Source organism: Streptomyces caatingaensis (assembly GCF_001187435.1).
Lineage (GTDB): Bacteria > Actinomycetota > Actinomycetes > Streptomycetales > Streptomycetaceae > Streptomyces > Streptomyces caatingaensis.
Genome location: NZ_LFXA01000003.1, coordinates 55,204 through 112,874 on the forward strand (window position 1 = coordinate 55,204; position 57,671 = coordinate 112,874).

Annotated in this window: 45 protein-coding genes and 1 riboswitch (2 of these 46 only partly in view); of the genes, 19 read left to right on the forward strand and 26 right to left on the reverse strand. The window is 74.5% G+C overall.

Going from position 1 to position 57,671, the window contains the following annotated elements:
• Positions 1–498: the 5' portion of a signal peptidase I gene (gene lepB / locus AC230_RS06715; protein ID WP_049715130.1), read on the reverse strand. It extends 363 nt beyond the left edge of the window; 498 of the gene's 861 nt are visible here — the first part of the coding sequence; the start codon lies at positions 496–498; its stop codon lies off the left edge, out of view.
• A 108-nt stretch (positions 499–606) separates the two neighbouring features.
• A complete protein-coding gene (locus tag AC230_RS06720) occupies positions 607–2,136 on the reverse strand; it encodes an MFS transporter (RefSeq protein ID WP_107082077.1) in 1,530 nt (509 codons plus the stop codon).
• A gap of 272 nt (positions 2,137–2,408) precedes the next feature.
• On the opposite strand from AC230_RS06720, the gene AC230_RS06725 reads away from it, so the two are divergent.
• Positions 2,409–3,479 (forward strand): methyltransferase, encoded by a 1,071-nt coding sequence (locus tag AC230_RS06725; protein WP_049715131.1) that lies wholly within the window; start codon positions 2,409–2,411, stop codon positions 3,477–3,479.
• A 61-nt stretch (positions 3,480–3,540) separates the two neighbouring features.
• Here the strand turns inward: AC230_RS06725 and AC230_RS06730 are convergent, their stop codons facing one another.
• The 3 genes from AC230_RS06730 to AC230_RS06740 are packed head-to-tail and all read right to left on the reverse strand — an operon-like array spanning position 3,541 to position 5,301.
• On the reverse strand, positions 3,541–4,338 hold the full coding sequence (locus AC230_RS06730) for a GNAT family N-acetyltransferase (protein ID WP_241833119.1): 798 nt from the start codon (positions 4,336–4,338) through the stop codon (positions 3,541–3,543).
• A 25-nt stretch (positions 4,339–4,363) separates the two neighbouring features.
• On the reverse strand, positions 4,364–4,438 hold the full coding sequence (locus tag AC230_RS34625) for a 50S ribosomal protein bL37 (RefSeq protein ID WP_422125561.1): 75 nt from the start codon (positions 4,436–4,438) through the stop codon (positions 4,364–4,366).
• A gap of 50 nt (positions 4,439–4,488) precedes the next feature.
• Positions 4,489–5,301, reverse strand: a complete 813-nt coding sequence (locus AC230_RS06740; protein ID WP_049715133.1) for an SDR family NAD(P)-dependent oxidoreductase — start codon at positions 5,299–5,301, stop codon at positions 4,489–4,491.
• A gap of 424 nt (positions 5,302–5,725) precedes the next feature.
• Here AC230_RS06740 and AC230_RS06745 point away from each other — a divergent pair, with 424 nt between their 5' ends.
• The 11 genes from AC230_RS06745 (at position 5,726) to AC230_RS06795 (ending at position 21,807) form a co-directional block, all read left to right on the forward strand.
• Complete coding sequence (locus tag AC230_RS06745; protein WP_078871032.1) at positions 5,726–7,129, forward strand: amino acid permease; 1,404 nt, start codon at positions 5,726–5,728, stop codon at positions 7,127–7,129.
• A 176-nt stretch (positions 7,130–7,305) separates the two neighbouring features.
• Positions 7,306–8,622 carry a phosphatase PAP2 family protein gene (locus tag AC230_RS06750; RefSeq protein ID WP_049715248.1) on the forward strand — a complete coding sequence of 439 codons (1,317 nt, stop codon included), beginning with the start codon at positions 7,306–7,308 and terminating at the stop codon, positions 8,620–8,622.
• A gap of 102 nt (positions 8,623–8,724) precedes the next feature.
• Positions 8,725–8,842, forward strand: a riboswitch (cobalamin riboswitch).
• Positions 8,843–9,064: 222 nt separating this feature from the next.
• On the forward strand, positions 9,065–10,564 hold the full coding sequence (locus AC230_RS06755; RefSeq protein ID WP_049715135.1) for a CoA-acylating methylmalonate-semialdehyde dehydrogenase: 1,500 nt from the start codon (positions 9,065–9,067) through the stop codon (positions 10,562–10,564).
• Between the two features lie 16 nt (positions 10,565–10,580).
• Complete coding sequence (locus tag AC230_RS06760; protein WP_049715249.1) at positions 10,581–11,726, forward strand: acyl-CoA dehydrogenase family protein; 1,146 nt, start codon at positions 10,581–10,583, stop codon at positions 11,724–11,726.
• The gene (locus tag AC230_RS06765) at positions 11,723–12,799 is read left to right on the forward strand and encodes an enoyl-CoA hydratase/isomerase family protein (protein ID WP_049715136.1); all 1,077 of its coding nucleotides are present in this window, start codon (positions 11,723–11,725) and stop codon (positions 12,797–12,799) included. Before AC230_RS06760 ends, AC230_RS06765 begins: the two co-directional genes overlap by 4 nt.
• Positions 12,796–13,719, forward strand: coding sequence for a 3-hydroxyisobutyrate dehydrogenase (gene mmsB / locus AC230_RS06770; RefSeq protein ID WP_049715137.1), 924 nt, complete (start codon positions 12,796–12,798; stop codon positions 13,717–13,719). Before AC230_RS06765 ends, mmsB begins: the two co-directional genes overlap by 4 nt.
• Complete coding sequence (locus AC230_RS06775; RefSeq protein ID WP_049715138.1) at positions 13,716–14,495, forward strand: enoyl-CoA hydratase; 780 nt, start codon at positions 13,716–13,718, stop codon at positions 14,493–14,495. The genes mmsB and AC230_RS06775 overlap by 4 nt, the downstream gene beginning before the upstream one ends.
• A gap of 350 nt (positions 14,496–14,845) precedes the next feature.
• On the forward strand, positions 14,846–18,745 hold the full coding sequence (locus tag AC230_RS06780; RefSeq protein ID WP_049715139.1) for a type I polyketide synthase: 3,900 nt from the start codon (positions 14,846–14,848) through the stop codon (positions 18,743–18,745).
• A gap of 54 nt (positions 18,746–18,799) precedes the next feature.
• Positions 18,800–20,212, forward strand: a complete 1,413-nt coding sequence (locus AC230_RS06785; protein ID WP_206743342.1) for a coproporphyrinogen-III oxidase family protein — start codon at positions 18,800–18,802, stop codon at positions 20,210–20,212.
• On the forward strand, positions 20,209–20,970 hold the full coding sequence (locus AC230_RS06790; RefSeq protein WP_049715141.1) for an SDR family oxidoreductase: 762 nt from the start codon (positions 20,209–20,211) through the stop codon (positions 20,968–20,970). Before AC230_RS06785 ends, AC230_RS06790 begins: the two co-directional genes overlap by 4 nt.
• A gap of 288 nt (positions 20,971–21,258) precedes the next feature.
• On the forward strand, positions 21,259–21,807 hold the full coding sequence (locus AC230_RS06795; RefSeq protein WP_078871034.1) for a DUF1707 SHOCT-like domain-containing protein: 549 nt from the start codon (positions 21,259–21,261) through the stop codon (positions 21,805–21,807).
• Here AC230_RS06795 and AC230_RS06800 read toward each other — a convergent pair.
• From AC230_RS06800 to AC230_RS06810, 3 genes are all read right to left on the reverse strand, one after another.
• Complete coding sequence (locus AC230_RS06800; protein ID WP_049715142.1) at positions 21,764–22,603, reverse strand: M15 family metallopeptidase; 840 nt, start codon at positions 22,601–22,603, stop codon at positions 21,764–21,766. The two genes, AC230_RS06795 and AC230_RS06800, sit on opposite strands and share 44 nt — an antisense overlap.
• Before the next feature lie 99 nt (positions 22,604–22,702).
• On the reverse strand, positions 22,703–23,602 hold the full coding sequence (locus AC230_RS06805; protein WP_078871035.1) for an SAM-dependent methyltransferase: 900 nt from the start codon (positions 23,600–23,602) through the stop codon (positions 22,703–22,705).
• A 207-nt stretch (positions 23,603–23,809) separates the two neighbouring features.
• A complete protein-coding gene (locus tag AC230_RS06810; RefSeq protein ID WP_049715143.1) occupies positions 23,810–24,835 on the reverse strand; it encodes a DUF2599 domain-containing protein in 1,026 nt (341 codons plus the stop codon).
• A 171-nt stretch (positions 24,836–25,006) separates the two neighbouring features.
• Between AC230_RS06810 and AC230_RS06815 the strand changes: the two genes are divergently transcribed.
• On the forward strand, positions 25,007–25,432 hold the full coding sequence (locus tag AC230_RS06815; RefSeq protein ID WP_049715144.1) for a hypothetical protein: 426 nt from the start codon (positions 25,007–25,009) through the stop codon (positions 25,430–25,432).
• A 16-nt stretch (positions 25,433–25,448) separates the two neighbouring features.
• On the opposite strand, the gene AC230_RS06820 is transcribed toward AC230_RS06815, so the two are convergent.
• Positions 25,449–25,727, reverse strand: a complete 279-nt coding sequence (locus AC230_RS06820) for a hypothetical protein (RefSeq protein WP_049715145.1) — start codon at positions 25,725–25,727, stop codon at positions 25,449–25,451.
• Between the two features lie 158 nt (positions 25,728–25,885).
• On the opposite strand from AC230_RS06820, the gene AC230_RS06825 reads away from it, so the two are divergent.
• A complete protein-coding gene (locus AC230_RS06825; protein WP_049715146.1) occupies positions 25,886–27,076 on the forward strand; it encodes a serine hydrolase domain-containing protein in 1,191 nt (396 codons plus the stop codon).
• A 30-nt stretch (positions 27,077–27,106) separates the two neighbouring features.
• On the opposite strand, the gene AC230_RS06830 is transcribed toward AC230_RS06825, so the two are convergent.
• Positions 27,107–31,060: a WD40 repeat domain-containing protein gene (locus AC230_RS06830; RefSeq protein ID WP_049715147.1), complete on the reverse strand. Its 3,954-nt coding sequence runs from the start codon at positions 31,058–31,060 to the stop codon at positions 27,107–27,109.
• 307 nt (positions 31,061–31,367) lie between these two features.
• On the opposite strand from AC230_RS06830, the gene AC230_RS06835 reads away from it, so the two are divergent.
• Positions 31,368–31,787 carry a hypothetical protein gene (locus AC230_RS06835; protein WP_157868524.1) on the forward strand — a complete coding sequence of 140 codons (420 nt, stop codon included), beginning with the start codon at positions 31,368–31,370 and terminating at the stop codon, positions 31,785–31,787.
• A gap of 92 nt (positions 31,788–31,879) precedes the next feature.
• Here AC230_RS06835 and AC230_RS06840 read toward each other — a convergent pair whose 3' ends face one another.
• A complete protein-coding gene (locus AC230_RS06840; protein WP_049715149.1) occupies positions 31,880–32,782 on the reverse strand; it encodes a serine hydrolase in 903 nt (300 codons plus the stop codon).
• Entirely contained in the window at positions 32,779–33,666 is an 888-nt protein-coding gene (locus tag AC230_RS06845; RefSeq protein ID WP_049715150.1) for a LysR family transcriptional regulator, read from the reverse strand. The genes AC230_RS06840 and AC230_RS06845 overlap by 4 nt, the downstream gene beginning before the upstream one ends.
• Before the next feature lie 84 nt (positions 33,667–33,750).
• Here AC230_RS06845 and bla point away from each other — a divergent pair, with 84 nt between their 5' ends.
• Positions 33,751–34,644 carry a class A beta-lactamase gene (gene bla / locus AC230_RS06850; RefSeq protein WP_049715252.1) on the forward strand — a complete coding sequence of 298 codons (894 nt, stop codon included), beginning with the start codon at positions 33,751–33,753 and terminating at the stop codon, positions 34,642–34,644.
• A gap of 81 nt (positions 34,645–34,725) precedes the next feature.
• The gene (locus AC230_RS06855) at positions 34,726–35,751 is read left to right on the forward strand and encodes an MBL fold metallo-hydrolase (RefSeq protein WP_049715151.1); all 1,026 of its coding nucleotides are present in this window, start codon (positions 34,726–34,728) and stop codon (positions 35,749–35,751) included.
• 87 nt (positions 35,752–35,838) lie between these two features.
• Here the strand turns inward: AC230_RS06855 and AC230_RS06860 are convergent, their stop codons facing one another.
• From AC230_RS06860 to AC230_RS06925, 14 genes are read right to left on the reverse strand one after another with little or no spacing between them, the layout of a single operon-like run.
• Positions 35,839–36,096 (reverse strand): acyl carrier protein, encoded by a 258-nt coding sequence (locus AC230_RS06860; RefSeq protein WP_107082079.1) that lies wholly within the window; start codon positions 36,094–36,096, stop codon positions 35,839–35,841.
• An 8-nt stretch (positions 36,097–36,104) separates the two neighbouring features.
• Positions 36,105–37,061 carry a beta-ketoacyl synthase N-terminal-like domain-containing protein gene (locus tag AC230_RS06865; RefSeq protein ID WP_053161059.1) on the reverse strand — a complete coding sequence of 319 codons (957 nt, stop codon included), beginning with the start codon at positions 37,059–37,061 and terminating at the stop codon, positions 36,105–36,107.
• Positions 37,058–38,209: a beta-ketoacyl-[acyl-carrier-protein] synthase family protein gene (locus AC230_RS06870; RefSeq protein WP_049715152.1), complete on the reverse strand. Its 1,152-nt coding sequence runs from the start codon at positions 38,207–38,209 to the stop codon at positions 37,058–37,060. The genes AC230_RS06865 and AC230_RS06870 overlap by 4 nt, the downstream gene beginning before the upstream one ends.
• Entirely contained in the window at positions 38,206–39,063 is an 858-nt protein-coding gene (locus tag AC230_RS32425) for a beta-ketoacyl synthase N-terminal-like domain-containing protein (protein ID WP_053161060.1), read from the reverse strand. The genes AC230_RS06870 and AC230_RS32425 overlap by 4 nt, the downstream gene beginning before the upstream one ends.
• Positions 39,060–40,145, reverse strand: a complete 1,086-nt coding sequence (locus AC230_RS06880) for a beta-ketoacyl synthase N-terminal-like domain-containing protein (protein ID WP_049715153.1) — start codon at positions 40,143–40,145, stop codon at positions 39,060–39,062. Before AC230_RS06880 ends, AC230_RS32425 begins: the two co-directional genes overlap by 4 nt.
• Before the next feature lie 7 nt (positions 40,146–40,152).
• Positions 40,153–42,687 (reverse strand): type I polyketide synthase, encoded by a 2,535-nt coding sequence (locus AC230_RS06885; RefSeq protein WP_049715154.1) that lies wholly within the window; start codon positions 42,685–42,687, stop codon positions 40,153–40,155.
• Entirely contained in the window at positions 42,684–43,835 is a 1,152-nt protein-coding gene (locus AC230_RS06890) for an adenine nucleotide alpha hydrolase family protein (RefSeq protein ID WP_049715155.1), read from the reverse strand. The genes AC230_RS06885 and AC230_RS06890 overlap by 4 nt, the downstream gene beginning before the upstream one ends.
• A gap of 14 nt (positions 43,836–43,849) precedes the next feature.
• On the reverse strand, positions 43,850–47,215 hold the full coding sequence (locus AC230_RS34250; RefSeq protein WP_049715156.1) for an amino acid adenylation domain-containing protein: 3,366 nt from the start codon (positions 47,213–47,215) through the stop codon (positions 43,850–43,852).
• The gene (locus tag AC230_RS06900; protein ID WP_049715157.1) at positions 47,212–48,780 is read right to left on the reverse strand and encodes a succinic semialdehyde dehydrogenase; all 1,569 of its coding nucleotides are present in this window, start codon (positions 48,778–48,780) and stop codon (positions 47,212–47,214) included. Before AC230_RS06900 ends, AC230_RS34250 begins: the two co-directional genes overlap by 4 nt.
• Before the next feature lie 2 nt (positions 48,781–48,782).
• The gene (locus tag AC230_RS06905; protein ID WP_157868525.1) at positions 48,783–50,483 is read right to left on the reverse strand and encodes an AMP-dependent synthetase/ligase; all 1,701 of its coding nucleotides are present in this window, start codon (positions 50,481–50,483) and stop codon (positions 48,783–48,785) included.
• Positions 50,480–51,412 (reverse strand): SDR family NAD(P)-dependent oxidoreductase, encoded by a 933-nt coding sequence (locus AC230_RS06910; RefSeq protein ID WP_049715159.1) that lies wholly within the window; start codon positions 51,410–51,412, stop codon positions 50,480–50,482. Before AC230_RS06910 ends, AC230_RS06905 begins: the two co-directional genes overlap by 4 nt.
• Before the next feature lie 53 nt (positions 51,413–51,465).
• Positions 51,466–53,046: an aldehyde dehydrogenase family protein gene (locus tag AC230_RS06915; RefSeq protein ID WP_078871038.1), complete on the reverse strand. Its 1,581-nt coding sequence runs from the start codon at positions 53,044–53,046 to the stop codon at positions 51,466–51,468.
• An 8-nt stretch (positions 53,047–53,054) separates the two neighbouring features.
• A complete protein-coding gene (locus AC230_RS06920) occupies positions 53,055–54,419 on the reverse strand; it encodes a TrpB-like pyridoxal phosphate-dependent enzyme (RefSeq protein WP_107082080.1) in 1,365 nt (454 codons plus the stop codon).
• Positions 54,420–54,463: 44 nt separating this feature from the next.
• The gene (locus AC230_RS06925; protein ID WP_049715160.1) at positions 54,464–54,985 is read right to left on the reverse strand and encodes a DUF4442 domain-containing protein; all 522 of its coding nucleotides are present in this window, start codon (positions 54,983–54,985) and stop codon (positions 54,464–54,466) included.
• A gap of 225 nt (positions 54,986–55,210) precedes the next feature.
• On the opposite strand from AC230_RS06925, the gene AC230_RS06930 reads away from it, so the two are divergent.
• Positions 55,211–56,764, forward strand: a complete 1,554-nt coding sequence (locus tag AC230_RS06930; RefSeq protein ID WP_107082081.1) for a DHA2 family efflux MFS transporter permease subunit — start codon at positions 55,211–55,213, stop codon at positions 56,762–56,764.
• 174 nt (positions 56,765–56,938) lie between these two features.
• Positions 56,939–57,671, forward strand: partial view of a PP2C family protein-serine/threonine phosphatase gene (locus AC230_RS06935; protein ID WP_049715161.1) — the 5' portion only. Its footprint extends 347 nt past the window's final position; the window shows 733 of its 1,080 coding nt (coding positions 1–733); its start codon is at positions 56,939–56,941; its stop codon lies off the right edge, out of view.

Consider the following 57,671-nt stretch of genomic DNA (forward strand, 5'->3'; position numbering starts at 1 on the left):
CTCGTCCAGCGGCTTGCCGTTGACCTTCACGGGGCCGGAGCCCTTGCACTCGACGGTGTCGCCGCCGACGCCGATGACGCGCTTGATGAGGTCCTTCTCGTTGGCCGACGGCATCAGGCCGATCCAGCTCAGGACGCTCTGCACGGCGTTGGGCTGGGGGGTGGGCTCGTTGCGCAGCCACTCGCCCGGGTCGTGGAAGACGATGACCTCGCCGCGGTCGGGCTCGGCGCCGAACCAGGGGGTCAGCTTGTCCACCAGGACCCGGTCGCCCTCCTGCAGGGTGTTCTGCATGGAGTCCGAGGGGATGGAGAACGCCTGCACCAGGAACGTCTTGATGAGCAGCGCCAGCACCAGGGCGACACCGATGAGGAGGGGCAGCTCCTTCCAGAACGGACGCTGCTGCTTCTTCGCCTTGCTCTCCTTCGTCCTCACGGGCTCTTCGGGCCGTTCACCGGGCCCTTCCTGCTCCGACCGCGCTCCGACCGCCACGTCCCCCACATCCACTCCTTACCTCGACCACCGCCCCGCCCGGTCCGCGGGACGGCCTCGTACCCCCCGCGGAGCGGGGGGTGCCGAAGGGGCCACCCTATGCGAAGAGACTGTGCGTCAGGTGCGGCCGGACACCGTCGTCCGGCGTCGGGTAGGCTGCCGCCTTTCCCCCGGCCCGCGCCCGCCGGCCCCGGACCGCCCCGCCAGGAGGACGGCGACGGCGACCGCGCCCGCCGCGCAGGTCCCCGCGACGCCCCACAGGGCGGTGTGCCAGGCCCCGGTCAGCTGCCCGGCGAGGGCGTCGTGCCGCGGGCCGTCCGGCAGGTTCCCCGCCGTCACCTCCCTGGCGAGGCGCTCCGAGCCGACCCGGGCGCGCACGAGGCCGGCCAGCAGCGCGCCGAAGACCGCGAGGACGAGTGCCTCGGCGGCGCCGCGGACGGTGTTGAGGAAGCCGGCGGCCATGCCGGCGCGGGCCGGTTCGACGTGGCGCATGGCCTGGCCGTCGCCGATGCCGAAGGACAGCCCCATGCCGCTGCCGACGGCGGCCAGCGGCCCGGCCAGCTCCCAGGCGCCGATCCCCGGCCGCAGGACGGTGAGCCAGGCGGTGCCGGCGGCGATGAGCAGGAGGGCGGCGGCGATGAGGAGGCGGGGCGGGACGCCGCGGTTGACGAGCAGGCCGCCGAGCTGGGGGACGACGAGCACGGGCACGGTCATCAGCAGCATCGTCAGCCCGGCGCGGGCCGCCGACTGGCCGCTCGCGCCCTGGAGGTAGGTGGGCAGGAAGGTGAGGGTGCCGATGAAGCCGGCGCAGGTGACCACGGACCCCAGGCACCAGGCGGCGAAGCGGCGGTTGCGGACGAGGGACAGGTCGAGCACGGGGTGCGCGCTGCGCCGCTCGACGGCGACGAAGACGCCCAGCAGGACGGCGCCGAGGCCGAGGGCGCCGAGCACGGGTGCGGCGGTCCAGCCGCTCTCGGGGCCCTGGACGAGGCCGGTCATCACGGCGGCCAGGCCCAGCACGAAGGCCGCCGTGCCCGCCCGGTCGGTGCGGGGCCGCTCGGGGGCGCGCGACTCGGGGATCCCGGCGGCGCCGAGCGGGACGACGGCCAGGACCGCGGCGTACACGAGGAATCCGGCCCGCCAGCCGAGGCCGCCGGCGAGCCAGCCCGATGTCGTCGGCCCGAACGCCACACCCACGCCGACGACCGTGCCCATCGCCGCGAACGCCCGTGTGCGCGCCGCCCCTTCGTAGGCCGTGGCGAGGATCGCGCCGGAGCTCGCCAGGACGCAGGCGGCGCCGGTGCCGGCGACCGCGCGGGCCAGGTCGAGGACGAGGATGTGCGGGGCGAGGGCGCTCGCCAGCGAGCCGGCGGCGAAGAGGCCGCAGCCGAGGACGAAGACCCGGCGCCGGCCGTGGAGGTCGGAGAACGAGCCGGCGACGAGGGTGACGGTGGCGAAGAGCAGGTTGTGGACGTTGACCGCCCACATCAGCGGGGCTCCGGAGGCATGGAGGTCCTCGCCGATGCCGGGCAGCGCCACGGCGGCGCCGGCGACCGACATGGGGACGACGAGCACGCCGGGCAGGACGACGGCGAGGGCGGCGGGGGAGGAACGCCGCGGCGGGGCGCTCCCGTTGAATGTGCCCATGGCAAGGGCCCTTTCCTGGTGCGACGGAGGAGTGGTGCGGCCGGGACGGAGGCGAACGTAGGACTTCAAGTGCGCTTGACGTCAAGGAGGAAGATCGACACCGGGGCGGCAACGGCCCGTCCGCTCCGCCACCTTGGGCCGCCCCCGCCTGCCGGGAAAGCCGTCGCGGGGACCCGTTGCACCAACCGATCAAGCCGACTTAGGGTTTCGTGACTTCGCCGATGCGACAGTGGAAACCTGAACCATGGCGCACCCCCGAAAGGAGCCGCACAATGGCGTCGGAACGGGCACGGGAGAGGGACCGGGGACGATCGGCCGGCGACGGGCCGGCGCGGTCGGTCGTCAGCAACCTGATCTGGGGGAAGATGACCTCCAGCCTGCTGTCCACCACGCTCGGGCTGGGCGTCGCGGACGTCCTGGGCGACGAGGCGCGCACCGCCGCCGACGTGGCGGAGCGGTGCGGCACCCTGCCGGATCCCACGCTGCGTCTGCTGCGGGCCCTGGCCGCGCTGGGGTTGCTCACCGAGGAGAAGGCCGGCGTCTTCCGCCTCACCCCCGCGGGCGCGCTGCTGCGCAACGACAACCCGGACGGGATGAGCACCCTCGTGCGCATCTACACGGACCCCGTCCTCAACGCCGCCTGGGAGCGCCTGGATCACAGCCTGCGCACCGGACTGCCGTCGTTCGACGAGGTGTTCGGCCGTGACTACTTCACGCACCTGAAGGAGAACCCGGACGTCTCCGCGGAGTTCAACCAGGCGATGGGCCAGTCCACCCGGTTCGTCGCCGAGTCCGTCCCGGACCGTTACGACTTCTCCCGCTTCCGCACCGTGGTGGACATGGGCGGCGGCGACGGCACGCTCCTCGCCGGCATCCTGCGCGCCGTCCCGGACCTGCGCGGTGTCGTCTACGACAGCCCGGAGGGGCTGGCCCAGGCGCCCGCCCTGCTGGAGGCCGCCGGGGTGGCCGACCGCTGCACGCTGGAGACCGGCGACTTCTTCACCTCCGCGCCCAAGGGCGGGGACCTCTATCTGCTCAAGAGCATCCTGCACGACTGGAACGACAGCCAGTGCGCCGCGATCCTCTCGGGCATCCGCCGGGTCATCCCCGACGGCGGCCGGGTGCTGGTCATCGACCCGGTCCTGGCGGACGTCGTGGACCCGGCGACCGTCCGCCTCCACCACTACCTCAGCGACCTCAACATGCTGGTGAACGCGGGCGGCAGGGAGCGCACCGAGCAGGACTTCCGCGCGCTCTTCGCCGGTGCCGGCTTCGCCCTCTCCGCCATCACGCCGCTCGCCGACCCCAGCCCCCTCTCGCTGGTCGAGGCCGTTCCCGCCTGACGTCCCGGCGGCACCCCGCCCGGCGGGCCCGGGAACCTCGGTTTCCCGGGCCAGGAGCGGGTCAGTGCCGTGGAGTTGAACAGGGACGTGGCACGACCGGACCGACCGCGGCGCCGACGGCGTAGTGCACGTAGCGGCGCTCGGGCCGGAAGCCGGCCGCGGCGGCGAGGCGGCGGCTGGGGTGGTTGTCGCGGGAGCAGGTCCAGCTGGGAAGGCGGCCGCGGGCGGCGACGTCCGTGCACAGGGCGGTGACGCAGGCGGTGGCCAGCCCGCGGCCGCGCTCGGCGGGCCGCGTGGCGGCGGCGAGGTCCTCGTAGCGGCTCCCCGTGAAGTGGACGCAGGCCAGGGAGAGCAGGCGGTCGCCGCGGAAGGCGCCCCAGGCGCGCCCGGGGGCGGCGACCCCGGCGGGCCCGCCCCAGCTCTCGGTGATCCACGCCAGTCCGGCGCCGAGGTCGCGGACGGCCGGGGCGTCCGTCGTGGTCAGGCGGCGGATCCGGACGGCCGGGGCGGGCCGGGCGGCCCGCCCGGGTCCGTGCCGGACCCAGATCATCCGTTCCCAGGGGACGATCCGCTCGAAGGCGGCGCCGAGCACCGGCAGGAAGCGGTCCGGCGCGAGGACGTAGTGGTGGGCCAGGCCGGCCAGTCCGGCGGGGTCGGTCGTGCGCGGGTCGCCCGCGAGCACGGCGTGCCGTGCGCAGGTGACGGCGGCGGACCGGGGGCCGGCCGGACGGTCGGCCCACCACCGCCCGTGGCCGGTGGTGCGGACGTGCTCGGCGAGCGCGCCCGGGCCGGGCCGGCCGGCGGGGAACCAGGAGGTCCACGGCTCGGCGGCCGGGACGGCACCACACCACTCGATCACGGGGTTCGGCTTTCTCGACGGTCCGTCAGTTGTTCGGCTTCTTGCCGTGGTTGGCGCCCTTCTTGCGGCGCGCCCTCTTCTTGCGGGCCCTCTTGGACACGGTCATACCTCCTCTCGCGGCGTCCGGTCCCGCCGTCGGCCGGCCGTGTTTCAGGCGGCCTTGGCGACGAGCTGGTCCGCGAGCCGGCACAGCCGGCGGACCGTGCGGTCCTCCATGGCCACCGGGGCGGCCGGGGAGAGGGCGGTGCGGTCGTAGTAGGCGCCGGGGACGAGCTCGGTGGCGGGGTCGCACAGCCGCACCACCCGCTCGGCGCCCTCGGCGGCGGTCTCGCCCTCGTGCGCGTACATCGGCAGCAGGGCGGTGTCGCAGACGCCGGGGTGGACGCTGACCGAGGTCCAGGCGGCCTCGGCGCGGGCGAAGACGGTCAGGGCGAGCTGCGACTGGGCGTAGGCGGCCAGGCGGGAGTAGCGCTTGGCGCGCTGGGGGTCGTTCCAGGCGATGGAGGCGGTGCGGTGCATGGAGGAGGAGACGTTGACGACGCGGGCGCCGGGCCGGGCGCCGAGCGGGCCGGCGAGTTCGTGGGTGAGGAGGTAGGCGGCCAGGAAGTTGACCTGGAAGGCGAGTTCGTTGCCGTCGTCGGTCACGGTCCGCCGCTCGGGGGCGGCGACGGCGGCGTTGTTGACGAGGACGTCGAGGACGGGGTGCCGGTCGGCGATCCGCGCGGCCATGGCGCGGACCTCGTCGAGGCGCGAGAAGTCGGCGACGGCCAGGTCGAGCCGGCCGGCGTCGGCGCCGGCGGCCACGAGGCGGGCGACGGCGTCCTCGCCGGCGGCCCGGCCGGGCGCGTGCACGACGACGCTGTCGCCGCGCGCGGCGAGCAGCCGGGCGGTCTCCCAGCCGATGCCGGAACTGGCACCGGTGACCAGGACGGTCCTGGGGGCAGGGGAGACGGCTGAAGACATGATGATCCACTCCGGGAACGGTTCGATGCGGCAGCGCCCCGCCGGGGTTTCCGACGGGGTGCTGCCCTGGGGAGGTACGGAAAGGACGACGGCGCGGTTACGGCACCGTGTCGAGCGAACAGCGCGCGGGACCGGTCAACGCCCTATGGGGCGGCCGGTCGTCGTGGCGCAGACGGCTGTTCACGCGGACCATCCAACGGAGCGGGCCGCACGGCTTCAAGCGGCACGCCCCTTTCCTGACGCCGCCCTGACGGGCCGTGTCCCGGCGCGGGGGTGATCCGGTGGGGACCCGGGGGATACGGAAACGGACCGCCGCCGTCACCCTGGGTGAAGCCGTCGTCCGCATAACGGACGCACCTGCAGAGCTTTGTCCGGGATCGCATACTCGTGGTCTTCCGATCTCGCATAGTGGACAGGTACGCCCATGAGCCGGACACTGACCTCACCGCCCCCGACGCCGACGGGAAGCCCGTCGCCGCAGCACTCCCCGCTGTCGAACGGGCTCAAGCAGCGCCACCTTTCGATGATCGCCCTCGGGGGCGTCATCGGCGCCGGCCTCTTCGTGGGCTCCGGCGCGGGCATCGCCACGGCCGGTCCGTCGATCGTGGTCGCCTACGCGGTGTCCGGCCTGCTCGTGATGTTCGTGATGCGCATGCTCGGCGAGATGTCGGCGGCGAACCCGTCCTCCGGCTCGTTCTCCGTCCACGCGGACCGGGCCATCGGCCCCTGGGCGGGCTTCACCGCCGGCTGGATGTTCTGGACGCTGCTGGTCGTGGGCGTGGGCATCGAGGCGATCGGCGCGGCCCACATCCTGCAGGGCTGGTTCCCCGGCACGCCCTCGTGGATGTGGGTGCTGCTCCTCATGGCGCTGTTCTGCGGAACGAACCTGGGGGCGGTGGCGAACTTCGGCGAGTTCGAGTTCTGGTTCGCCGCCCTGAAGATCGGCGCGATCGCGCTGTTCCTGATCCTGGGCGGGCTGGCGATCTTTGGCCTGCTGCCCGGCACCCACGCCCCGGGCACCGCCCACCTGCTGCACGACGGCGGCTTCCTGCCCGCCGGCACCGGCGGACTGCTCGTCGGCCTGCTGGCCTCGCTCGCCGCCTACGGCGGCCTGGAGACGGTGACCATCGCCGCCGCCGAGTCCGAGGACCCGGTCCGCGGCGTCGCGAAGGCCGTCCGTACGACGATGTGGCGCATCGGCGTCGTCTACGTCGGCTCGATGCTGGTGATCGTCACGCTCGTCCCGTGGAACGACCCGGCCGTCACCGGCTCCGGCCCCTACGCCGCCGTCCTGGACCGCCTGGGCGTGCCCGCGGGCGGCCAGGTGATGAACGTCGTCGTCCTGATCGCCCTGCTGTCGGCGATGAACGCCAACATCTACGGCTCCTCCCGCATGGCGCACTCGCTGGTCTCCCGCGGCCAGGGGCCGAGGTTCCTGGCGAAGGTCTCCGGCCAGGTGCCGCGCCGCGCGGTGCTCGCCTCCTGCGCGTTCGGCTTCTTCGCCGTCCTGCTGTCCTACTGGTGGCCCACCACCGTCTTCGCCTGGCTGCTCAACATGGTCGGCGGCGTCGTCCTGATCGTGTGGGGCTTCATCGCGGCCTCGCACCTGCTCCTGCGCCGCCGCCTGGAGCGCGAGGCCCCCGGGCGGCTCGTCGTGCGCATGTGGGGCTTCCCCTATCTGACCTGGGTGACCCTGGCCGGTGTCGCCGGCGCCCTGGCGCTGATGACGCTCCAGGCCGACACCCGCGTCCAGCTCGCCTCCACCGGCGGCCTGGCCCTCGCCCTGGCCCTGATCGGCCGCCTCCGCCAGGGCGCCGCGAGGCGTTAGCCCGCCTCTCCGCCCTCCGCCGAGTGCCCCCGCCGGCCGCGTGCCGGCGGGGGCGCTTCCGTGCGGGTCGGGCCGTCTCCTTGATCAACCTGGATAAAAGGGTCAAACGCCTGGTGCCTATAGTTGGCGGAGTGTTTTCGCGAACAAATCTCACCGCATGGCGTCGGCCGCAGGCGATCCTGTGGACCGCGGCGGGTGTGGTGGCGCTCGGACTCGTCATAGCCCTGGAGATCGCCGCCCGCCGTTACGCCGGTGCGCCGGGGCCGCTGACCACCCAGGTGCGCGAGGTGATCCTCCCCGCCAAACCGGGCCCGCTGTACGGCGGGCTGGCCCTGATGATGGTGGTGCTCACCTGGCGGCAACGGTTCGTCGCCGCGGGCGCGGCGATCGGCATCGACATCGTCTTCGCGCTCGTGCGGTGGGCGGCCGGCGTGGAGGTGACCGACGGCCGCTACTTCGGCAACGGCGCGCTGTGGGTGCTGCTGGCCTGCGCCGTCATCGCCGTCACGCGCCGCACCGGCCGCGAACGCGCCCTGCTGCTCAAGGGCGTCGGGCTGGGCCTGCTCCTGGTGACCGGCCGCAAGATCGGCGACACCTGGCTGCTCATCACCGCGAAGACGCGCCCCTCGGTCCTCGACCAGTACCTGGCGACCGCCGACCACGCGCTGGGCAACCCGTCCTGGGTGGCGGGCCGGATCCTCGACGCCACCGGCCCGGTCGGCACCCACCTCCTCGACGTCGTCTACGCCCAGCTCGCGGTGGCCGCGATCGCCGTCGCGCTCTACCAGCTCCGCACCACGGGGGCCGCGGGCCGTTTCCCCCGCCACCACCTGGTGCGCACCTTCCTGCTGATCGGCGTCCTCGGACCGGCCGTCTACATGGTCTTCCCGGTGGTCGGGCCGGTCTTCGCCTACGGCCCGGGCGCCTCCGGCACCGGCGGCGTCCAGTGGGCCGTGGCCGACCTCTGGCCGCACACCCTGCCGCCGCTCCACACCCCGCTCCCGATGGGGTACGACGACATCACCCCGCGCAACTGCATGCCCAGCCTGCACACGGCCTGGTCCGTCGCCATCTTCGTCCACTCCCGTCGCGGCCCGCGCCTGCTGCGCCACGCGGGCACCTTCTGGCTCGTCGCCACGCTCAGCGCGACGCTGGGATTCGGCTACCACTACGGCGTGGACCTCGTCGCCGGTGTCGTGTTCGCGCTCACCGTCGAGGCCGCGCTGCGCTGCTGGGACCGCGGCGGGGACCGGCGGGGAGTCCGCATGGTCGCCCACGGCGCGGCGGTCTTCACCGCGCTCCTGCTGTCCTACCGCTTCCTGCCCGGGGAGATGGCCCGCCACCCGTGGCTCTCCGGCCCGCTGCTCCTGCTGGCGATGGGCTCGGTGATCTACACCTACGTACGCACCACCCGGCGGTGGGACCGCGAGCCGGCGCCGGAGGTGCCGCCGGCGCGGCGGCCGGAGCCGCGGCCCGAACTCGTCCGCGACTGACGCCGCTTCGGCCCCTACGGGCGCACACGTGCCGTCGATCACTCGTCACCCGGAGGGGATGGACTTACTAGGACGTCCAACTATATCGTCGTGACCAAGGCCCGCGGTGCGAGACCGGCACGGTCCCGCCACTGTGACCGAGGAGCGCACCGCCGCGAACTCGCCACCGGCACAAGGCCGTCGGGGGCGGGCGGGGCGCGTCGATCCGGGAGTCAGGATACCGGCCGCGGGGTGTTCCGTGTTGTCCACGAGGATGGAGCAGACACGCATGGCACGCACCCACGACCCGGGTGACCGCCCGGAGCGCCCACGCCCCCGCGCGTCGGCCTGACGCTCCGCGCGCCCCCGCTTCGGCCCGCGTCCCACGGCCCGCCCCGCCACCACCCCGGCGGGGCCGCCGTGCCGTTCCCCGGGATCCCTTCACGACGAGAGCAGGCTCCCCTTGGTCCGCGAACTGACCCACTTCATCGGCGGTGTCCGCACCCCCGGAACGTCGGGGCTCCACGCCGACGTGTACGACCCCAACACCGGTTCCGTACAGGCCCATGTGCCGCTCGCCTCCCACGAGGAGACCCTCGCGGCCGTCGCGAACGCGGCCGCCGCGCAGCCCGCCTGGGCCGACTGGAACCCCCAGCGCCGCGCCCGCGTCATGCTGCGCTTCCTCCAGCTCGTGGAGGAGGAGCGCGACGCCCTGGCCCGGCTGCTGTCCGCCGAGCACGGCAAGACCCTCGCCGACGCGCACGGCGACCTCCAGCGCGGCCTGGAGGTCGTCGAGTTCGCCGCCGGCATCCCGCACCTGCTCAAGGGCGAGTTCACCGACAACGCCGGCACCGGCATCGACGTCCACTCGCTGCGCGCACCGCTCGGCGTCGTCGCCGGGATCACGCCGTTCAACTTCCCCGCGATGATCCCGCTGTGGAAGGCCGCGCCCGCCCTCGCCTGCGGCAACGCCTTCGTCCTCAAGCCCTCCGAGCGCGCCCCGTCGGTGCCGCTGCGCCTCGCCGAGCTGTTCCTCGAAGCCGGGCTGCCGGCGGGCGTGTTCAACGTGGTCAACGGCGACAGGACCGCCGTGGACGCGCTGTTGGAGGACCCGCGGGTCAAGGCCGTCGGCTTCGTCGGCTCGACCCCGGTCGCGGCGCACGTCTACGCGACCGCCGCCGCGCAGGGCAAGCGCGCCCAGTGCTTCGGCGGCGCCAAGAACCACATGATCGTGATGCCCGACGCGGACCTCGACCAGGCCGCCGACGCCCTCGTCGGCGCCGGCTACGGGGCGGCGGGCGAGCGCTGCATGGCCGTCTCCGTCGCCGTCCCCGTCGGCGAGGAGACCGCCGACCGGCTCGTCGCCAAGCTCAAGGAGCGCATCGGCACCCTGCGCGTCGGCCGCTCCGACGACCCCGAGGCCGACTACGGCCCACTGGTCACCCGCGACGCCCTCGACCGGGTGCGCCGCTACATCGACATCGGCGCCACCGAGGGCGCCGAACTCGTCGTGGACGGCCGCGGCTTCACCCTGCCCGGCCACGAGAACGGCTTCTTCGTCGGCCCGACCCTCTTCGACCGGGTCTCCCCCGGCATGCGCGTCTACCGCGAGGAGATCTTCGGCCCGGTGCTGTGCGTGGTGCGCGCCGCCGACTACGCCGAGGCGCTGCGCCTGCCCAGCGAGCACGCCTTCGGCAACGGCGTGGCGATCTTCACACGCGACGGTGACACCGCGCGGGACTTCGCGCGGCGCGTCGACACCGGCATGGTCGGCGTCAACGTGCCGATCCCGGTGCCCGTCGCCTACCACACCTTCGGCGGCTGGAAGCGCTCCGGCTTCGGCGACCTCAACCAGCACGGCCCGGACGCCATCCGCTTCTACACCCGCACCAAGACCGTCACCTCGCGCTGGCCCTCCGGGGTCAAGGAGGGCGCGAGCTTCTCCATCCCGACCATGGAGTGACCCGATGCCGGCTCTCATGACCGATCTCCTCTCGGAGGAGCAGCTCGCCATCGCGGAGACCGCGCGGGACTTCGCCGCCGAGCACCTCGCGCCCCACGCCGTGGAGTGGGACCGCGACAAGCACTTCCCCACGGACGTCCTGCGCAAGGGCGCGGCCCTCGGCCTCGGCGGCGTCTACGTGCGCGAGGAGCACGGCGGTTCGGGCCTGACCCGCTCGGACGGCGTGCTCGTCTTCGAGGAACTGGCCACCGGCTGCCCGTCGATCGCCGGTTACTTCTCCATCCACAACATGGTCGCCTGGATGATCGACCGCTACGGCGACGACGCCCAGCGCGCCCGCTGGCTGCCGGGCCTGTGCGCGATGGACGACCTCGGCAGCTACTGCCTGACCGAGCCCGGGGCCGGGTCGGACGCCTCCGCCCTCGGCACCCGCGCCGAGCGCGACGGCGACCACTACGTCCTGACCGGCGTCAAGCAGTTCATCTCCGGTGCCGGCGCCTCCCGGGTCTACATCGTCATGGCCCGCACCGGCGAGCCCGGGCCGCGCGGGGTGAGCGCCTTCGTCGTCGAACGGGACGACGCGGGGCTGTCGTTCGGCCCCAACGAGCGGAAGATGGGCTGGAACGCCCAGCCGACCCGGCAGGTGATCCTCGACGGCGTCCGGATCCCCGCGGACCGGCGGCTCGGCGCCGAGGGCGACGGCTTCCGCATCGCCATGCACGGCCTCAACGGCGGCCGGCTGGGCATCGCCGCCTGTTCCCTGGGCGGCGGCCGCAGCGCGCTGGCCCGCAGCCTGGCCTACCTCGCCGACCGCGAGGCCTTCGGCGCCCCGCTGCTCGACGCGCAGGCGCTGCGCTTCCGGCTGGCGGACATGGAGACCGAGCTGACCGCCGCGCGGGCCCTGGTCCACCAGGCCGCGCGGGCCCTGGACGAGGGGCTCGACCAGGCCGCCCAGTGGTGCGCGATGGCCAAGCGGTTCGCCACCGACACCGGCTACCGGGTCGCCGACCAGGCCCTCCAGTTGCACGGCGGGTACGGCTACCTCACCGAGTACGGCATCGAGAAGATCGTCCGAGACCTCCGGGTGCACCGGATCCTGGAAGGAACCAACGAGATCATGCGCCTCATCGTGGCCCGCGGGCTGACGGGGGCCGGCCGATGACGGCGGCCGGCGACGACGACGTCCTCCTGCGCACCGAGGGACGCGCGGGCTACATCACGCTCAACCGTCCCAAGGCCCTCAACTCCCTGACCCACGCGATGGTCCGCGTCATCGACGAGGCGCTGGCCCGCTGGGAGAAGGACCCCGCCGTCGAGACCGTGGTGATCTCCGGGGCCGGCGAGCGCGGCCTGTGCGCGGGCGGCGACATCCGGGCCATCCACGAGGACGCCCGCACCGGCGGCACCGCGTCGGCGGACTTCTGGCGCGACGAGTACCGGCTCAACGCCGCCATCGCCCAGTACCCCAAGCCCTATGTCGCGCTGATGGACGGCATCGTCATGGGCGGCGGCGTCGGCGTCTCGGCCCACGGCGGCGTCCGCGTCGTCACCGAGCGCTCCCGGGTGGCCATGCCGGAGACCGGCATCGGCTTCGTGCCCGACGTCGGCGGCACCCACCTCCTGGCCCGGGCCCCGGGCGAGCTGGGCACCCATCTCGCCCTCACCGGCACCCCGGTGGGCGCGGCGGACGCCCTGCTGTGCGGGCTCGCCGACCACTTCGTCCCCTCCGGCCGGCTGCCGCGGCTGGCCGGGGAGCTGGCACACGACCCGGTCGACGCCGTCCTCGCCCGCCACACGGAGACGGCACCGCCGGGCGTGCTCGACGGGCAGCGGGAGTGGATCGACCACTGCTACGCGGCCGGTACGGTCGAGGAGATCGTGGCCCGGCTGGAGTCCCGTGAGGAGCCGGCCGCGCGGGAGGCCGCCGCGACGCTGCTGACGAAGTCGCCCACCGCCCTCAAGGTCACCCTGACGGCGCTGCGGCGGGCCCGTGAACTCGGCTCCCTGGAGCGGGTGCTGGAGCAGGAGTACCGGGTCTCGTGCGCGGCCCTGTCCAGCCCCGACCTCGTCGAGGGCATCCGCGCCCAGGTCGTCGACAAGGACCGCGACCCCACGTGGTCCCCGGCGCGGCTGGCCGACGTCACCGAGGAGGACGTGGCCCGCTTCTTCACCCCCGTCCCCGGGCGCGAGCTGCGTCCGGGACGCCTCGACTCCCCCCAGGAGGTGACCCGGTGAGCGAGGTCGTCGCGTTCATAGGACTGGGCCGCATGGGCGGCCCCATGGCCGGGCGGCTGGCGGCGGCCGGGCACCGGGTCGTCGGGTACGACGTGGTGCCCGGGCTGCTCGCCGCCGCCGAGGGGCGGGGCGTCGAGGCCGCCCCCTCGGCGGTCGCGGCCGTCACCGAGGCGGACGTGGTCGTCACCATGCTGCCGACGGGCCGGCACGTCCTCGGCCTCTACCGGGACGAGGGGCTGCTCGCCGCGGCCCGGCCCGGCACGCTCTTCCTCGACTGCTCCACCATCGACGTCGCCGACGCCCGCGCGGCCCACGAGGCCGTCCGGGCCGCCGGCCACCGGGCGCTGGACGCCCCGGTGTCCGGCGGGGTGGTGGGCGCCGAGGCGGGCACGCTGACGTTCATGGCGGGCGGCGGCGCGGAGGAGTTCGCGCGGGCCGAGCCGCTGCTGGCGGCGATGGGCGCGCGGTCCGTGCACTGCGGGGACGCGGGCGCCGGCCAGGCCGCCAAGATCTGCAACAACATGATCCTGGGCATCTCGATGATCGCCGTCAGCGAGGCGTTCGTCCTGGGCGAGAGCCTGGGACTGAGCCACCAGGCCCTCTTCGACGTGGCCTCCACCTCCTCCGGCCAGTGCTGGGCGCTGACCACCAACTGCCCCGTGCCCGGCCCGGTCCCGGCCAGCCCGGCCAACCACGACTACCGGCCGGGCTTCTCGGCCCCGCTGATGGCCAAGGACCTGCGCCTGGCGGCGGAGGCGGCCCGCGCGAACGGGGTCGCCGCCGAACTGGGGCTGCGCGCCGCCGAGTTGTACGCCGCGTTCGCCGGGGGCGAGGGAGCGGAACAGGACTTCTCCGGCATCGTGCGCGCCGTCCGGCAGGGCCCGGCACCGACCTCCGACCAGAACGGAACCACCGCATGACCGACGCGTACGAGACGATCCTCGTCGAGCGCAAGGGCCGCACCGCGCTGCTGACCCTCAACCGGCCCAAGGCCCTCAACGCGCTCAACCTCCAGCTCATGAACGAGGTCGTCGCGGCGGCCGAGGCGCTCGACCGCGACCCGGAGGTGGGCTGCGTCGTCATCACCGGCTCGGCCAAGGCGTTCGCCGCCGGGGCCGACATCAAGGAGATGCGGCCGCGGAGTTACATGGACATGTACCTGGAGGACTGGTTCGCCGCGTGGGACCGGCTGGGCCGCGTCCGCACGCCCACCGTCGCGGCGGTCGCCGGCTACGCGCTGGGCGGCGGCTGCGAACTGGCCATGCTCTGCGACATCCTGATCGCCGCCGACACGGCCGTCTTCGGCCAGCCCGAGATCAAGCTCGGCGTCATCCCCGGCATCGGCGGCTCGCAGCGCCTGACCCGCGCCGTCGGCAAGGCCAAGGCCATGGAGCTGTGCCTGACCGGCCGCACCATGGACGCCGCCGAGGCCGAACGCGCCGGTCTGGTGTCGCGGATCGTCCCGGCCGACGACCTCCTCGCCGAGGCCCTGGCCGTCGCCGACACCGTGGCCGGCATGTCCGCGCCGGTGGCGATGATGGCCAAGGAGGCCGTGAACCGGTCCTTCGAGACGACCCTCGCCGAGGGCGTCCACTTCGAACGCCGCCTGTTCCACGCGGTGTTCGCGACGGCGGACCAGAAGGAGGGCATGTCCGCCTTCGTGGACAAGCGCCCGCCGGAGTTCACCCACCGCTGACGCCCCGACGGGCGGCCGGATCCCCGCGCCCGGCCGCCCGTACGCGTGTTCCGTCCCGGAACATGACGCGGGCACCCGCCCCCGCCCCATGCCGTCGCATCCTTCCGCGGAACGTCTTCTCCGGCCCCCTGATGCGCTGTTGACCCCCTGTCGGCCGTCCGCCTAGCCTTGCCAGGGTGCGCCGAAATGAGATTCGGCCAACGCCTCTGCGCGGAGCCGTGGTTCGACGGGGTCCGAGACCCCGGCGCTGAACGCGCGCGACACGCTCCGCGACTGGTGGCTGTCCCAGGCCGCGGCCCGTCCCGGGCCGTCATGACAGCACCCTCCCCCGCCGCCGAAGGAGAATCGGCATGGATGCTGAGCCCATCGCCCTGGTAGGGATCGGATGCACGCTCCCCGGAAAGGTGCACGGGCTGGACGACATACACACCGTCCTACGCGAAGGGCGCGACTGCATCGAGGAGATCCCGCCCAGCCGGTGGGACGTGGACGCGTTCTACGACCCCGATCCCCTGGCGCCCGGCAAGACCTACGTCCGCCACGGCGGATTCGTCGACGACGTCGACCGCTTCGACGCGGCGTTCTTCGGCATCTCGGACGTCGAGGCCACCCGCATGGACCCCCAGCAGCGCCTGCTCCTCCAGACGGTCTGGCACGCCCTGGAACACGCCGGGCAGGACCCCCGGGAGCTCGCCGGCACCGCCACCGGCGTCTTCCTGGCGATGATGAACAGCAACGGCTACTTCATCGTCAAGCACGACGCCGTGGGCCTCGACGGCATCACCGCCTACGACGCGATGAGCGACGCGGCCAGCATCAGCGCCGGCCGCATCGCCCACTTCCTCGACGTGACCGGCCCGTGCGTGACGGTCGACACCGCCTGTTCGGGATCGCTGGTCGCCCTGCACCTGGCCCGGCAGTCCCTGCTCACCGGCGAGTGCGACGCGGCCGTCGTCGCCGGCGTCAACCTCATCCTCAACCCCCAAGTGCACATCGCCTTCTGCAAGTTGGGGCTCTTCTCACCCAGCGGGCAGTGCCGGTCCTTCGACGCGGGGGCGGACGGCTACGTCCGCAGCGAGGGCTGTGTGGCCGCGCTGCTGCGCCGCCAGTCGCTCGCCGAGGAGCGCGGCGACCCCATCCTGGCCACCGTGGTCGGCACCGGCATCAACCACGACGGGCACACCCCGGCGCTCACCGCGCCCAACGGCCGCACCCAGGAACAGATCATCCGCTCCGTGCTCACCCGCAGCGGCGTCGACCCCGCCCAGGTCGGCTACGTCGAGGCGCACGGCACCGGCACGCCCGTCGGCGACCCGATTGAGATGGGGGCCATCGCCGGCTCGTACGGCCGGCACCGCGCCGGGGACCGCCCGCTGTACGTCGGCTCGGCGAAGAGCAACTTCGGCCACACCGAGGCCGCTTCGGGGCTCCTCGGCGTCGTCAAGGCCGCACTCTCCCTGCAGCGCGAGACGATCTACCCCAGCGTCCACCTCGACCGCCTCAACCCCAAGATCGACCTCGCCGGAGCCGCGGTGGAGGTCCCCACCGGGCCCGTGCCCTGGCCGCGCGGCGACGTGCCGCGCCTGGCCGCCGTCAACTCCTTCGGCTACAGCGGCACCAACGCCCACGCGATCCTGCGCGAGGCACCGCTGCCGCGCCCCGCCGGGGAGGCCGGGCAGCGTCCGGCCGAACTCCTCGTCCTCTCCGCCAAGTCGTCCGGCAGCCTGGACGACCTGGCCGGCCGCTGGGCCGACCACCTGTCGCGCACCGACCGGGAGACCCTGCCGGCCGCCGTGTTCACGGCCGCCGCCGGACGCGCCGCGCACCGCCACCGCCTCGCCGTGACCGGCCGGAACGGCATCGAGATCGCCAACGACCTCCGGCTGTGGCGCAGCCGGCGGACACCGCCGTCGGTCTCCTCCGGCCGCCCCGCGAAGTCCGCCGGAACGGCCTTCGTCTTCACCGGCCAGGGCGTCCAGCACCCCGGCATGGCCCGCGAACTCTACAGCCACGAACCGGAGTTCGCGGCGGCCCTCGACCGCTGCGCCGACGTCCTGGACGGCGAGCTCCCCGTCCCGCTGCGGCGGCTGCTCTTCGAGGAGGAGGCGCCGGACGCGCTGGACGACACGCGGCTGGCCCAGCCGGCGCTGTTCGCCGTCGAGTACGCCCTCGCGGCCCTGCTGCGCTCCTGGGGCGTGGTGCCGAAGGCCGTGGTCGGGCACAGCGTCGGCGAGGTCGTCGCCGCGTGCGTCGCCGGCATGCTCCCGCTGGAGGACGCGGCCCGCTTCGCCGCCGTGCGCGGCCGTCTCATGGGCGAACTGCCGCGCGACGGCTTCATGCTGGCGGTCGACGCGCCGTGGGAGACCGTGCGGGGCTGGGTGGCGGGGCGCGAGGACGACGTGTCGGTCGCCGCGGTCAACAGCCCGCGCGCCGTCGTCGTCTCCGGCCGGGCCGGGGCCGTGGACGAGGTGGCGCGGATGGCCGGGGAGCAGGGCCGCCGGACGGCGCGGCTGCGCACGTCGCACGCCTTCCACTCGCCGCTGATGGACCCGGTCCTGCCCGAACTGGCCAAGGCCGCCGCCGGGTTGCGTCCCGGCGCCCCCGCGGTGCCGGTGTTCTCCAACGTCACCGGCGAGGCGCTGACCGGTGCGGAGGGGCCCGAGTACTGGAGCCGGCACGCCCGCCGGACCGTCCGGTTCCACGACGGGCTGCGCGCGGCGGCCGGGCTGGGCTGCGAGGTGGTCGTCGAGATCGGCCCGCACCCCGCCCTGGCGGCGTACGTCCCCGAGGCGTTCGGCGGCCCGGACGGCGTGACGGTGGTCCCCACGCTGCGGCGCGACGGGCGGGACGTCCGCAGTCTGCTGGCCGCCGCGGGCGCCCTGTTCACGGCGGGGGCCGCCGTCGACCTGTCCGCGCTGTACCGGGGGCCGCGTTACCGGCGTACCCCGTCGGCCCCGCAGTACCCCTTCCGCCGGGACCGCTACTGGGTGGAGCCCGCGCCGGACAGGCGCCGCGACGGCGCGGCGCCGGCGGCCGCGGCCGTGCCCCGGCCGGCCCCCGTCCGTACCGTCCGCCGGCACGAGCTGCAGCCGGGCACGCCGTGGGCCGACCACCGCATCCTCGGCTCGACGGTCTTCCCGGCCACCGGATACCTTCAACTGGCCCTGGACGCCTGCGCGTCGGCCGCCCGGTACGGGTCCGCGCCCGTCGAGCTGACCGACGTCGACTTCGTCCGGCCGCTCCTCCTGCCGCCCGCCCGGCCGACGGAGGTCCGGGTGGAGCTGGCGGAGGACGGGCCCGGGCGCTTCCGGTTCGCCGTGGCCGGGGGCGACGGGGACGACGCGCCCCGGTACTGCCGCGGCAAGGCCGGGCCGGCCCCGGAGCGCGCCGGCCGGCCGTCCGTCCGGCCCGAGGAGTTGCGGGCCGCGCTGCCCACGACGCTCTCCCCCGGCAAGCTCTACGGCCTGCTGCGGGAGGACGGCCTGGAGTACGGCGCGAGCTTCTCCACCGTCCGCGAGCTGTGGGCCGACGAGGCGGGCGGCGAGGCGCTCGGCCGGATCACCGCCGCCCCCGACGGCGCGGCGCGGGCCGGGCACCCGCACCGGTTCGCCACCATGCTCGACGGCTGTCTGCACCTGACCTCGGCGGCGGCGCGCGACGCCGCGTCCCGGGGCGCGTACGTCCCGGTCGGCGTCGGCCGCGCGGTGCTGCGCGGTCCGCTCCCCGACCAGGTGTGGGGCCACGTCCGGCTGCGCCTGGGCGCCGACGGGGCCGCGTTCACCGCACACGTGGACGTCCTGGACGACGCCGGGCGGGCCGTCGCGGAGCTGGACGAGGTCGAGTTCCGGCGCGTCGCGTCGCTGACGGGCACCTCGGCCGTCCCGGCCGCGCCGGCCGGCGACCGCCCCCGGGAGAGCGGGGCGTCGCGGCGGGAGCTGCGGGAGCGCGTCGAGCCGCTGGCGGCCGGGGAGCGGCGGCGGGCGGTCATCGACTGGCTGACCGACGAGATCGTCGACACGCTCGGGCGGATGTCGGCCGAGCTGGACGTCGACATCCGCTCCCTGGACCCGTCCCTGGCGCTGCTGGAGATCGGCCTGGACTCGCTGAGCATCACCGAACTCCAGCGCCGCATCCAGGAGAAGCTCGACTTCCGCTTCAAGGCGATGGAGGCCCTGGAGTACCAGAGCATCGAGGAGCTGGCGGACTACCTCCTCCACCAGGTGATCCTCGCGGACCCGGCCGGTTCCTGAGCCCGTCGCCCACCCACCCGGCAGATCCCACCCAGAGGGGAAGTGCCAGCGACCGTGTTGAGCCCCGACTACGTCAACAGCTATCTCGACAGCCACCTGGCCGAACGCCAGGTCAACAAGATCCAGCACGGCTTCCCGTCCCCGCGGTTCTGGAACGAGACGTCCGTGCCGCTGGAGGAGATCGGCGAGGACCGCCGCCGGCTGCGCGCCGCCGGCGACCAGTCGCACGTCTTCCTCTACATCGGCGTCCCGTACTGCATCCAGACCAGCCCCGGAAAGTGCGGCTACTGCCTGTTCCCCGTCGAGGAGTTCCAGGGCAACGCGGCCCTGGAGAACTACTACGGCTACGTGGAACGCGAGGCCGAGATGTACCGGGAGCAGATGGAGGGCACCGTCCTGTCCGGCGCCTACTTCGGCGGCGGCACGTCCAATCTCTACAAGGCCCCCGTGTACCACCGGATCATGGACATGGTCCGCGGCCTCTTCCCGGAGATCGCGAAGGACGCGGACCTCACGCTGGAGGGCATCCCCCAGCTCTTCTCCCGGGAGAAGATGCAGGCGATCCGCGACTCCGGGATGAACCGGATCAGCATGGGCGTCCAGCAGATCAACGAGCGCCTCAACAGCTTCAGCGGGCGCAAGCAGACCACCAAGCATGTGATCCAGAGCCTGGAGTGGGCCCGTGAACTGGGCCTGGCCGCCAACGTCGACCTCATCTTCGGCTGGCCCCAGCAGACGGTGGACACGATGCTGGAGGACCTGGAGACGCTCGTCTCGTGGGACGTGTACGACATCACCCACTACGAGCTGAACGTCGGCGGCCCGACCGACTTCGCGCTCAACCGCTACCACGAGCTGCCCAGCACCCTGGCCAACCTGGAGATGTACCGGGCGGGCCGGGACTTCCTGCTCGACCACGGCTACGAGCAGCTCTCCACGTACAACTTCCGCCGTCCCGGCGACCCCGCGTCCCGGGACTTCCGCGAGGGCTACCTCCCGCGCTTCGAGCACATGGACACGCTCGGGCTGGGCTACGCGGCGATCACCTTCTTCGGCAACCCGGCGCTGCCGCCCGGCCGTTCGTGGTCGTTCATCAACCAGCGCAGCCTGCCGCAGTACAAGGCGGCGATCGACGCCGGCCGCTTCCCCGTCGAGCGGGGCTTCCGGCACACGCCCGAGGACTGGCTGCTGATGGTCCTCTTCCGCAGCCTCATCAGCACCCGGATCGACCGGGTCCAGTACCGTGCCGCGTTCGGTCTCGACATCCACGAGAAGTTCGCGACCGTCTGGGACGTGCTGGCCGAGCGCGGCTACGCCGAGATCACGCCGGAGCACATCCGGCTGGTGGGCGACGGCGCGTTCTACGCCCCGATGATCTCCGCCCTGATCGCCGAGGAGCGCTACCGCGAGCTGCGCGAGGAGGCCGCGCGGCGCAAGAAGGAGTCCGCCGCCCGGAGCGCCCGGTGACGGACGCGTTCCCCCTCGACGGCCGGGGCGTCGTCGTCACCGGCGGCTCCCGGGGCATCGGCGCCGCGGTGGTACGGCTGGCGCTGGAGCAGGGCGCGGACGTCGTCTTCGGCTACCACAGCGGAGAGGAACGCGCCCGCGCCCTGGCCGAGGAGCTGAGCGCCGCCCACCCGGGGCGGCGCTGCACCCCGCTCCGCGTCGACGTCGCCGACGCGGCGGACGCCGGACGCTTCGCCGCCACGGCCCTGGACCGCCTGGACCGGTTCGACGCCCTCGTCAACAACGCCGGCGTCACCCGCGACACGCTGTTCGCCCGCATGGCTCCGCGGCAGTGGCACGAGGTCATCGGCACCAACCTCGACAGCATGTACACCGTCACCAAGCCGCTGTTGATGCCGCTGGTCAAACAGCGCAGCGGCGCCGTCGTCAACATCGCCTCCTCCTCCGGCCTGCACGGCATTCCCGGCCAGACGGCGTACTCCGCCGCCAAGGCCGGCGTCGTCGGCTTCACCAAGGCCCTGGCCAAGGAGGTCGGCTCCCGGGGCGTGACCGTCAACGCGGTCGCCCCCGGCCTCATCGAGACCGACATGACGGCCGCGATCCCCGAGGACAAGGCGGACTTCCTCAAGTCCCTCATCCCCGGCCACGCCTTCGGCACCCCGGAGGACGTGGCACATCTGGTCTGCTTCCTGGCGTCGGAGCGGGCGCGTTACATCACGGGGCAGGCGATCGAGATCGCGGGGGGTCTGGTGGTGTAGGGGGTGTGCGGGGCGGGTGCCCCCCGGCCGGGGGTGCCGGGCGGGGGGCGGCGGCCGCACCTCGCCCCGGCTCCGTCCGGCGAACCGGTCCGGTTCGTGACCCAGTTCGTGGCGCTGTTGTCCGTGGCGACGACTGTCAGCGACGAGTACCGCGCGCTCCGCCTCACCTCCGGACGTCGCCGTTTCGGCCGCGTGGATGCGCCGAGTCGGCCTGCCGCCCCACCGGATATCCTGCTCGCCACGGGACCGGGTGCGTCCGCACCACCGGCACGGCAGTGAGGTGACACAGTGCCCCCCTTATCGGACGGCTCGCCGTCGCTGATCGGCGAGGACGACCGCGACACGGCCGTGCGGCGCCTGCAGGACGCTTACGCCGAAGGGCTCATCCCGCACGAGGAGTTGGACGCGCGCCTCCACCAGGCGCTCCTCGCGCGATCGCGCGAGGAGCTCCTGTCGGCCCTGGCCGCGCTCCCGGAGGAGCAGCCGGCCGTGGCCGCCACGTCGACGATCGAAGCCGCCGGCGGACGGATCCGGCGACGCGGCGCATGGCGGGTGCCCCGCGTCCTCAAGGTCGAGTCGGCCTACGGAAGGGTGCGCCTGAACCTGTCCCGCGCGATCATCGAGCATCCGGTCGTCGATCTCGAACTCCGCCTCGGAACCGGCGGGGCGAGGATCACGGTGCCCCGCGACGCGGTCGTCGACGTCAAGGGTCTGCGCACCCAGTGGAAGGACCTGCGCTACAGGACCCCAGGGCGTTCCCGCCCCGGCGGCCCGGAGATCCGGATCTCCGGGGTCATGGGGTTCGGGCGATTGACGATCCGCCACTCCCGGCGCTGATTACCGCACTGCGGCTCAAGGACCGCCGGGAGACCGGGAAGTCGAAGTACGTGCCGGGGAACGTCTCGGGCCGGTAGGTGAAGTGCCACCACTCCTCCGGGAGGTTCCGGAAGCCCGCCTTCTCCAGGCCGTCCTTGAGCAGCAGCCGGTTGCCGCGCTGTTCACCGGTGACACGCGGGTCGAGGGTGTGGGACAGGGTGTCGAAGCAGTCGAAGCCCGTGCCCATGTCGAGGGAGTTGTCCGGGAAGCGGTCGCGCTGCGGGGCGTAGCAGGGTTTCAGCGGCTCGCCGGGGATGTAGGGGCGGGTGGGCAGGGCGGGCAGCCGCACCAGGGTGAGGTCGACCGTGCTGCCCCGGCTGTGGCCGGACCTGGCAGCGATGTAGCCGTCGTCGAAGAGCCTGGTCTTGTCGACGCGGGGGTAGAACTCGGCCTTCATCCGCTGGTCGCGGAGGTCCTCGGCCCAGCGCACGAAGTGGTCGACGGCGCGCTGTGGCCGGTAGCAGTCGTACACCTTGAGGGTGTAGCCGCGGCCGAGGAAGGAGCGCTGGGCCCGGCGCAGGGCGTTCGCGGCGTCGCGGGTCAGGATGCACAGCGGTTGGCGGTAGCCGTCGACGCGGCCGCCGGTGAAGTTGTGCCGGGTGGGGTAGCGCATTTCCTGGCGGATGGTGGGGTCGACGTCGCGCAGGGCGACGAACTCCGGTGGCGCCTTGGGCTCCGTGCCGGCCCGCGCGGTCGCCGGCACGGTCAGCAGGACGGCCGCCACGCCGGTGACCAGGCCGCGGAGGATTCTTCGCATCGGATCCGGCCTCCTTCTCCTTCCGGGGACCGGCCCGGTCCCCGCAGGCGGCATCGTGGCCGGGGCCCGCCGGTGCTGTCCAGTGCCGGACCGGGCCGGTCAGGGGGCGGGCGTCGGTGTCCCGCCCGCCCCGCCCGCCCCGGCCGCCTCGCCCGCCCCGGCCGCCTCGTCCGCCCCGGCCGGGCGCCGGGCGTGGAAGATCCCCCAGCGCAGCCGGCCGCGCCGGGAGGCGTCCACCCACAGCGGCAGGTTCGTGAGGAGCTGCCGCAGGTAGTCCTGGCTGATGACCTCGCCGAGCCCGGCCCGGCGGGCCTCGGTCTCCTCGGTCAGCCGGACGTAGTGGTGCACCAGCTGCTCGCTGTGGTCGTCGAAGGCGACCTCCGCCATTCCGAGCCCGGCGAGCTCCTCCCGGTAGAAGGAGGGCGTGGCCAGGGCGTCCACCCCGAGCCGGGCGACGACCGGGCGGAGCTCCTCGGCGGGCGCGTCCTCGGCGGCCATGACGTCGGTGAAGGCCAGGGCCCCGCCCGGTGTGAGCACGCGTGCCGCCTCGGCCAGCGCCCGGGGGCGGTCGCCGCTGTGGCACAGGGCCTCCAGCGAGCACACCGCGTCGAACTCCCCGTCGGCGTACGGCACGTCGTGGAACGAGCCGGTGACGACCTCCACGAGCCCGTCCAGCCCGCGCTCCGCGTTGATCCGGCGGTGGCGTTCGTTCTGCCGCTCGCTGAGGTTGAGCGCGACGACCCGGCAGCCGAACCGCCGTGCCAGGTAGCGGGCGGTGCCGCCGTATCCGGAGCCGAGGTCCAGCACCCGTGTGCCCGGCCCCGGCTCCAGCCGTGCGGCCAGCCGTTCGACGGTCCGTCGCGAGGCGTCGGCCACCGGTTCTCCCGGCCGTTCGTAGATGCCGGTGTGGATGTCCTCCCCTCCCCAGACTTCTTCGTAGAAGGCGTCCACGTCCGCGGAGGCGTAATAGCTCCGCGTGGCGTCCTCACTCGTGGGCACGTTCCTCACCTCTCCCGTGGTCCCCCAGCGACTCACCCGCCCACTTTGTCTGTTCTGCACCGGAGGAACCAGGGGTGATCCGGCCAGGGTCAGCGGTGCGCGGAGGAAGATCCTTCCCGGCGAGCGGCGGCGTGAACCGTGCCCGGTCGGCCCAGACCCCTCAACCGGCCTGCCCGGGAAGGAGGGTGAGGAACCGATGTACCGGCGCTACCAGTTGCAGCCGGTTTTGAGCATCTTGTCGGTGTCCATGCCGATGTCGGCGCGCCAGACTTCGAGGTCCCACGTCGGGCCGCCGAAGTGGCCTCCCGAACCGTTGGGGAAGGAGTACTTCGCGTGGCAGTAGAGCTGTTGGTAGACCGAATTCAGCTCGGTCTGCGTGTAGTTCGGGAACGTGTGGGTGTTGGCCCACACCTGTTTCCAGAGGTTCTCCATGTCATCGACGGCAGTGGTGCGCGTGGGGTTCAGGCTTGCGAACGCGTCGTCGGTCGGGGTGACGTGGACGGAACGCAGGTTGCGGTCGGACAGGTTGATGTACACCTCGGTCTTTTTCACCCACTTCGAGTCGGTGATGCCGCCGTAGCCGAGACACTGGCTGTGGCAGGTCTCGTAGGCGTCGGCCCGGCCGGGGCTGTACAGGAGGTACTTGCTCTTCTCGAAGCCCTGCTTGACGCCCGCGTTGCTGTCGAGGACGCCCCCGATCTTGCCGCTGTCGGTCTCGTCCGTCGTCGGGTAGCCGTACCTGCCCCTCTCGTAGCCGTTCTGACCCCAGTACCAGCCGATGAGGCCGCGTACCGGGTGTGCTCCGGTGGCGGGGCTCCAGTAGATCGTCGCCTGCTGGAACTGCTGGCGCACCCCCTTGCCGTCCGGGTTCTTGAGCTCGTCGGTGAGCGGGTATCCGATGCTGCCGCCCTCCCAGCCGTACTCGCCCCACTTCTGTCCGATGAGGCCCCAGACGGCGTGCGCTCCGGTGGCGGGGCTCCAGTAGATCGATCCGCCCGAGAAGACCTGGCGCCGGCCGACACCGTCCGGAAGGGCGAGTTCGTCGGTGATGGGGCAGCCGAGGGCCTGCTGTACACCGGGTGTCTGGGTGTACTCCGTCCAGATGGCTCCGTCGACCGAGTGGCCTCCGCTGCAGAAGACCTCGGCGGACGCCGGAGCGGCTTGGAGGCCCAGCAGCAGAAGCAGGCCCGCCGCGAGCAGGGTGAGGAGCCGTGCAGCTCTTGGTCTGGTCATGACAGCAGTATTCATGGGTACGGACGCACGGGCTGCGGGAGAAAGAGCCAGAGCATCCGGGCCGGGGGTGACCGAAAAGCCCAGCGGGCGCGTGACCATGACGTTTGTCATCCCGAGTCGATGGCGGAGGGCACTGACGGTCCATCGGTTCGCGGCCGTACCGTGAGGGACATGGAGATCACGAAGGACACCGCCCCCCGCACCCGCCGCACCGAGTGGAGCCTCTCGCTCCTCGGCGGGCTCAAGCACGAGGGGTCCTTCACCGCCCGGGAGCGGACGGTGCACGTGGCCGCGGTGGGCGGCGCCAAGCTCGACCACACTGACGCCGAGCTGCCCGCCGGCCCGACCCACCTCGTCAAGGCGGCCCTGGTCGGCGGCGCGGAGCTCTCCTACCCCGAAGGCGCCTCCGCCGAGATCGACGCCTTCTCCGTCCTCGGCGGCGTCGACCTGACCGTCCCGGCCGGCACCGCGGTCGAGGTCAGCGGCTTCTCCCTCCTCGGCGGCCGCAGCAAGGACATCGACGGCGAGCCCGGCGGGGCCGTGGTCACGGTCCGCTCCTACTCCCTCGTCGGCGGCGTCACGATACGCCGGGCCTGACCGGCCGCCCGGCCCGTCAGCCCTCGTCCTCCATGACGGCGACGCAGCTCTCGCAGATCCGGTCGGCGTACTCCGGGGGGTACCAGGAGGATCCCTGACGTTCCGCCGGCCGCCAGGGTGCCTTCTCCATGGCGAAGGTGTCCTTTCCGCAGAACGTCCGCGGGCCCGGGGACGAGGCGTTCCCCGGGGCTCCGGGGGCCACGTGGACCCGGTGGACGCGGAGCCCGGCGGCGTCGGACCCCCTGCCGGACGCGGTCGCCGACCGGTCGAACTCGTACACGACGATGGTCTCCATGGGCCCGACCGTAGCCCGCCGCGCGGCGGCGCGCCCGCGGGAGCCGGACCCGATGCGTCGTCAGGGACCGTCCCCGACCCGGTGTCAGGGGCGGGTCGGGGGCGGGTGCGGGCCGTTCCCGGATGGCCGGGCGGGTCCGCGCCCGAATCATGATCCCCATGAATTCCCTCGTCCTCTCCCGCCGGGCCCTCATGGGTGCCGCGCTGACCGCCGCCCTGCTCGCGGGCGCCACCGCCCCCGCCGCGTTCGCGGCCGTTCCCCCGACGACGGCCACGGCGCCGGCGTCCGCCGTCCCGCCGCTCGACCCCGCGGCCCTGCGCGCGGCGATCTCCGACCTGGACCACCCACAGGCGACCGGCGCCCAGCTGAGGGTCGGCGGCACGGCGGGCCGCTGGTACGGCACGGCCGGTGTGGCCGACCGGCGCACGGGCGCGCCGATCCGGCCGGACGACGCCTTCCGGGCGGGCAGCATCACCAAGGTGTTCGTGGCGACGGTCGTGCTGCAACTGTCGGACGAGGGCCGGGTGGACCTGGACCGGCCGGCGCAGGACTACCTGCCGGAGCTGCGGGCCAAGGGGTACCCGCCGATCACGGTGGCGCAGCTGCTCGATCACACGAGCGGGCTGCCGGACGCGAAGGGTCCGGGGAAGACCACCCCGGAGCAGATCCTCGGCCACCGCTACGACCGGTGGACGCCGAGGACGATCCTGGCCGCGCTGCCCGACCGCACGATGAAGTTCGCGCCGGGCACCGCGCAGGAGTACCGGGGCATCAACTACGTCCTGGCCTCCCTGCTGATCGAGAAGGTGACGGGCAGGCCGTACGCCGAGGCGATCGGCGAGCGCGTCCTTCGTCCGCTGGGCCTGCGCCACACCTCGTTCCCCGGTGACGACCCCCGGATCCACGGCCCGCACGTCCACGGCTACCTGGCGATGTCGGACGGCACGCTGCGGGACGCCACGGTCTACAACCAGTCCGAGGCGTGGGGAGAGGGCGAAGTCATCTCCACGACGGGGGATTTGGAGCGCTTCATCACGGCGCTGTTCACCCCGGGCAGGCTGCTGCCGAAGGCGACGCTGGACAAGATGTTCGCCCTGCCGGGCGGTGATGTGCGCATGGTGGACGGCTCCCCGGCCTGTTACGGCATGGGGCTCAAGTCGATCACGGTGAACGGCGTGACGCTGTGGGGCAAGACGGGTGAGCGGTACGGCTACAACTCGGCGGTCGCCGCGACCCGCGACCTCCGGCGCACGGTCGTCTACTCGTGGACGCCCACGCACCGGGATGCCACCCAGGGGCAGATGATCGCGCGCATCGCGGACGCGGTCACCAAGCCGCCCGCCCGCTGAACAACGGCCGGGGCGAAAGTATCGGGTGGGTCACCTCTTCCTCGGTGTCCGGGCCCGGACCGCGAGGCCGACGCGGCGGAAGGCGTCGTCGGGGTCGAGATCCCAAAACCTGACGGTGCAGTCGTCGCCGGAGCTCATCAGCGTCTTCCCGTCCGGGCCGAAGGCAAGCGACTCCACCTTGTCGGTGTGCCCGGTGAGGGTCAGCGTCGGTTGCCCGGTGCCGGCGTCCCACAACTGGATGGTGTGGTTGTCGTCGGCGGCGGCGAGGGTCCGCCCGTCAGGGCTGAAGGCCAGCGCTTCGAGACCGGTGAGGGAGCGGCGGCGCAGTCCGGTGGCCAGGGGCGTGAGCGCGACCGGCCGGCCGGGCACAGCCCGGACCTGCCATACCGCGATGCTCTCGTCCTTGAGGGTGGCGGCCAGCCGGGTGCCGTCCGGGCTCAGGGCCAGGACGAGCCCGACGCCCACTCCCGTCGGGAAGGGGGAGTCGGCCAGCAGTCGCCCGGCCGCATCGAGCAGTTCGAGTCTGTCCCCGTGCGGCCGGGCGAAGAAACGGCCCCGGGGATCGGCGGCCAGTGCCCTGGATTCGAGGCGGTTCAACCGGTGCAGCGGGCGCCTGGTGCGCACGTCCCAGATCCTCGTCACTCCGGGATCATCCGTGCTGAGCACCTCGTCCGCGCCGAGGAAGGCGATCGAGCGGCCCCACTCATGGTCCTTGTCCTCGACCCCGACCGGCAGCTGCCACAGGCCGCCGGTGCGGACATCCAGCAGCCACACCAGGGGGGAGTCGGTGACGATGCCGACCGTCCGGCCGTCCGGTGAGAACGCCACCCGCCACACCCGGCCGTCCGGCAGCGGCAGTCGGCACTGCTGGAGCAGGCGCAGATACCGGCCGTCGCGCGCGTCCGGCCGCCGGCGCCAGACCCGCACCATGCCGTTGTCGTCCCCGGTGGCCAGCAGCGTGCCGTCCGGGCTCAAGGCCAGACCGCGGACCTTCGCCGCCGGCGAGAAGATCCGCTCTGCCCCGGCCATGTCCCACAACACCGCGTTGCCGTCCATGCCGGCGCTGGCCAGCCACCGCCCGCCCGGGCCGAACGCGCCCCCCATGGCGCGATCGGTGTGGCCGGTCAGCTTCTCGGCCATCGCTCCCGTCTTCACGTCCCACAGCTGGACGCTGTGGTCGTAGGAGGCGGTGGCCACCAGTGTCCCGTCGCGGCCGAAGGCGGCGTCGAACACCACATCACTCGCGGTCAGGGTGTGCACGGCCCGCCCGGTCGGGACGTCCCACAGCACAGCGGTGTGATCGTCGCTGGTGGACACCAGCATCCGCGAGTCCGGGCTGAAGGCGATGTGGATGACGGAGGCCTTGTGCACGCGGCGCAGCAGACGCGGCTCGGCGCTGCCGTTCCGCCGCCACAGCCGGATGTCCCGGTCGCGGGCGCACGCGGCCAGTGTGGTCGCGTCCGGGCTGAAGGCGACGCCGAGGACCGGGCTGTGCAGTTGCAGGGGCTGGGTCCGGAACCTGCCCGAGACCGTGTCCCACTGCCGCACCGCACCGTCGTTGCCGGCGGCGGCGAGCGTCGCGCCGTCAGGGCTGAAGGCCAGTGCGTTCACGGCGTCCGCCTGCTCGGTGACGGCCCGGATCCAGCGCGGCGCCCTCGGGTCGGTCACATCCCATTCGTCGATGCGCCGGCTGGTGGAGACCGCGAGCAGGTGACCGCGCGGGGCGAAGGCGACCGGCCCCGGCGCGCCCTGCGCGATGCCGCCGAAGGCTTCACGGGCGTAGGCGGGGTGGGGCGGGGCGGGCGGAGCACCGCCGGTGCCGGGAGCCAGGGTTGCCAGTCTCCGTCGCCGGTCCGGCTGGAACAGGCTCACCCGACCGTTGAGTCCGGCGGTGGCGAGCACTCCGGATTCCGGGTCGAAGGCCAGGGTCCACTGGCCCTGCTGTCCGGCCGGCATCGCCCCGGCGAACTGCGAGCCGGTCGCGGACGCCAGCGCGGCGACGGCGCCCGGGGCCGAGCGGTCCTGTGCGTACGCGGACGTGACGAGGGGAAGGCCCAGCCCTGGCTGCCGGTCGGCGGAGACGTTCTCGTACTGCGCCATCAAGGCGGCCGCGTTCGCCTGGCGGGACGCGTGGTCCTCCCGCCGGTACAGGACGAGGGCGATCCCGCCGGCGATCAGGAGCAGGGCGAGCAGCACCGCCTGCCCGGCCACCAGCACCCGCAGCCGTCGCCGCCCGCGCTGTTCGGTCCGCCGCGCGGCCTCCTCCGCCGTCGTGGAGGCGGTGAGGAACTCGGCCGCCAGCGGGCTGAGTCCGAACCGCTCACCGTCGGCATCGGCCCAGGAACGGGCCGGGGCCAGCCGGGTGCCCCGGTAGAGCAGGGCCGGATCGCGCCGCTCGGCCGCCCAACCCGCGGCGTCCTGCTCCACCCGTTGGTGTGTCACCAGGCCGGAGCGGTCCTGTTCGATCCACTCGCGCAGCCGTGGCCAGGCGCCCAGCAGGGCTTCGTGGGTGAGTTCGACGGTGTCCGCGGTCAGGGTGAGCAGCCGGGCGGCGGCGAAGCCGTCGAGCAGCCGTTGCACGCAGACGCTGTCGGGCAGCGCGGCGAGCAGCTCGGCCCGGGCGGCCCGCCGCCGGGTGTCCTGGCCGTCCGGCCCGACCCTCACGAGCCGGAGCAGCACGTGCCGGGCGATGTCGTGCTCGCTCGGGTGGACGCCGGCCCAGGCACGCTCCGCGGCCTGGGCGACGGAACCGTGCAGGCCACCGGTGAGCCGGTAGCCGCGCAGGGTGAGGCGGTGGCCGGTGCGCTGCTGCCAGGTGGACAGCAGCACATGGGAGAGCAGCGGCAGTGCGCCCGGCTCGGGCCGGTCGCCGCTCTCCCAGTTCCGCAGCCCGAGGTCCCTGAGCAGCACATCGAGCAGCCCTTCCTCCAGCTCCAGGCCCGCCGCCTCGGCCGGCTTGCGGATGGCGCGGGCGAGCTGCGGCGGCGTCATCTGCGCGAGGGCCAGCTGATGCCTGCGCAGAGGGTCGAGGAGGTCCGGATGGTCGAGACAGTCCTGGTAGAAGTCGGCCCGCAGGCCGAGGACGGCGAGCATGCCCGGCCCGCCCCGTGCGGGGGCGGTGGCGGCGCGCAGGGCGCCGAGAAACAGGTCCCGCTGCCGGCGGTCGGCGACCGACGTGAAGACCTCTTCGAACTGGTCGACGACCACCGCGAGCCGGCGCCCTTCCGGCAACCGCCGGAGGAGCGTCTCGCGGAACGCCCGCGGCCCGCACCCGGCAGCCTCCCTGAGGTCGGCCGGCTCGCATCCGAGGGCCCCGGCCAGCGCATCGGCGAGCGCGTCGAGAGGATCACCGGTCGGCGTGAACACGGCCACCGGCCAGGTGTCCGAGCCGGGCAGTGCGCCGTCGGCGAGTGCGGGAAGCAGGCCGGCGCGCAGCAGCGAGGACTTCCCGGCCCCGGAGGCGCCGAGGAGGATCAGCAGACCGTGCCCGCCCAGGCAGCGGGCGAGTTCGCCGACCAGCGCCGCCGTGTCCTGTTCCCGGCCGAAGAACCACCGGGCGTCGTCCGCCTGGTAGGCGGCGAGCCCTCGGTACGGGCACGGGGCCTTGGCGGCGGTCTGCGCCTCACCCGCCGCCTGCGCGCCGGCGGGTGAGCCGGCCGCCTGCTGCCACCGCGCACGCCAGTCGGCCATGTCGTACAGGCCCGGTACGACCGGCCGGGAACGGGCCCGGCGGGCTTCTCCGATCAGCACGGCCAGTACGGCCGCCAGCGGCTCGAACCGGGCCGGCACCGCTCGTCCGCCGCGCCAGTCGCTGATCCGCTGGGCGGGAACCCGGACCGGGCGGCCGTCGGCACCGGCCGGGCGGCCGCGCGCGACCGCGGCGGACACACTCCGCAGCAGTGGTCCGCCCGCCTCCCGGTACAGCAGGTCGAAGCGCTCGGCGAAAGCCCGGCGCGGTCCGGGAATCCCCTGCCCGTCGGTCACGGGCCCAGTGTCCCGGTACGCGGTCGCCCTTCGGTCCCTCACCCGGGCCGCACCGCGGGCCCGCCGCGTCCTGACCTCCTGCTGCCGCGCGGGGCGGGGGCGGGGAGATCACCCGAACGAGGTCCCGCTCCGGACCGGCACCGGTCCGGACAACCGCCAACCCCGCCCTGACGTGCGGCTTCTCCTGACGGCCCGGCTCACCGGCTGGGCCGGCGGTGATGCCTGCGCCAGCGTGTGGGCCGGGCCGGATCCACCGGCCGCACCACCGCATCCGCGCACGCGGCAACCACACACCCTGGAGGAGAACATGTCCGTTCCACGAGTTCCACGAGCGATCAGCGGCATCACGACGAGCGCGTTGCTCGCCGTCGGCCTCGCCGCCTTGGGCACCACCGCCCAAGCGTCCCACCCGGCCGCCGAGACCCGGCCGGCGGCGGCCTCGCGAACCTGCAACCGACTCGACGACGGCAGGCTGTGCCTCACCGTCGACGGATCGACCGTCGACCTGAACTACGACAAGACCGCGGGCGGGCACATCACCGCCCGCTTCAAGTACACCTTCCGCGGCCAGGATCACCTGGACGAGGGAGCCTTCACCCTGTACGCGGGCCGATGGGCGTCCTACCAGTGGAAGGGGCAGCGCCTGGGGTGCGGAGACATCATCGGCCAGCTCGTCGTGGAAGGAGAACGGACCTACTCGACGCCCCCGATCAATCCCTGCCGGTGAACACCGTCCCCTCCTGCCGGGTCTCGCTGTTCCCGGCAGGAGGGGACGGCCCGGATCCCCGGCGCGGACCGGTGGCCACGGCGTGCCCCCGCTCAGCGGGCCCGCAGTTCGTCGTGGAGGGCGCGGGCCACGTGGGCCATCACGGCCTCCGCCGTGGGCTGGACGCGGGCCGGGACCGTGGATTCCGTCAACGCCGCGACGGCGTAGCGGGAGCCGTCGTCGTGTTCGACGACGCCGATCTCGTGGCGCAGGTTGAGCAGGGTGCCGGTCTTGGAGGACCAGTGGGTGGCGTCCGAGTCGAACTCGGGGGCGAGCCGGTGCCGCAGGACGTTCTGGCCCATGAGGGCGCGCACCCGGGCCGCGACCGCGGGCGGGATCCGGGTGGGCGTCCACAGGGCCTGGAGGAGGTCGGCGCAGGCCCGGGCCGTGCCCGAGTTGGCGCGCGTGACGTCGAGTTGGGGGACGGGGTGCCCGTGGCCGGCGGTCCGGGAGCCGATCGCCAGGGACTGGGCGAGGTGGACGTCGCGCGGCGCGAACCGCTCGGCCGGGGTCCGGGAGAGCTCGTCCATCGGGTGGCGGACGGCGATGCCGGTCACCCCGGCGTTCACCACGGTGTCATGGACCTCGGCGGGCGTCACGAGGCCGAACAGGGCGTCCGCGGCGGTGTTGTCGCTGACCGCGGTGCTGAGGTAGAGCAGGTCCTCGACGGCGATCCGGGCCGGGTGGCGGAACCGGCTCAGCCCCGTCGGGCCCGGGGACGTGCCGGGGCCGGGCACCACGTCGATCACGGCGGCCGCGTCGATCCGTCCGTCCTCGATGCGTTCGCTCACGGCCATGGCGAGCGGCACCTTGACCACCGAGGCGAGGGGCAGCTCGACGTCCGGACCGATGCCGAGTTCGTCACCTGTGGCCAGGTCGCGGACGAGGAACGAGCCGGACAGCCCGGCCTCCTTGAGCATGGTCCGCAGTTCCCGGACCATCCGTTGCGCGCTCACGACCGCCCCTGCCCGCCGGCCGGTACGCCCAGGCAGCGGGCGAACGGCTCGCGGAGCCCTTCGCCGACGCGCTGCGCGTCGGTGCCGCCGACGGCGCGCAGCTGGTAGCCGCGTACGACGGGAGTGCCCGCCAAGGGGCGCCAGAAGAGCCCGAGTTCGTCCGCCTGTGCGGAGGAGCAGAGCAGCAGGGCGCCGGTGCGGAGCGTCTCGGAGACCGCAGCCGTGAGGGAGGGGGCGACCGTGATCTGCGCGGGCAGGAGGGCGGCGCGGTGGCCCAGCTGCTCCAGGCGGTCCCGGATGTGCGGCAGGTCGTCCTCCGGCTGGATCCGTATCCGTGGGAACGCGCGCCGCCGCGGCCGGGGGCGCAGTGTGCCGATGTGCAGCGGCCGCGCGTCCGTGGTGACCGCGGAGGCCACACCGAGGGGCACGGTCCAGGTGGCCTCGTGCGGGGCGACGGCGATGAGCGCCAGGCGCACCTCGTGGGAGGTGAGCAGCTCCTTGCGCGTGGCGGGCCCCGCGGGGCGGAAACCGAGGACCATGCCCATCTCGTGGGCGGCCGCGTCGAGTTCGGCCAGCCGCCGGACGGAGCAGATCTCGGGGACCGCGCAGGCCACCGGCCGCAGCCTGGCCCGCTCGGCGTCGCACTCCATCGCGTCCGCCAGCTCGACCAGCCGCTTCGCGGACGGGAGCAGCTCCCGGCCGAAGGGGGTCAGCGCGGCACGGCGGCCGGACCGGTCGAACAGGGGGCTGCCCAGGTGTCTTTCGAGCGCGGCGATCCGCCGGCTCGCCACCGGTTGCGGCATCCCCGCCGCTTCGGCGCCCTGGGTGAAGCTCCCCCGCTCCCCCACCTTCACAAACGCGCGGCACGCTCCCACCAGGTCCATGATCCGGATGCTATGCGGAAAGCGCATGAAAGGCATCGGTCCTGTCTTTGCGTGCATGAGACCGTCAGCGGCAGGCTGACCGGCATGACCACCACCACGTCCCGTATGGTCCTGTTCGTCGCGCCGTTGACCGCGGCCCTGTTGGTGTCCGGCTGTACCGGCCGGGGCTCCGGCACCGGGGCGGAGCCCTCCGCCCCGGCCCCGGCGGCCGCTCCCTTCAGGCAGCTCGAGCAACGCTTCGGCGCCCGGGTGGGGTTGTACGCGCTGGACACCGGCACCGGCCGGGAGGTGACCTACCGGGCCGACGAACGCTTCGCGCACTGCTCGACGTTCAAGGCCCTCGCCGCCGGCGCCCTGCTGCACCACGCCTCCGACGCCGAGCTGGACCAGGTGGTGACCTACCGCCCCGAGGACCTGCAGAAGTGGGCGCCCATCGCCAGGAAGCACGTGGCCACGGGCATGAAGCTGCGCGAGGTGGCCGCCGCGGCCGCGGAGTACAGCGACAACACGGCGGCCAATCTGCTGCTCGACCACCTCGGCGGCCCCGCGGGCCTGCAGAAGGAGCTGCGCGGCATCGGCGACTCGACCATCAGTACCGACCGCACCGAGCCCGGCCTCAGCGACGCCGTCCCCGGCGACACCCGGGACACCAGCACACCCCGCTCCATCGCCACCGATCTGCGCCGCTACGTCCTCGGCAGCGTTCTCTCCGACGGCCGGCGGCAGTTGCTCACGGACTGGCTGGTGCACAACACGACCGGCGACCGCTACATCCGCGCCGGCGTCCCGGCCGGCTGGAAGGTCGGGGACCGGACCGGCAACGGCGGCTACGGCACCCGCAACGACATCGCCGTCGCCTGGCCGCCCGGCCGGAGCCCCGTCGTCATCGCCGTCCTCTCCGACCGCGGCGAGGCCGGCGCCCGTTCCGACGACGCGCTGATCGCCGAGGTCACGAAAGCGGCTGTGCAGGCACTCTGACAGACCATCAGGTATTCCTTGGGAGACACCGTGTGCACCGGATGTGGAACGAACGCCGCGGGTGCGGCGGACGAGCCGGCCGTGGGGAGACGCCGCCTGCTGCGCGGGGCCGTCGCGGGCGCCGCCCTGGGGGTCGGCCTGGGCGCGGCCGGGACGCCGGCCCAGGCGCAGGAACGGGCGGCGGACCGCCGGCGGCGGCGCTCGGCGCACGGCGCGCAGCTCCGCTGGCTGGGAGTGGCGGGCTGGGAACTCTCCTTCTCCGGCCACAGCATCCTCGTCGACCCCTACCTGTCCCGGCAGGAGTACACCGGGCCGGGCGGCAGCACCATCGATCCGGACACGCTGCTGGCGCCGGACACCGGGACCGTGGAGACGGTGGCCCGCGACCACTTGACCGGCGCCCCCGACCTCGTCCTGGTGACCCATGGGCACTGGGACCACCTCCTGGACGTGCCCCAGCTCCTCGACCGCCCGGCCTGGCGGGACGCCACGATCCGCACACTCTGCGGCGAGACCCCTCTCCATCTGCTGCGCGCCCTGGGCGTCGGACGGCGGCGTCTGGACCGGTGCATCACCGTGACCGGCGGCGAGTACCTGCGCTTCCCCGAGGGCCCGACGAGCCGGCCACCCGCCTGGACCGTGCAGGTCTTCCGCAGCCTCCACAGTCGGCTGCCCGGCTACGGCTTCGTCGCCCCCGGCCATCTGGTGACCACACCGGAAAGGCCCCGCACCATCAAGGATCTGGTCGAGGGCGGCTCGCTCGCCTACCAGGTCACCGTGGGGGCCGACGGGCTGCGGGTGATGTTCCTCAGCGGCACCGCCGACTTCGCCGAGCGCGAGGTCGCCGGCGAGCGGCCCGATGTCCTGGTGCTCGGCTGCAGCGGCAACGCGGGGGTGCACCGCCATGCCGAGCGCGTCATGGCGGCGCTGGGCAACCCGCCCCTGGTGGTGCCCAGTCACCACGACACCATGCTGGGGAAGCTGACCTCGGCGGACATCGGCTCGACCGTCGACACAGCGGCGGTGCGACGGCTCCGGGAGATCGTGGAACCGCTCGGCGGCACGGTGCTCGAGCCGCGCCATCTGGTCCCGCTGACGCTCCCCTAGGCTTCCGTCGGAGCTTGCGGGGACGGCCTGGCGCGGAGGGGCCGGAGCCGGGGCCGCGGCGGCCCGGTCACGGCTCCGGCCCTCCGTTCAGGCGGCCGCGACCTTGCGCGTCACCAGGTCGTACGTGGCCCGCAGGGTCGTCGCCTCGCCCAGGTCGGCCTCCGTCAGGTGGACGCCGTACTGCTCCTCCAGGGCGATCTGCATCTCCAGGGCGAGGAGGGAGTCGACGCCCAGGTCCTGGACGAAGCGGGCGTCGTCCGTGACCTCCTCGGTGTCGAGTTCGAGGACCTCGGCGATGGTGGTGCGCAGGTCCTCGAGGTCGATGGCGGTGCTGTCGGTGTTCACGGTGACTCCTAGGTCCGGTCGGGCAGGTGACGGGGACGGGCCAGTGTCAGGGCGCAGGCGCCGTCGGGGCTGGTGGTGGCGAGGAGGCGCGGGGGGCCGGGGCGGCCGAGGGTGCGGGCGAGGTGGAGCATGGGCAGGAGCGTGCCGGCCGCGGGCGGGACGGTGTCGGCGGGGACGCCGAAGCGGCGGAGGGCGTCGGCGAGCACGGCGCCCAGGGGGGACGCGTCGGTCGCGTCGGTCACCAGCAGGGCGGAGTCCGGGGCGGGCGCGTCCTTGAGGAGCCGGATGAGGATCTCGTCGAGCTGCGGTTCGGCGGCGGGGAGGGAGAAGACGGCCGTGCGGCACGTGCCGTAGGGGGCCGCGGCGGCCCGGCCGCGCGGTTCGAGGACGAGGACCACCGCTCCGGCCTCGGAGGCGGCGTGGGCGGGGTGGTGGTCGGGGAGGGCCGCCTCCGTCGAGCCGGCCAGCAGCACGGTGGAGCGCCCGGCCGCGACCGCGCGGGCGCCGGCGAGCAGCGCCTCCAGGCCCGCCGTGCGCGGGGAGGTGAGGGTGAGGTTCCAGCCCTTGACGCCGTGGTCCATGGCGACGCGGCCGGCGAGGGTGTTGATGGAGAAGTACGGGGCCGTCGCCGGGCTGAGCCGTTCGGCGCCCGGACCGGTCACGGTCGCGTCCATCCCGTCGATGAGGGCGGCGATGCCGCTGTTGGTGCCGACGGCCATGCCGCGTTCCGCCTCCGGCACGGCGGCCGGGGAGCCGCCCGCGTCGGCGACGGCCCGGCGCGTGGCGGCGAGGAGGTAACGGCACGACGGCGGAACGTACTTGTAGCCGCGCGGGCCGAGTTCCGCCGCGACGTCGAACCACGCGTCGTCCGCCGGGACGGCCCCCTCCAGGTCGAGGGCGGCCGGGTCGCAGCCGCGCGGCGAGACGACGCCGATGCCCGTCACCACCAGCTCGTTGGCGCTCACGCCGTCCTCCCTTCCAGGACCAGCGACACGTTGTTCCCCCCGAACGCGAAGGCGTTCACCATGACATGACGGCCCGTCAGCGGCACGGTGCCGCCCTGGGGCAGGTGCACCGGGCACTCGGGGTCCTGGTCCGCGCCGAGCGGTACGTTGGGCGGCACGGTGCGGCGGTCGAGGACCAGGGCCGCCGCGACGGCGCCGAGGGCCCCGGCGGCGCCCGCCGTGTGGCCGATCAGCGCCTTGAGGCTGTACAGCGGCAGCCGGCCGAGCCGTTCGCCGAAGACCGCGCCGAGCGCCTCGCTCTCGACGACGTCGTTGAGCCGCGTGCCCGTGCCGTGCGGCACGACGCACCCGACCGCGTCCGCGCCCACCCCCGCGTCGGCGAGCGCCTGCGTCATGGCCCGCCGGATCTGGGCGCCCTCCGGGTCGGGCGCGGTCAGGTGGTGGGCGTCGCAGCTCCAGCCGGAACCGGCCAGTTCGGCGTAGTGCCGCCGCACCCCGCGCCGCCGCGCGTGCCCGGCCGACTCCAGGACGAGGACGGCGGCGCCCTCGCCGAAGACGGTGCCCGCGCGGTCGCGGTGGAACGGGCGGCAGGCGTACGGGTCCACGGCCCGCATGCGGTTGAAGCAGCCCAGCGCGACCCTGCTGTACGCCTCCGCTCCCCCGGCGACGACGACGTCCGCCTCCCCCGCGCGGATCATGTCCAGCGCCATCGCGAGGCCGAAGCCGCCCGCCGAGCAGGCGTTGCTCACACAGGTCGCGCCCCCGCCCGCGCCCAGGGCGGCGGCGACCGCGGAGGCGACCGTGAAGGCCGGCGCCTCGGTGCGGTCCGGGTCCAACGGCCGTTCCCACAGGTCGGCGTCGCCCCCGCCGGTGCCCATCACCACGGCGCCGCGCGCCAGGTGCGCGCCGTCGAGCCCCGCGTCGGCGACCGCCTCGCGCGCCGCCATGAGGGCCAGCCGCGTGGTCCGGCCCCCGGGGCCCTCCTCGGCGGGCGCCCGGTGGATCAGCGGGAGCGCCATCCGGGCGCCGGGGTCGGCGGCCCGCCGGGGCGGATCCCCGGGCGCCGCGCACAGCCCCCGCCACATGGCCTCCACTCCCGCGCCGAGGCCGGAGACGGCCCCCGCACCGGTGATCAGGACCCGTGTCATCCCTCTCCCTTCGACAGGCCGTCGTGGTGTGCGGCGGCGAGCAGGACGGCCGCGGCGGCGTCGTCCGCGCCGCCCCCGCCGGCCACGACGAGCACGGAGGGCGGCGCGCCGCCCTCCGCCCCCGGGGCGAACCGGGCGGTGGCGGCGACGCATTGGAAGACGCCGTGCGCGCCGGAGGGGCCGTCGCGCCCGTCCGCCGGCAGGTGTTCCGGCGCCCCTCCGGTGCGGACTCCCGCTGTTCCCGCGGGAGTCGGGCGTCCCGCGGCCGCGACCGCCGCCGCCCTGTCCCGGCGCCGGGCGTGGCCGAGGACCACCGCCCGTACGGGCGCGGCGCGCCGGGCGGCCACGGCGGGGGGTTCCAGCACGAGGGCCGCGGCACCGTCCGTGGTGCCGGCGGCCGCGTCGGCCGGTTCGACGCCCACCACCAGCATGTGCCGCGCACGGCCCGCCTCCAGGGCCAGGACGGCCCAGCCGACCGCGTCGAGGCCGGACGTCGCGCCGTTGCAGAGCATGAGGTTGATGCCGTGGAGGCCGTAGCGGATGGCGACGCCGGAGGCGGGCGCGTTGCTGCACGCGTTCGGCAGGTCCACGGCGCGCAGGGCGGCGGGCCCCTCCCGGTCGAGGGTCCGGGCCACCCGGCGGACGGTTTCCAGTGTGGCGAGGTTGGAGCTGACGACCACCCCGGTGTCCGTCCCCGGGACGGTGAGGGCGCCGTCGCGCAGCAGTCCGGCGTCGGCCAGCGCGCGGCCGGCGACCGTGACGGCGAGCCGCGTCGCGCGGTCCTTGAAGCGCAACTCACGGTCGTGGCCGATGCCTTGGGCGCCGGCCGTGGCGGTGCCGGTGACGGCCGTCACGCCGCCCTCCCGAGGACCGCGACGGCGTTGACCCCGCCGAAGCCGAAGGAGTTCACCTGGGCGTACGCGGCCGACACCGGCTCGCCCGTGCTGAACCGCAGTCCCTCGGCCGCGGCGATGGGCTTGTCCAGCCCGGTGACGGGCGGCACCCGCCCCTCGCGCAGACTCGCCACCGCCAGAACGGTGTTGAGCAGCCCCGAGCAGCCGGAGGTGTGCCCGGTCATGCCCTCCACGGCGGCGATCAGCGGCCCGCCGGGGCCGGTGCCGAAGACGCGGCCCAGCGCCTCCGCCTCGGCGCGGTCGTTGTGCGGGGAGCCGGTGCCCTGGGCGTGGACGAGGCCGATGTCGGCGGGCGTGACGCCGGCGCGTTCGTGGGCCCGGCGCTGGGCGGCGACGAGCCCGTCGGCGGACGGCGCCGTGACGTGGCCCGCGTCGCAGTGCAGGCCCACGGAGCGCAGCACGGCCCGCGCCGGGCCGGTGCCGGGGCGGCGCAGGACGACGGCGGCGGCGCCGTCGCCGAGGAGCTGCCCGCCGCTGTCGCGGTCGAAGGGGCGGACCTCGCGCGGGGCGCCGGGCTGGGCGCGGTCGAGCAGGGCGTACATGCTGGCGGTGAGGGTGTCGGCGCCGGCGACGACGACGGTGTCGGCGCGCCCGGCGGCGAGCAGGTCGGCGCCGAGGGCGAGGGCGTAGAGGGAGGCGGAGCAGGCGCCGCCGAAGGTGTGGGTGTCGCAGGCGCCGAAGCGTTCGCGCAGGGCGGGGCCGAAGTGCGGCTCGTACGGCCGGTCCCGCTCGGCCGCGCGCAGGTCGCGCAGCCCGCTGCCGACGAGGACGGGGACCTCCGAGAGGTCCTCCGGCAGCCCGGCCGCGGCGAGGGCCTCGGCGACGGCCCGGCAGAGCCAGGCCGCCGGCCGCTGCGGCGGGTCGGTGATCTCGTAGGCGTGCCGGGTGCGCAGCCGGGCGGTGTCGAAGGCCCGTACCGGGAGCGGTGCCCCGCGCCCGGCGCACAGGGCGGCGAAGACCTCGGTGGTGCCGGCGCCGACGGCGGTGACGGCGCCGGTGCCGGTGATCGGCCAGCCGGTCACGGTGCGTTCATCCCTTCCGCCAGTCCGCGGCCACCCGGTCGGCGAGTCCGCGGAGGGTGGGCGGGTCGTCGAAGGAGGTGGTGAGGTTCCGGCCGAGGGCCGTGCCGAGGGTGGCGACGATGTCGATGAGAACGAGGGAGTCGGCGCCGAGGTGGAAGAGGTCCTCGTCGGCGCCGGGCAGCCTGCCGTCCTCGGGTTCGAGGAGGCGGGCGGCCTGGTGCCGCAGGAACTCCTGGAGGACTGCGCTGCGCCGGGCGGGGCCGGCCTGCTCGACGCGGCGGGCCAGGTCGTCGGGGGCGGCGGTGCCGGTGCGCCGGGAGGGCGGGTCGACCCAGTGGCGCCGCCGCTCGTAGGGGTAGGTGGGCAGGGGGACGCGGCGCCGCCGTCCGGGTCCGTACCAGCGGTCCCAGCGGACGTCGGCGCCGTGGGTCCAGGCGCGGGCGAGGGCGTCCAGCAGGACCTCGGTGGCGCCGCGGCCGTCGAGACCGAGGACGAGGGGGACGAGGCCCTGTTCCTTCGACAGGGCCTCGGCGCGGGCGCGTTCGGCCTCCTCCGGGCCGGGCCGCGTCCAGGTGCGCGGGTCGGCGGCCTCGTCGGGCCGCAGCCAGCGCGTCCCCGGGCTCACGGGGATCTCCGGCACGGCACACGCCGGGACGGCGGGGCGGCCGGCGCTCAGGGCGAGCGCGTCCCCGGGCCCGAACACACCGGCCAGGCAGGCGGCGACGGTCCGGCCGGTGCCCCAGCCGACGGCCGCGGCGGGCCGTACGCCCCAGGCGCGGCACACCAGCGCCAGGGCGTAGGGGACGACGAAGGCGGCCGGGCCGCCGTCGCCCAGGACGGCGGCGGGGCCGGGGGCGCCGCCGAGCAGCCGCGCGCAGTTGTCGACGGCGTCCCTGAACTCGCCGAGTTCCGCGTAGAGTTCTGCGGCGCCGGACGCCTGGCCCCCGGCGTCGGGCAGGACGAACGCGAAGCCGTCCGGCTGCTGGTCGGCGCGGCCCGTGCGCACCCGGTCCGGGTCGAGGATCGCCAGCGAGAGGGCCGCGTCGTGGGTGTCGGCGCAGACGACGGCCCGGCGGTGGGAATGGTGGTGGCGGCCGGCGGCGAGGGTGTGGGTCACCGCGTCGAGGTCCAGGCCGGGGCGGCGGCGCAGGTGGCGGGCGAGGTCGCCGGTGGCGCGGGCGAGCGCCTCGGGGGTGCGGGCGGAGAGCAGCAGCGGTTCGGCGGGCCGGGGGGCCGGGGCGGCCTCGGGGGCGGGGGGCTCCTCCAGGACGACGTGGGCGTTGGTGCCGCCGACGCCGAAGGAGCTGACGCCGGCCCGCCGGGGTCCGTCCCCGTCCGGCCAGGGCGCGGTCTCGGTGCCGACGCGGAAGGGGCCGGCGGCGAAGTCGATGTCCGGGTTGGGGGTGCGGAAGTGGAGGCTGGGCACGAACGTGCGGTGCCGGAGCATCAGCGCCGTCTTGATGAGGCCGGCCATGCCGGCGGCGGCGTCGAGGTGCCCGATGTTGGTCTTGACCGATCCCAGGAGGACGCGGCCGGGGCCGATCGGGCCGAACGCCCGGTTGAGTGCGGCCACTTCGACGGGGTCGCCGAGGGGTGTGCCGGTGCCGTGGGCCTCGACGTAGCCGATGGTCTCGGGCGGGCAGCCGGCGACGCGCTGGGCCTCGCGGACGGTGGCGGCCTGGCGTTCGACGCCGGGTGCGGTGAACCCGGTCTTGGCGGAGCCGTCGTTGGTGACGGCCGTGCCCTTGACGACGGCGTGGACGGTGTCGCCGTCGGCGAGCGCGTCGTCGAGCCGCTTGAGGACGACGACGCCGACGCCGCTGCCGAGCACGGTGCCGCGGGCGTCCGCGTCGAAGGCCCGGCAGTGCCCGTCCGGCGAGAAGATCATGCCTTCCTGGTGGACGTGGCCCTCGTCGTGCGGCATGCGCAGGTGCGCGGCTCCGGCGAGGGCCGTGCCGCACTCCCCCGCGAGCAGGCTCAGACAGGCCAGGTGGACGGCGACCAGCGAGGTGGAGCAGGCGGTGCCGACGGTGACGCCGGGGCCGCGCAGGTCGAGCTTGTAACAGGTCCGGGTGGCGAGGTAGTTGGTGTCGTTGGCGAGCATGAGCCGGTAGCGGCCGAGCGTGGAGCCGGCGGCGTACCGGTCGGCGAGGTTGCCGGGGAGGTAGGTGTTCATGCCGGCGCCGGCGAAGACGCCGATCTCTCCGGGGTGCCCGGCGGGGTCGTATCCGGCGTCCTCCAGGGCGGCGAGGGCGCACTCCAGGAAGTGCCGCTGCTGGGGGTCGAGGAGTTCGGCCTCGTCGTCGGGGATCCGGAAGTGGGCGGCGTCGAACAGCTCGACGCCGTCGAGGCTCTGGGCGGCCCGGACGAATCCGGGGCGCGCGAGCTCGGCCGGGTCGGCGCCGGCGGCCAGCAGTTCCTCGTCCGTGAGGAGGCGCAGGCTCTCGCGGCCCTCGCGCAGCAGGTCCCAGAACGCCCCGACGTCGGGGGCGCCGGGGAACCGGCAGGCCATTCCGATGATCGCCACGTCGCAGTCCGTCATGTCTCCGCCCCCGTGCTCCGCAGGGTGATGCCGAGGTCCGCGGCGGTGCGGCGCATGGCGAGGAAGCCCTGGGCGACGAAGCGCGCGGCGTCCTCGGAGGCGTCCAGCCGCCGGAAGAGGTCGATGAGTTCGCGTTCCTGGGCGGCGGGGTCGCCGCGGTTGCCCGCGATGTCGAGGACGAGCTTCTTGAGCCGCTCCTCGATCAGCGGCAGGTCGGCCGCGCGCGGGAAGGTGATGCTGAAGGTGGACCGGGTGCGGTTCCCGTCGCGCCGCACGGACCGCCGGTGGCTGGCCGCGTTGAGCTTGTAGAACATGCAGTCCCAGTTGACGAAGGAGTAGTAGTTGAGCAGCGGGAACAGCGTGCAGTGGGTCTCCATCGGGGACGAGGTGTACAGCCCCTTGGCCTTGAGCTCGGCCACGATGCGGTCCGGGTCGTAGGCGTAGCGCATGGCGATGAACGGGAAGACGATGCGGGGCAGTTCGTCCTCGTCGGCGAAGAGGAGCTGTTCGAGTTCGCCGCGGAACAGTTCGTCGGTGAGGTGCCGTCCGAAGGTCCGGTAGAAGCCCCGGATCACCTCGCGCGCGTCCGACTCCATGGTGAGGATCTGCTGCGGGTCGGCGCAGAGCACGATGTAGGGGATGCGGTGGCGGAAGGCGTAGAGGATGGCCCGGATGACGAAGAAGGAGCGGCAGGAGACGCAGGGCAGCTTCTCGTCGAGGTACTTGCCGGGCCTGCCGGGGGTCCGGTTGAAGACCTCCCGCATCATGGCCTTGATGTTGTCGTCGTCGGAGTCGACGACGAAGGTGGCGGGGATGCGTTCCCTGGCGAGCTTGATGTTCTCGGCGGCGTGCGCGCTCTCGAAGGGGACGTCGAAGGTGTAGGAGAGGACGCGTTTGCCGTACTCGCCGGCGAACTTGTCCAGCATGTAGGTGCTGTCCTTGCCGCCGCTGTACATGAACAGGCAGTCGTGCTCGCCGTGCGGGTTGGGGCCGCTGCGGGTGAACTCCTCGAAGACGCGGCTGGTGTAGGCGAAGTTCTCCATCAGCTCGCCGGCGAAGTCCAGGGTGCACAGGCTGCAGACGCCGTCGTCGCCGATGGTGATGCCGGGGTGGTTCTCCTTGAGGGCGCAGACGGTGCAGACGCGCATGGCCGTTCTCCCTTTCAGTCGTGGCGTCGCCGGCGCAGCTCGCCCAGTGCGGGGCGGCCGCGGGTGCGGTGGGCGGCGACGGGTGGCGGGCCCGGTCGGGGGGCGTCGGGCGGGGCGAGGCGGCGGGCGAGGGAGCGGATGGTGGGGTACATGAACATCTCCACGCGGGTCAGGGGCTCGCGGGTGCGGTCGCGCAGGCGGGCCATGACGCGCATCAGCAGCAGGGAGTCGCCGCCGACCTCGAAGAAGTTCTCGTCGACGCCGACGCGGTCCAGGCGCAGCACGTCGCGCCAGACGTCGGCGACGAACCGCTCGGCGCCGTCGGCGGGTCCGTGCGGGGCGGCGGGGCGGGGCGGCGCGGGGTCGGGGAGGGCGGCGCGGTCGGTCTTGCCGTTGGCGGTGAGCGGGATGGTCCCCAGCGTCACGAAGACGGAGGGGACCATGTAGGCGGGCAGGGTGCGGGCCAGGTGGGCGCGCAGGTCGCCGGCGGTGGGCGGGGTGCCGTGCGGGACGACGTAGCCGACGAGGCGTTCGTCGCGGACGGCGACGACGGCGCGGTCGACGGCGGGGTGGGCGCGCAGCGCGGTCTCGACCTCGCCGGTCTCGACGCGGTGGCCGCGGATCTTGACCTGGCCGTCGGCGCGGCCGAGGAACTCCAGCCTGCCGTCGGCCCGTTGGCGTACGAGGTCGCCGGTGCGGTAGACGGTTCCGGGGTCGGCGGGCACCGTGACGAACCGTTCGGCCGTCAGGCCGGGCCTGTCGAGGTAGCCGGCGGCCACGCCGGTGCCGCCGATGTACAGTTCGCCGGGTACGCCGGGCGGCAGCGGGCGCCGTTCGGCGTCCAGGACGTGGAAGCGGGTGTTGGCGATCGGGGGGCCGATCAACGGGCGTTCCCCGGGCCGCACTTCGGTGACGGCGGACCAGATGGTGGTCTCGGTGGGGCCGTAGAGGTTCCACAGCCGGCCGCCGGTGGCGAGCAGGTCCCGGGCGAGGTCGGGGGGCAGCGCCTCGCCGCCGCACAGCATCCGCAGCGGGGCGTCCGGCGGGGCGCCGCGCCAGCCGGCGTCGAGGAGCATGCGCCAGGTGGCGGGGGTGGCCTGGAGGGTGGTGGGGCGGGAGCGTTCGAGGAGGCCGCGCAGGAGGAAGCCGTCGGCGGCGGTCTCCGCCGGCGCGATCTCGACGTGTCCGCCGGTGGCGGGCGGGAGGTAGAGCTCGAGTCCGGCGATGTCGAAGCACAGGGTGGTGACGGCGAGGAGCCGGTCGCCGGGGGTGAAACCGGGGGTGCGGGCCATCGCGCACACGAGGTTGGCGAGGGAGCGGTGGGTGACCCGGACGCCCTTGGGGCGGCCGGTGGAGCCGGAGGTGAAGATGACGTACGCGTCGCTGTCGGGGTCGACGTCGGCGCCGTCCACGGGCGGGGCGGCGGTGTGTCCGTGCCGCGGCACGAGGAGGCCGGCGCCGGTCGCGGGCAGCGCGGCGGCGAGGCGTTCGCCGGTGACGATCAGGGCGGGGGCGGCGTCCTCGACCATGGCGGCGACGCGGGCCGGCGGGTAGCCGGGGTCGAGCGGCACGTAGGCCGCGCCGGACTTCATGACGCCGAGGAGGACGACCAGCAGGTCGGTGGAGCGGTCCAGGTGGACGCCGACCCGGTGACCGGGGCCCGCGCCGCGGGCGCGCAGGAGTCCGGCGAACTCCGAGGAGCGCCGGTCGAGTTCGCCGTAGTCGAGGGTGTGCCCGGCGCAGCTGACGGCGGGGGCCCCGGGGCGCAGGAGGGCCTGGCGGGCCACCATGCGGTGGACCGTGGTGCCGAGGGAGAGCCCGGCGGCGGTGGCGTTCCAGGCGGCCGTGGCGCGCCGGGCCCCGGCGGTGCCGAGGGGGGCGCGGGCCGGGTCGGCGCCGTGGGCGAGGTCGTCCAGCCAGGCGGTGGCGTAGGCGGCGAGCGGTCCGGCGGGGCCGCTCCAGCGGCAGGGGCCGGCGGTCCGGGGGATGCGGACGAACAGGGCGGTGCCGGGCGGCGGTTCGGCGGGCGCGGCGTCGTCGAAGGCGAAGCAGACGGGCAACGTCCGTCGGGCGGCGGCGCGCAGGCGGGGGTGGCGGGCCCACAGGTCGCGGGGGATGGGGCCGCGGGCGGTCGCCTCCCGGGCGACCCGGTCGCGCAGCGGCGTCATGCCGTGTCCGTCGAGGGCGGGGACGCGCAGCGGGATCCAGTCGGTGTGGAGGGTGTCGGCGGCGGGGTGGCCGGTGGCCGGGGCGGGCCGGATGAGGCGGACGTCGGTTCCCGGGGTGACGCCGGTCCGTACGAGGAAGGCGAGGAGGGCCGCGAGCAGCCAGTGGGGGTCTGCGGCGCCGTCGGGGACGGGCACGTCGGCGTCGGTGCGCGGCGCGTCGGCGCGGTGGGGCAGGTCGGCGGGGTCCAGTGCGCCCAGCCGCCGTACCCAGTGGGCCTCGTCGGGCAGGCCGAGGGCCTCGGCGCGGCCGGCCGCGTCGAGCAGGGCGGCGTCGGGGACGGGGAGCTGGTCGCCCGGGCGGACGCCGTGGTGCGGGTCGCGCAGGGTCAGCCGTACGTCGCGTCCGGCCGTGGCGACGACGAGGCCGCGGCCGTCGGCGGCGAGGACCGTGCCCGGTGGCCGTCCCGACCGCCCGGGCAGGACGTGCAGCGCGCGGACGGTGACGGCGCGTTCGCCGATGACGGCCTTGGCGGTGCCGAAGGTGTTGGCGTGCGGGCCGAAGTCGCGGGCGCGGACGGCCGCGTCCAGTTCGGCGTCGGGCCGGTCCCAGCGCAGCAGGCCGCCGCCGGGGGGCCGGTCGTGGCGGCCGTGGTAGGTGCGCAGGGCGAGGTCCTGGGGCCGGCGCCGGGCGCGTCCGGCCGCGAGGTCGTCGGCGAGTCCGGCGAAGGCGTCGAGGCCGGCCTCCAGGCATTTGACGTTGAGCGTGGCGCTGGTCTCCCCCGGTGCCACCGGCACGTCGCGCCGGGCCAGGACGTCGCCGGTGTCGGCCTCCTCGGTCATCACGTGCCAGGTGACGCCGTGGCGGGTCTCGCCCCGGAGGACGGCCCAGGTGGTGGCGTGGACGCCCGCGTACCGGGGCAGCGGGCCGTCGTGGAAGTTGACGGGCAGGCCGCGGGGCAGGCCGAGGATGCGGCGGGGCAGCATGCGCAGGTTGGCGACGCTGAAGAGGTGGTCGAAGGGCTCGGCGGCGAGCCGGTCCTCCAGGTGCGGGCCGAAGGCGAGGGCGGGCAGGCCGGCGCGTTCGGCCCAGTCGCGGACCGCGGGGGCGGCGGTGACCACGCCGAGGACGCGGTGGCCGCGTTCCAGGAGCAGTTCGGCGCAGGAGGCGACCATGGCGTTGCCGCCGACCAGGAAGCAGCTGAAGTGAGTCATCCCAGGCCCAGCCTCGTCATCGTGCGGCGCAGCGTGGTGAGTCGTTCGGTGTGGCGTTCGGGGTCGGCGCCGGGGCGGGGGTCGAGGATGTCGGCCCGGGCGTGGGCGACGACTTGGAGGTCGGTGTACTGCAACAGCCCTTCGGGGCCGTGCCGGTGGCCGGTTCCGGAGTGGCCGCGGCCGCCCATGGGGGCGGCGTAGGAGACGTAGGCGGTGCGGAAGCCCTCGTTGATGTTGACGGAGCCGGTGGACAGGCGGGCGGCGAACGCGGCGGCGCGGGCCGGACTGCGGCTCCAGACACTGGCGTTGAGGCCGTAGGGGCCGTCGTTGGCGAGGGCGACGGCCTCCTCCTCGTCGCGGAAGGGGCGGACGGAGACGACGGGGCCGAAGGTCTCCTCGCGGTGCACGGCCATGCCGGGGGCGACCTCGGCGAGGACGGTGGGCTCGTGGAAGAGGGGGCCGACGTCGGGGCGCGGCCGTCCGCCGTGGAGCAGGCGGGCGCCCTTGTCGAGGGCGTCGCCGATGTGGAAGGCGACGCGGTCGAGCTGGCGGCGGGAGGTGAGGGAGCCCATGTCGGCGCCGAAGTCGAAGGCGGCGGAGAGGCGCAGGGCGGCGACGTGTTCCAGGAAGCGGCCGAGGAACCGGTCGTGGAGGGAGGCGTGGACGAGGATCCGTTCGGTGGACATGCACAGTTGTCCGGCGCTGGTGAAGCAGGCCCGGACGGCGCCGGCGGCGGCGCGTTCGACGTCGGCGTCGGGGAGGACCACGAGGGGGTTCTTGCCGCCAAGTTCGAGCATGCAGCCGATGAGGCGGTCGGCGGCCATGCGGCCGAGGATCCGGCCGGCGGCGGTGGAGCCGGTGAAGGCGAGGTGGTCGGCGTCGGCGAGCAGCGCCGGTCCCACGTCGGCGGGTTCGCCGACGACGATCTGCCACAGCTCGCGCGGGAGTCCCGCCTCGGCGCACAGCTCGCGGACCCACAGGGTGGTGCAGGCGGTCTGGGTGTCGGGCTTGTGGACGACGGCGTTGCCGGCGAGGAGGGCGGGGACGACGTCGGTGACGGCGAGGCTGAGCGGGTAGTTCCAGGGGGTGATGACGGCGACGACGCCCTTGGGGTGGCGCAGTTCGCGGACGGCCGTCAGCAGGGGCAGCGCGCCGGGGCGGCGGCGCGGGGCGAGGAGTCCGGCGGCGCGGCGCGCGTAGTGGCGGCAGACCCCGGCGGCGTCGGCGACCTCCTCGAAGGCGTGGGCGCGGGCCTTGCCGGTCTCCCACTGGAGCAGGTCGAGGGCCTCGCGCCGCCGGGCCAGGAGCAGGTCGTGGACGCGGCCCAGGACGCGGGCGCGGTCGCGGACGTCGCGGGCGGCCCAGTCGCGCTGGGCGGCGCGGGCGCGTTCGTGGGCGCGGGTGACGTCGTCGGCGGTGGCGCCGGGCAGGCGGGCGACGACGTCGAGGGTGAACGGCGCCCGGGGGGTGAACTCCTCGCCGCGCGAGGTCAGGTGGGCGGCGAGCCGGGCGGTCGTGGCGGCGACCGGCGGGGCGGGGCGCGGGGTGTTCGTCAGGGGCCGCATGGTCAGTCCTCGAGGGGGGTCAGGCCGCCGCCGGCGTAGAGGGTGTCGATGAGGTCCCGGTAGTGCCGGCCGATGGTGCGGCGGCGCACTTTGAGGGTGGGGGTGACCAGTCCGCTGCGGGGCGTCCAGGCGTCGTCGACGAGGGCGAAGCGGCGGACGCGTTCGGGCCGGGACAGGTGCCGGTTGCCGCGGGCGACGGCGCGGCGGATCCGGTCGCGGTCGGGGGCGGGCCCGCCGTCGCAGAGGGTGATGAGGGCGACGTTGTAGGGGCGCCCGTCGCCGATGACGCAGACCTGGTCGATGAGGGGGTCGCCGTCGCCGATGCGGGCCTCGATGCGGGCGGGCGCCATGTTCTTGCCGTAGGCGTTGACGATGAGCTCCTTCTTGCGGCCGGTGATGCGCAGCGCGCCGTCGGCGTCCAGCTCGCCGAGGTCGCCGGTGTGGACCCAGCCGTCGGCGTCGAGGACCTCGGCGGTGTCGCGGGGCCGGCCGCGGTAGCCGCGCAGGGCGCCCGGGCCGCGGACGAGCACTTCGCCGTCGGGGGCGGTGCGCACCTCGACGCCGGGCAGGGGCGGCCCGATCCAGCCGGGGCGGTGGCGGCCGGGGACGGTGACGCAGGCCGCGGCGCACAGTTCGGTCATGCCCCAGATCTCGCCGGCGGGCAGGCCGAGGGCGTGCAGGAAGGCCATGGTGGCGGGGGTGACGGGGGCGGCGCCGACGTGGACGTGGCGGGCCTCGTCGAGTCCGAGCACGGCGCGGACGGGGGCGAGGAAGGCGGGGGCGAGCCGTTCGTACGCGGCCCTCGCCGCCGGGTCGCCGCCCTCGGCCAGGGTCTCGCCGAGCTCCAGGGCGCGCAGGGCGCCGGTGCGGAACTCCTCGGGAGCGGCGGCGAGTTCGGCGAGGAGGCGGGTGCGGAGCTTGTCCCACACGCGGGGGACGGAGAACAGCCAGTGCGGGCGGACGGCGGGCAGGACGGAGAAGAGCCGTTCGGGGCCGGGGCAGCAGGTGACGTCGGCGCCGAGGACCATGGGCAGGTAGTGGGAGCAGCAGCGTTCGGCGATGTGGGCCATGGGCAGGTAGGACACCAGGCGGCTGCCGGCCGGCAGGGGGACGCGTTCGAGGAAGGCGCGTCCGGTGGCGCGGACGGCGGCGTGGGTGAGCTCGACTCCCTTGGGCGGCCCGGTGGTTCCGGAGGTGTAGACGAGGGTGAGGACGTCGTGGGGGCGGGGCCGGTGGCCGTGCGGGAGGGGGGCGCCGGTGCCGGTGAGCGGGGCGAGGCCGTCGTCGCCGAGGACGACGGTGTGCCGCAGTCCGGGGCAGTGGCGGCCCAGGTCCTCGGCGCGGTCCGGGTCGTCGGTCACGAGGACGCTCATGCGGGAGTCGTCGACGAGGTGGCGCAGTTCGTCCCGCGGGGCGGTGGGGTAGAGGGAGCAGGTGGTGACGCCGAGGGTCATGGCGGCGGCGTCGGCGATGTGGAACTCGGGCCGGTTGGCGAGCAGCAGGCCGAGGGTGTCGCCGGGGCGCAGGCCGAGGCGGGCCAGTCCGGCGGCGCAGCGCCGGGCGTCCTCGCGGTAGGCGTGCCACGTCCAGGTGCAGCCGTCCGCCGCGCGCAAGGCGGGGCGTCCGGCGAAGGCGTCGGCGGTGACGTCGAAGGCGTGCGCCACCGTGGGCGCTTCCAGGGCCTGTCGGAGTGCGGGGTTCACCGGGCGCCTCGCAGGGCGCCGGCGGATTCGGGCAGGAGGCGGTATTCGAGGGCGGCGAGCGCGAGGCGGACGCGGGGCGCGGCGACGCCGAGGAGTTCGCCGAGGGTGCCGAGCGGGGTGGAGACCCGGGGGCTGCCGGTGACCAGCGCGGCGCAGATCATGCGGGCGGCCTGGCGGGGTTCGAGGGCGGGCAGCCGGGCGAAGGCGGTGGTGGGCGCGCTCATGGGGGTGCGGACGAGGGGCAGGTGGACGGTGCTGACGCGGACGCCGTCGCGGCGCAGTTCGGGGGCGAGGGACTGGCCGAAGGCCTCCAGGGCGGCCTTGGAGGGGTTGTAGGCGGTGAAGCGGCCCATGCCGAGCTGGAGTCCGATGGTGGCGACGTTGACGATGTGGCCGTGGCCGCGTTCGCGCATGCCGGGCAGCAGCCGCAGGGTGAGGTCGACGGCGCCGAAGTAGTTGACGGCCATGGTGCGCCGGTAGTCGTGGGGGCGCTCGACGGCGTGGGCGGCGCCGCGGCGGATGGAGCGTCCGGCGTTGTTGACGAGGATGTCGGCGCCGCCGCACTCGGCGGTGAGCCGTTCGGTGAAGCGAGCGATGTCGGCGGGGACGGTGAGGTCGGCCGCGTGGACGCGGACGGTGCCGGCGACGGGGGCGGCGAGGCGGGCGGTCTCGGCCAGGGCCCGCCGGTCGCGGCCGAGCAGGACGAGGTCGGCGCCGGCCTGCCCGAGGAGGACGGCGAGCTGCCGGCCGATGGCGCCGGAGGCGCCGGTGATCACCGCCCGGCGGCCGCCGGCCCGTTCGGCCAGCCGGGCGGCGAGGCGGTCGTGCCGGGCGGGCCGGCGCCGGCGGGGGCGGGGCCGCGGGGGTGCGGCGGCCGCCGGCCGCGCGGGGGCCGGGGCGGGCCGCTCCTGGTCGCACGGGGTGCGCATGGTGTCGTTCCTCCGGTTCCTTCGGCCGGGAGCGGCCCGGGGTCGCGCGGGGGTCACACGGGGCGGGGCCGGGATCCGTCGGTGACGACGGAGACGCCCTGCAGGTGCGAGGTGCGCAGGATCGGGTAGTTGAGCTCGCCGAACGGTCCGCCGGTGCGGCCGGTGCCGCCGTGCGTGCCGAGGTAGGGGACGAAGCCGATGTGGGAGTCGTTGACCTTGACGAGGCCGCCGGTGGTGACCTGCCGGGTGAAGGCGGCCACGACCTTCTCGTCGCCGGACCACAGGGAGTTGCGCAACCCGTACTCGTTGTCGTTGACGAACTCGACGACGGCCTCGAGGAGTTCGCGGGTGTCGTCGCGTTCGTCGGGGACGACGACGGGCAGCAGCGGGAAGAAGGTCTCCTCGCGGACGGCCCGGACGCGGCGGGCGTCGCGCAGTCCGTCGACGCGGACGACGGTCGGTTCGAGGAACGTCCCGGTGAGCGACGGTTCGCCGGCGACGTCCACGCGGCGTCCGCCGCACAGGACGGTGCAGCCGTGCCGTTCGGCGTCGGCGAGCACCTCGTGGAAGCCGCCGATCTTCAGCACGGGGCTGAGGAGGACGTCGGGGTCGTCGGGGTAGCCGGGGCGCAGGGCGCGGCAGCGGGCGGTGAGCTTCTCCAGCAGGGCGTCGGCGACGTCGGGGTGGACGACGGCGCACTTGGGCACCATGCAGATCTGCCCGGAGCCGTAGAAGCACTCGGTGAGGGCGTCGACGGCGCCGTCGAGGTCGGCGTCGTTCCACACCACCAGGCAGTCGTTGCCGGAGAGTTCGAGGACGGGCTTCTTGCCGTGGGCGACGCACTCGTTGCCGTACTCCAGGCCGGTGTCGCTGTCGCCGAAGAACATGATGTCGTCGACGTGCGGGCTGTTCAGCCACTGGCGGAGCATGGGGCGGGTGGCGCCGGAGACGAGGTTGACGGTGCCGGGCGGGGCGCCGAGTTCGTCGAGGATCGGCGCGACGAGTTCGCGGTAGAGGAAGGCGACGCCGAGGGGTGCGGTGCGCGGGGCCTTGACGACGAGGGTGTTGCCGGCGCCGAGGGTGGCGGTGCCCAGGAAGGAGTTGGAGGCGGCCGCGTTCTGGGGCGGGTTGAGGCAGACGACGCCGTCGGGCTTGCGCAGCAGGGTGATGGAGCGGCCGGGGCTCTCGAAGCGCTGCTCGAGCTGGCTGCGGTAGAAGGAGACGGTCTCCGGGCTGCTGCCCATGAGCATGCCGGCGATCTCCCACTCGGCCAGGCGGCGCGGGTGGCCCTCGGAGACGAGGATGTCGAGGAGTTCGCCGCGCCGGGCCCGGAGGGCGGCGTGCAGCCGGGGGCCGAGCTCCATGCGGGTGTCGAGGTCGGTGCGGGCCCATTCGCGGCGGGCCTCGTGGGCGGCGCGCAGGGCGTCGGCGACGTCGTCCGGCGAACTGAGCGCGACCCGGCCGGTGATGCCGGCGGTGTCGCCCTCGGCGGCCCGGCCGTCGCCGCGTTCCAGGCGCCGCTTGCGGCCGAAGGCACCGCGCGGGTCGGCGAGGAACGCGCCGGCGTCCAGGCAGTAGGTCCAGCCGGTGCCGGGCCGGTCCTCGCCGCCGATGAACTGCGGGTAGGAGTACATGGCGGCCCTCACCTTCCGGCCGGGGCGGCGAGGGCGGGGTCGCCGGCGGCGAGCGCGGCCTCGTAGGGCTCGGTGTCGGCCATCTCCCCGGCGGTGTAGGAGCCGTAGGCGCCGAGGTCGAGCAGGCCGTGGCCGCTGTAGCAGAAGACGATGACGGCGCGGCGGCGCTGTTCGCGGCACTCGACGGCGAGGTCCATGGCAGCGCGGATGGCGTGGGCGCTCTCGGGCGCGGGCAGCAGGCCGTGCAGGCGGGCGAAGAGGGTGCCGGCCTCGAAGACGGCCTTCTGGGCGTAGGCGCGGGAGTCGATGATGCCCTCGTGGCGGGCGAGGCCGACGAGGGGGGCGGCGCCGTGGTAGCGCAGGCCGCCGGAGTGGATGGGCGGCGGGACGAAGCCGTGGCCGAGGGTGTAGGTGCGGGCCATCGGGCCCAGGCCGCTGGCGTCGGCGAAGTCGTAGCGGTAGGTGCCGCTGGTCAGGGTGGGGCAGGCGGCGGGTTCGGCGGCGAGGATGGTGAGGTCCCGGCCGTCCAGCTTGTCGCCGACGAACGGGAAGGCGAACCCTCCCATGTTGCTGCCGCAGCCGACGGAGGCGACGAGGAAGTCGGGCTGCTTGCCGAGCTCTTCGAGCTGTTCGCGGGTCTCCAGGCCGACGACGGTCTGGTGCAGCAGGACGTGCCCGGCGAAGGCGCCCATGGAGAAGCGGTCGCCGTCGTTGAGCCGTACGGTCTCCAGCGCCTCGCTGACGGCGGTGGCCTCCGAACCCGGGTGGTCGGGCGCCTCCTTGAGGAGGGTGCGGCCGAACTCGGTGTGCGGGCCGGGGCTGGGCAGGACCTCCTGGCCGAAGGTCTCCATGAAGTGCCGCCGGTAGGGCTTGGTCTCGTAGCTGGCGCGCACCATGTAGACGAGCGCCTTGATGCCGAACAGGCTGCACGCCATGGACAGGGCGCTGCCCCACTGTCCGGCACCGGTGTCGGTGACGAGCCGCTCGTGCCCCTCCAGCTTGGCGTAGTAGGCCTGGGCGAGCGCGGAGTTGAGCTTGTGGGAGCCGGAGGGGCTGGCCCCCTCGTACTTGAAGTAGATCTCCGCGGGGGTGTCGAGGTGGCGTTCGAGGGCGAGGGCCCGGTAGAGCGGGGTGGGCCGCCACAGGCGGTAGGCCGCGCGGACCTCCTCGGGGATGGCGATCCACCGCTCGGGGGAGGTCTCCTGGGCGACCAGGGCCTTGGGCAGCAGCCGCTCCATGTACTCGGTCCCGACGGGTTCCCGGGTCCTCGGGTCGAGGAAGTCGTCGGGGGCGCGGGGCAGGTCGGGCAGCACGTTGTACCAGCGCTTGGGGATGCGTGCGGCCGGAAGGTCGTGGCGCTCCAGGGAGTTCACCGTGCTCTTCTTCCTTTCGGTGCTGTCGTGCGCCCCCAGGGGTGTCAGGGGGACGGCAGGCGGCAGTGGTAGGTGAACGCGGCTTCGGCGACGGCCTCGCCCCCGGCGTCGTGGAGGAGGGAGGTGGTGGCGGCCTCGAACCGTGCGCCGGGCGGGAGTTGTGCGACGCGGGCGGGCAGGTCCGCGTCGGGCACCGCGGCCACCGCCCGGATCTCCCCGCGGGCCTTCCTGCGGTAGGAGATCCGCGACTCCCGCAGGACGAAGGAGATGTCGGCGATCCGCTCGCGCAGGGCGCCCGCGAGGGCCGCTCCCGAGGCGGCCTCGGCCACCAGGAAGAGGGCGGCGGCGTGCCGGGTGCCCACGTGGTTGAGGGTGTCGGCGCAGTCGGGCAGCGCGGCGACGGCTCGGCCGGCGGCGATCTCGGTGACCTCGACCCCGGCGAACTTCTGGAACGGTACGAGGTCGTTGACGACCGCGCGGATGTCCTCGAAGGACGGGCCGGGTGGCGGGGGCGGTGCGGGCGGCGGGGAGTTCAGGGCGGGCTCCGATCGGCACGGGACTGTCACGGATGCAGGGCAGGGAGGCGTACGGGCGGCATGGACCGTTCGCCCGATGCAGCCGTCTCGTCACCAACGGTCCCGACTTGGGCGGTACGGCGTCAAGGGAGTACCGAAAAGACAATGAGCAGGTTTATATGCGCACTTGCTTCACGGTTCGCCGTTCCCTACCGTTGTCCCGTTTATGGGATCACCTTCGTGGGGCCATCCGGACCGGGGGGATGCGGAACGCCCATGCTGCAGAAAGAGACCGGACACACGGTGCCCGAGGAGGCCACGGCCGACCCGCGCCGCTGGCGGATCCTGGCCTGCCTGGTGGTCAGTCTGGTGCTGGTCGTCCTCGACACGTCCATCATCAGCGTGGCGCTGCGCGCCCTCGCGCTGCCCGCCCCCGACGGCCTCGGCGCCTCCTCCGGCGACCTCCAGTGGTCCGTCGACTCCTACACCCTCGTCTTCGCGACCCTGCTGATCAGCGCCGGGCTCGCCGCGGACCGCTTCGGCCGCAAACGCGCCCTGCTCGCCGGCCTGTTGGTCTTCGGCGTCTTCTCGGCCGCGGCCGCCTACGCCCACGACGCGTCCCAACTCATCGTCTTCCGCGGGGGGATGGGCGTCGGCGCGGCCCTCGTCGTGCCCGCCACGCTCGCGGTCATCAGCCATGTCTTCCCGCCCGCCGAGCGGCCCCGGGCGATCGGCCTGTGGGCCGCCTCGGCCGGACTGGCCGTGGCCATCGGGCCGGTGACGGGGGGTCTGCTGCTGGAGCACTACTGGTGGGGCTCCCTCTTCCTGGTCAACATTCCGGTGGTGCTGGTGGGTTCGGCGGCCGTCGCGCTGGTCGTCCCGGAGTCGGCCGACCCCGCGCCGCGCCGCTTCGACCCCGTCGGCGTGCTGCTGTGCGTCGCCGGGCTCGGCCTGCTCGTGCTGGGCATCGTGGAGGGCGGCGAGCTCGACGACTGGGCGTCGCCACGGGTGTGGGGCTACGCGCTGGGCGGTCTGCTGCTGCTGGCCGCCTTCGTCCTGTGGGAGCGCCGCAGCACCCATCCCGCCATGGATCTGCGCTGCTTCCGCGACGCCCGCTTCTCGGCGGCCGCGGCCGTCGTCGGTGTCGTCTTCTTCGGCCTGCTCGGCTCCTCCTTCTACATGATCTTCTATCTCCAGAGCGTGCGCGGCTACTCGTCGCTGCAGGCCGGCTGCTGCCTGCTGCCGCTCGCGGTCGCGCAGCTCGCCGCGTCCCCCAACAGCACGGCCGCGACCCGCCGTTTCGGCGTCCGCGCCGTGTGCGCCGGCGGGCTCGTCCTGACCGCCCTGACGTTCCTGGGCGTCAGCGCCATGGACGAGCGCTCGCCGCTGTGGCAGTGCGAGGCGCTGTTCTTCCTCATGGGCACGGCGATGGGGCTGGCCATGCCGGCCGCGACGGCCTCGGCGATGTCGACGCTGCCGCAGCGGGCGGCCGGGGCCGGGGCGGCCCTGCTCAACTCCCTGCGCCAGGTGGGGGGAGCGCTCGGCGTCGCCGTCCTCGGCTCCCTCCTCTCCTCCCACTACCGCGACCGCGTCCACTCCGCCGTCCGCCTGCTGCCGCCGCCGCTGCGGCCGACGGCGGAGGAGTCCGTCGAGGGCGCCCTGACGGTCGCCGGGCGCCTCGGTGCGGCGGGGGGCGAGGCGCTCGCGGGGCGGGCGGTGGACGCCTTCATCGCGGCGATGCGGGTCACGTCGCTGGTGGCGGGCGGCGTGATGGCCGCGGGGGCGGTGGTGGTGTGGGTGTTCCTGCCGCGGCGGGGGTCCGCGGGGTAGGGAGGGCGCCCCGGCCCCTCCCCCGGAGGGGGCACCACCCATCCGGCAGCCCCTCCGCTGGCAGCGGCGTCCCCGCCCGTCAATGCTGGGACGAGGCGTACGCCGCGCGGCGCACGACGGACGGCACAGCGGGAGCGGCAGGTGAGGACACCGGGCACAGGAGACCGCCCCCTGATGCCCTGGTTCCTGCGCAACCTCCGCCTCGTCCCCCTCCTGCTGCTCGTCGGCGGCATCCTCATCGACTTCTACACCCCGGCCCGCTTCAGCCTGGAGGCGTTCTACGTGGCCGCCCCGATGACCGCCGCGGCCCTGCTGTCGCTGCGGGCGACGATCCTGGCGGGCGTCGGCGCCTGCGCGGCCGACGCCGCGATGCTCGGCCACTTCGGCTACATGGGGAACTCCAGCGGCTACAGCGAGCTGGCGGCCGTGGCGACGGTCTCGGCGTTCGCCGTCGTCGTCAACCGGCTCATGCGCTACCGGGACGTCCGCCTCCAGTCCGCCCGCGAGATCGCCCTGGCGGTGCAGCGCGCCGTGCTCCGCACTCCCCCGGCCGCCGTGGGCCCCCTGCGCATCGCCGTGCGCTACCGGTCGGCGGTCAGGGAGGCGCAGATCGGGGGCGACCTGTACGGCGTGCAGGACACCCCGCACGGCCTGCGCTGCCTGGTCGGCGACGTCCGGGGCAAGGGCATGGAGACGGTCAAGGCGGTGGACGTCGTCCTCGGGGTCTTCCGGGAGGCCGCGGAGGACGAGCCGACGCTGGCCGGGATCGCGGCCCGGCTGGAGCGGGGCCTGCTGCGGGAGGCGGCCGGGGCCGGGGCGGAGGAGTTCGTCACGGCCGTCGTCGCCGAGATCCCGCCCTCGGGGAACGAGGTGCGCCTGGTCAACTGCGGCCACCCGCCCCCGCTGC

Excerpts from the sequence above, each read along its gene's own strand:
- AC230_RS06720 (WP_107082077.1), bottom strand. The coding sequence starts at position 2,136 with ATGGGCACATTCAACGGGAGCGCCCCGCCGCGGCGTTCCTCCCCCGCC.
- AC230_RS06725 (WP_049715131.1), top strand. The coding sequence starts at position 2,409 with ATGGCGTCGGAACGGGCACGGGAGAGGGACCGGGGACGATCGGCCGGC.
- AC230_RS06740 (WP_049715133.1), bottom strand. The coding sequence starts at position 5,301 with ATGTCTTCAGCCGTCTCCCCTGCCCCCAGGACCGTCCTGGTCACCGGT.
- AC230_RS06745 (WP_078871032.1), top strand. The coding sequence starts at position 5,726 with ATGAGCCGGACACTGACCTCACCGCCCCCGACGCCGACGGGAAGCCCG.
- AC230_RS06760 (WP_049715249.1), top strand. The coding sequence starts at position 10,581 with ATGACCGATCTCCTCTCGGAGGAGCAGCTCGCCATCGCGGAGACCGCG.
- AC230_RS06765 (WP_049715136.1), top strand. The coding sequence starts at position 11,723 with ATGACGGCGGCCGGCGACGACGACGTCCTCCTGCGCACCGAGGGACGC.
- AC230_RS06775 (WP_049715138.1), top strand. The coding sequence starts at position 13,716 with ATGACCGACGCGTACGAGACGATCCTCGTCGAGCGCAAGGGCCGCACC.
- AC230_RS06780 (WP_049715139.1), top strand. The coding sequence starts at position 14,846 with ATGGATGCTGAGCCCATCGCCCTGGTAGGGATCGGATGCACGCTCCCC.
- AC230_RS06800 (WP_049715142.1), bottom strand. The coding sequence starts at position 22,603 with ATGCGAAGAATCCTCCGCGGCCTGGTCACCGGCGTGGCGGCCGTCCTG.
- AC230_RS06810 (WP_049715143.1), bottom strand. The coding sequence starts at position 24,835 with ATGACCAGACCAAGAGCTGCACGGCTCCTCACCCTGCTCGCGGCGGGC.
- AC230_RS06815 (WP_049715144.1), top strand. The coding sequence starts at position 25,007 with ATGGAGATCACGAAGGACACCGCCCCCCGCACCCGCCGCACCGAGTGG.
- AC230_RS06820 (WP_049715145.1), bottom strand. The coding sequence starts at position 25,727 with ATGGAGACCATCGTCGTGTACGAGTTCGACCGGTCGGCGACCGCGTCC.
- AC230_RS06825 (WP_049715146.1), top strand. The coding sequence starts at position 25,886 with ATGAATTCCCTCGTCCTCTCCCGCCGGGCCCTCATGGGTGCCGCGCTG.
- AC230_RS06835 (WP_157868524.1), top strand. The coding sequence starts at position 31,368 with ATGTCCGTTCCACGAGTTCCACGAGCGATCAGCGGCATCACGACGAGC.
- AC230_RS06845 (WP_049715150.1), bottom strand. The coding sequence starts at position 33,666 with ATGGACCTGGTGGGAGCGTGCCGCGCGTTTGTGAAGGTGGGGGAGCGG.
- bla (WP_049715252.1), top strand. The coding sequence starts at position 33,751 with ATGACCACCACCACGTCCCGTATGGTCCTGTTCGTCGCGCCGTTGACC.
- AC230_RS06870 (WP_049715152.1), bottom strand. The coding sequence starts at position 38,209 with ATGACACGGGTCCTGATCACCGGTGCGGGGGCCGTCTCCGGCCTCGGC.
- AC230_RS06885 (WP_049715154.1), bottom strand. The coding sequence starts at position 42,687 with ATGACGGACTGCGACGTGGCGATCATCGGAATGGCCTGCCGGTTCCCC.
- AC230_RS06890 (WP_049715155.1), bottom strand. The coding sequence starts at position 43,835 with ATGCGCGTCTGCACCGTCTGCGCCCTCAAGGAGAACCACCCCGGCATC.
- AC230_RS34250 (WP_049715156.1), bottom strand. The coding sequence starts at position 47,215 with ATGACTCACTTCAGCTGCTTCCTGGTCGGCGGCAACGCCATGGTCGCC.
- AC230_RS06900 (WP_049715157.1), bottom strand. The coding sequence starts at position 48,780 with ATGCGGCCCCTGACGAACACCCCGCGCCCCGCCCCGCCGGTCGCCGCC.
- AC230_RS06910 (WP_049715159.1), bottom strand. The coding sequence starts at position 51,412 with ATGCGCACCCCGTGCGACCAGGAGCGGCCCGCCCCGGCCCCCGCGCGG.
- AC230_RS06915 (WP_078871038.1), bottom strand. The coding sequence starts at position 53,046 with ATGTACTCCTACCCGCAGTTCATCGGCGGCGAGGACCGGCCCGGCACC.
- AC230_RS06930 (WP_107082081.1), top strand. The coding sequence starts at position 55,211 with ATGCTGCAGAAAGAGACCGGACACACGGTGCCCGAGGAGGCCACGGCC.